The organism is Bacillus cereus group sp. BfR-BA-01349, assembly GCF_022663795.1.
Classification (GTDB): Bacteria; Bacillota; Bacilli; order Bacillales; family Bacillaceae_G; genus Bacillus_A; species Bacillus_A cereus.
In genome coordinates, this window is record NZ_JAKUGE010000029.1 from 1 (window position 1) to 57,671 (window position 57,671).

The window sequence follows — 57,671 nt, forward strand, 5'->3', positions numbered from 1 at the left end:
TAAAAAAATCCCCTCCAGATAAAACAGTATTGAGTCCATCATATCAGATGGACTCTTTTTTTACTGTCTACCTATAGGGGATAATACCAGCTATGATAGAAAATTATCTTCTTTTCATCATTATGTCTATTTGCCTTATCATTTTACCTGGTCCAGATACAGCAATGGCTACGAAAAATACATTGGTTGCTGGTAAAGTCGGTGGAGTGAAAACAGTGTTTGGTACATGTATTGCACTATTAATTCATACTTTAGCTGCTGTAATTGGTCTTTCTGCACTTATTGTAAAGTCAGCTCTTTTATTTTCTATTTTCAAGTACGTTGGGGCTCTCTATTTAATATATATCGGTATTAAAGCCCTTTTAGCAGTAAGAAACAAAGAAAACTTAGATACAAATGATCTATCTTTGAATAATGAAAACGAACATACTTCTTGCTTTCGCCAAGGATTTCTTACAAATTTATTAAACCCTAAAGTTGCAGTATTCTTTTTAACGTTTTTACCGCAATTTTTAAATCCAAATCATAATACGTTTATCCAACTACTCGTAATGGGCCTTACTTACCTCGTTTTAACAGCCATTTGGTTCGCTTTTTATATATTTTTAATTGATAAAATTAGTGCTTTTATGAAAAAACCGAAGACGCAACGTTATATTCAAGGGTTAACGGGAGTCGTCTTAATTGGTTTTGGTATTAAACTTGCTTTTGAAAAAAGTAATTAACAAGATGAAAACCACCACTATTAATAGTGGTGGTTTTCATTTAATAACTAATTTGGCTGTTTATTTTATATTAAAACCAGCGCTCAGTTACAACTTTTTTACGTGTATAGAATTGAACGCCATCTGTACCATTTGTACCTAAATCACCAAAGAATGACGCTTTGTTTCCTGCAAATGCGAAGAATGCCATTGGTGCTGGAACATTTACGTTTACACCGATCATACCAGCATCGATATTATCACGGAACGTTTGTGTATGTTTACCGTTTGACGTATAAATAACTGCACCATTTGCAAATTTAGATTGATTTGTTAGTTTAATACCTTCTTCTAAATCTTTAACTCGTACAATGCTTAATACTGGAGCAAAAATCTCATCTTGCCAAATTTTCATTTCTTGATTCACGCCATCAAAGATTGTTGCACCTACAAAGTAACCTTCTCCAACTTCTTCCTTAATTTTACGGCCATCTACTAATAAAGTTGCCCCATCTGCTACACCGCTATTAATATAGCCTAAAACGCGCTCTTTATGAGATTCACGGATTAATGGTCCAACATAGTTCTCTTCGTTAAAACCATCGCCTACTTTTAATTTTTTCGTTTCTGCTACTAATACATCAATGAATTCATCAGCAATTTCATCTACTACTGCTACTACTGAACATGCCATGCAGCGCTCTCCACTACTTGCGAATGCAGATCCAATTACACCTTGTACTGTTTTCTCAAGATTGCAATCTGGCATTACAATCGCATGGTTTTTCGCACCAGCTAACGCTTGTACACGTTTCCCGTGTTTCGTACCAGTTTCATAAACGTAACGAGCTACCGGCTCAGATCCAACGAATGAAACAGCTTGAATATCTTTATTTTCTAAAATGCTATTTACAACATCTTTTCCGCCTTGTACTAAATTTAATACTCCTTTTGGAAAACCAGCTTCATAGAATAACTCTACAAGTCGCTCCGCTAAAAGTGGCGTTCTTTCAGATGTTTTTAATACGAATGTATTACCGCAAGCAATTGCAAGTGGGAACATCCATAACGGAATCATCATCGGGAAGTTAAACGGCGTAATACCAGCAACAACTCCGATTGGGTAGCGCCAAATCGATCCATCAATTCCGCTAGCGATATTCGGAAGTGCTTGACCCATCATTAAATTTGGCGTAGATGTTGCAAGTTCTACCGCTTCAATACCACGCTGTACTTCACCTGTTGCATCCGTTAGCGTCTTACCATTTTCTAGCGTAATGATTTTTGCAAGCTCATCTTTGTTTTCTTGTAATAGCTGTAAATATTTATATAAATTTCTTGAACGATTCGGAACTGGTACTTTAGACCATGTTTCAAATGCTGCTTTTGCCGCTTCAACAGCTTTTTCGACATCTTCTTTTGGAGATAGTGGAACGTAAGCGCTAATTTTCCCAGTCGCTGGATTTGGCACTGCTTCTACTTCCGTACCTGTCGATTCAACCCACTCACCGTTAATGTGATTTTTTACTCGTTTAATTTCAGTTGTAATCATTGTATTCTCTCCTTTGTATAATTTATTTTTGATTAGAAATTAATTGCTCGCTAACTTTCTTATATAAAGCAGCCATATCGTTTTCACCATATCCATCTTGACTCGCTTCGTCATATACGTTTAATAACATTTCGCTTACCGGTAAATGGAGTTCGCTTTCCTTAGCTAAGTCAACTGCAAATCCTAAATCTTTCTTCAATAAATTCACAGTAAATCCTGGCTCGTAGTTTTCAGGTGCTATAAAACTTTTATAATTACGTTCATAAATTCTACTTTGACCGTAACTTACATTTAAAATATCAAACATTTTATCTAAATCCATATTGTTCTTTTTCGCTAATGTTAAAGCTTCACTCACACCAGCTGTATAAAAACCAATTAATAAGTTATTAATTAACTTAACAGTTGTACCACTATCAATCTGCTCACTAACGTGGAAAATGTTCGCGCCTAGTACGCCCATGATAGATTCCGTTTTCTCATATACCTCTTTTGATCCACCAACCATAAACGTTAATGTACGGTTTTCGGCTCCGATTACACCACCGCTCACAGGTGCTGCTAAAAAGTCTACTTTCCTTTCCTTTGCAGCTTCCTCTAACTGTTTGTTTAACTGCGGCGATACCGTACTTGTATCAATGAAAACTACATTCGAGTGACCATTTTCAAATAATCCTTCTGCTCCAAAATATACCGCTTCAACAGCGCGAGGTGAAGGTAAACTTGTAAAAACTACATCACATGTTTCTGCTAGTTTTGAGATTGATAGACCGATAATTCCGCCTTCTTTTTCAAAGGACGCTTCCGCCTCTTTATTTAAGTCCACGCCATATACTGTGTAACCTGATTTAACTAGATTTTTTGACATTGGAAGACCCATGTTACCTAAACCGATAAAACCAATCTTTTTCATATCGCTTTCCTCCTATTTACACAATATATTTCCCACGATTTATAATAGCTTTCGCAATTTCTCTCTTCTTCGTAAATACGTTCGTGTATACAGGCACTAATAATTGACGGATTTCAGCTAAAATCACATGTCTATCTTGTTCTTCTGTGACAGCTGCTGAAAGTACAGAAATCGCCGCTTCTTCTACTTTACGGTATCCTTCTTCACAAATAACATCCGTTATTAATTGCTTCGTACGTTCTTTTTCCTCACCATTTTTACTTACCGCTTTTCTCGTACGTAAAAACGCTGATTCCATGACGTACACGTCCGTCAACATATTTGAAATTACACGTGAATATTCTTGTTCTTGGTCAATTTTTAGACCCGGAGTTTTAGAGAGCGTTTTCAAAGATTGTTTCAACAATTTTTTCGCTAATAAAATGTAACGATGGTTTCTTTCGACATTTGCTACATCACTTTCTACTTCAGTATCTTCTAATTGTTCGATTTGCTTCATTAACATTTTAGCAACTGTTAATCTATTAATTTCGTTCGTTCCTTCAAAAATACGACTAATTCTAGCATCACGATATAATCGTTCTACCTCATATTCTTGCATATAACCGTAACCACCATGAATTTGTACAGCTTCATCTACGATATAAGCAAGTGTTTCAGAAGCATTTACTTTATTCAGTGCACATTCAATTGCAAATTGGGACATTTTCTTCATAAGATCCTCATCGCTCTCATGAATTGCTTCATCAATTACACCTGCTGTACGATAAGCTGCACTTTCGGCTCCATATGTAGCAATGATCATATTTGCAATCTTCTCTTGAATCATCGTAAAGTCTACTAATTCCGTTTGGAACTGTTTTCGCTCTTTTCCATATTGAACCGACAAACCAATTGCTTGTTTTGCTGTTCCAATATTTCCAAAAGCAAGTTTAAGTCTAGCAAAGTTAAGAATATTAAGAGCTACGTGATGCCCTTTCCCAACTTCCCCTAAAACATTTTCAGCAGGGATGACAACATCTTCTAAAATAAGAGTCGCTGTTGAAGAACCTTTAATCCCCATTTTCTTTTCTTCTAATCCAATAGATACACCTTCACATGTTCTTTCGACAATAAACGCTGTCATTCCTTTATTTGTCTTCGCAAAAACAACGTATACATCTGCCATATGAGCATTTGTAATCCATTGCTTCTCACCATTTAACTTCCAAGCTGTTCCCTCTTCATTTAATACGGCGCTTGTTTTTGCGCTTAATGCATCCGAACCAGCATTTGGCTCCGTTAAAGCATAAGCCCCAATCCATTCTCCCGATGCGATTTTCGGTAAATATTTTTCTTTTTGCTCTTTCGTTCCATAATATATGTAAGGCAATGTACTGACACCAGCGTGTATATTAAAAGAAACGCTAAACGCACCAGCGTAACCCATTTTCTCTGCTACAAGACCTGAGACAGCCTTTCCTAACTCGAACCCGCCATAATCTTCTGGTACCTCAATGCCTAATAATCCAAGTTCCCCAGCTTTCTCAAATAATTGACGAGAAACTTTATAGTTATGTTGTTCAATATTCTCCATTTGTGGAACAATTTCTTGTTTAACAAATTGTTCTGTCGTTTTTGCGATTAAATCTTCATCACCTGAAAAATCTTCTGGTGTAAAGTAAGTATGATTTATATCTTTCTTGAGTGAAAAAAATTCATCCCATGGTAACTTCGTTTTCTCCATATGTATCCCCCTATCATTCGGCTTTCATAGCTTTTTGCTTATGCTCGTCTACGATGAGTGGAATATCTTTTTTGAAAATAGAAGGCGATGATTTTTCACATCAAGCATTTTATTTTGCCAAAGATGTATTTTCATCGCCTTCGCTGCTTTATCTATTGATCTTCTGATAATACTGTTTTTGCAATACCAGTATCTAACTCTTCAAAGTCATGATATGAAATTGTTTCGTATAATTCACTTCTCGTTTGCATATTAGAAAGTGCATCTTTTTGAGAACCTGTTTCTTTAATTAAAGCAAACACATTTTCATACGCTTTCGCTGCAACGCGAAGTGAAGTTACAGGATAAATAACCATTTGGAAGCCCATATTCGCAAATTCCTCTGCACTATAATATGGAGTTTTTCCGAATTCAGTCATATTCGCAAGCAAAGGTGCATTTATCTTCCTATTAAATAGACGGAATTCTTCCTCTGATTGAAGCGCTTCAGGGAAAATTGCGTCTGCACCTGCTTTTACATATGCATTTGCTCTTTCAATTGCTTCATCTAATCCTTCAACGCCGCGAGCATCAGTACGTGCCACAATGTATAAGCTCGGTGCAACTTCTTTAATCGCTTTAATTTTTTGAACCAATTCTTCTGTAGTAACAAGTTTCTTACCATTTAAATGTCCACATTTTTTGGGTAATTGCTGATCTTCAATTTGGACAGCTGCTACTTTCGCTTCCATCATTTCTACAGCTGTTCTCGCCACATTTAGTACACCACCAAATCCTGTATCAATGTCAACAAGAACAGGTAAGTCTGTAGCTCTTACTAAATCTCTTGCTCTCTCAGCCACTTCAGTAGCCGTCACGATACCTAAATCTGGTAAGCCTTTACTTGCAGTATAAGCAGCTCCTGATAAATAAAGAGCTGAAAAACCTGTATTTTTTGCAACTAAAGCCGCCATTGCATCATGAGCACCTGGAATTTGCAAAATTTCATTTGCTTCTACTAAAGCTCGGAATCGATTCGCAAGCTCCTCTTGTGTTGACTGCTTTTTCACAACCCAAGCCATTCTAAATTCCCCCTATTATTAAATTAAGAATAGATCTACAAATTCGTTTACATTCATATTTTCTAGTTTTTCTTCATTTAAACAAACTTCATGAATTTGTTCTTGTTGCTTACTAGAATAATGACCTGCCATATTTGCAGTGAATTTTTGAACAACTTTTGGAATTGCTTCGTCTCTACGGAAGCGGTGACCAAGTGGATATTCACATTCCACATTTTCTATTACTGTGCCATCTTTAAAGTGAACTTGAACAGCGTTGGCGATTGAGCGCTTGTTCGGGTCAAGGTAATCTAAACTGTACTGTTTGTTTTCAACAACAACCATCTTATTACGTAATTCATCTACACGTGGATCGTTTGCTACTGCATCTTCATAATCGTCTGCAACGATATCTCCTTTTAATAAACCAATTGCCGTAATGTATTGTAAGCAATGATCACGATCAGCTGGGTTATTTAATGGACCTTCTTTATCAATAATACGAATTGCTGATTCATGAGTTGTAATTGTAATACGGTCAATTTCATCTAATCTCTCTTTAATTTCCGGATGCAACTTCACTGCACATTCTGCAGCCGTTTGTGCATGGAATTCTGCTGGATATGACACTTTAAATAATACATTTTCCATTACATATGACTCTAGTGGTCTTGCTAATTTTAATTCTTGTTTATTGAATAATACATCTTGGAATCCCCATCCTGGCGCAGATAATGCTGTTGGATAACCCATTTCACCTTTTAGAGCAGTCATTGCAAGATGAACACCGCGGCTCGTTGCGTCACCTGCAGCCCATGATTTACGTGAGCCCGTATTTGGAGCATGACGATATGTACGAAGACTAGAATTATCAATCCACGCATGTGATAATGCATTAAAGATTTCTTCACGTGTTCCGCCAAGCATTTTCGCAACTACTGCAGTTGTTGCTACTTTTACATATAATACATGGTCAAGACCAACTCTGTTTAAGCTGTTTTCTAAAGCAAGCACGCCTTGAATTTCATGTGCTTTAATCATCATTTCTAATACTTCACGTACTTTTAAAGCTTCTTTTCCTTCTAAAATACGAACACGGCTAATATAATCTGCAACTGCTAAAATTCCGCCTAGGTTATCAGATGGATGTCCCCACTCTGCTGCAAGCCAAGTATCGTTATAGTCTAACCAACGGATCATACATCCGATATTAAATGCACCTTTTACTGGATCTAGTACATAAGACGTACCTGGTACACGTGTACCATTTGGCACGATTGTTCCTGGCACAACTGGTCCTAGTAATTTCGTACATTCTGGATATTGCAGTGCTAAAATTCCACATCCAAGTGTATCAAGTAATACGTAACGAGCTGTGCTGAATGCTTCTGCACTAGTAACCTCTTTATTTAATACATAATCGGTAATCTCTTCTAATAATGCATCTTTTTGCTTAATTTCATTTGTTTTAATCATGCTATTCTTCCCTTTCTGTCGAAAATTCGTTATTATTAATGATGGGTGTCGGTCAAACACCCATCTGGCGGGCGGCGCTAACAACTCCCCAGTTGTTCTTATTTACTAAGTACATGTCGCTCGCCAATATAATTTACACGTGGACGGAACAAACGATTATTTGCATGTTGCTCAATAACGTGCGCACATAACCCCACTGTTCTAGAGCTAAAGAAGATTGGTGTGTAAAGTTGAATTGGAATACCTAGCATCCAATATACTGGAGCTGCATAATAATCAAGATTTGGATAAATTCCTTTTTCTTTTTCCATAATCTTTTCTCCAGCTTCACACATTTCATATAGTGTATAATCACCTTTTACATCACATAACTGTTTTAAAGCTTCCTTCATCATCAGTGCTCTTGGATCCATCTTCTTCATATAAACACGGTGTCCAAAGCCCATAATTTTTTCTTTGTTATATAGTTTCTTCTGTAATAACTCTTCAAATTTCTCAACATTACCAGCTTCTAAAAGCATGTACATAACCGCTTCATTTGCACCGCCATGTAAACTTCCTTTTAAAGATGCAACTGCACCTGTTAGAGCACCGTATAAATCTGATTGTGTTGATGCAATAACGCGAGCTGTAAATGTAGAGTTTGGCATTTCATGCTCACTATATAAAACAAGGGAACGATCAAAGATCTTTTCCTCAAGTTCAGTTGGTTTTTTACCAGTTAACATATAGAAGAAATTCGCACTATATGATAATTCTTTAAGAGGTTCAATTGGCTCCTCATTATTTAAAATATGATAGCTATTTGCTACAATGTTTGGCACTTTACTTAACAGCTTGTACCCTCGGCTTTTATTCACTTCTAACGAGCGGTTTTCGATATCATTATCGTAACCAGCTAACGCTGACACACCTGTACGTAATCCATCCATGGGATGCGTCTCTTTAGGCAATGCCTTTAGTACGTTGAATACACCTTCTGGTACTGCATATTCTTCTTTTAATTTCTTTTCAAGTGTTGCTTTTTCATCTTCATTCGGTAGATGTTCCTCCAATAAAAGGTGCACAATGTCTAAATACTCTTTTGTTTTTGAGAGTTCGATTAAGTCATACCCTTGAATTACAATTTCACCTTTTACTGTGTCAAGAAACGAGATTTTCGTCTCCGCTGCCACTATACCATCTAATCCCGGGGAAAATTTTTCTTCAGCTTTCATCATTATTTCCTCCAATCCTAATAGATCTTCGTGCACATAACTGTAAGCCTTTACAATATTGTGAAACTACATTTCTATTTCAATGTATCAGAGTTTTTAGAAGATTTCAATTTATTTTATAATGATAAGTTTCCTACACTTTTCTTACTGTAACAATACAATTTTTTGAAAATAATTCTTATATTTTATAAAGAAAGGATAGACTTCTTTGCGTATTTTCAAAAACAAGATATAAAGATTTTTCATATAACACCGCCAAATATACAATTATTCTAATTTTATTTGAGAAATAGAAAAAACGAGCTGTACATAAATACAGCTCGTTACTATATGATATTTATTTCAATATCTCTTAAATATAATTTTTATATAAAACTTATTCATTTTTAATAAAGTTATTATTTTACATAATTAAATTGAATTTCTTCTATTTCCTCATGATAACTTACAAATAAATCATAGTTTTGAAAATACCAAAGATCATCAGAATCTACAAAAAATATAATACCTTCCTTCTCAACTGACACTATTTCGCCATCGGGTTTCTCAGCAACAACCCCTAAAGAATATCCGGGCTGAATTGAACTATTCCCTCCGTACCTTACAGTAAAACGTACAGATTCACCGTGCTTTATACGTAATTCTTCCTGGAACCATTGCAGAGCCTTACGATCAATTGAAATTCTCATCTTTATTCCTCCAGTTTACGCAAACTCTTTTTTTCCTAATCGTTGTTTTACAAAAAAGACGAAAATAATTAAGGCTATCAATGCTGAAATTGCACTCCCTGAAAATAAAATACGATAACCAAACATTTGTGAAACAACTCCAAGTAAAATAGCACCTAACCCGATTCCTAAATCAAACGCTGTAAAAAATGAAGCATTTGCAACTCCTCTTTTACTCGGATCGACAATTGTAAGCATTGCCGCTTGCAAAGCTGGCTGTGCTGAACCAAATCCAATACCGTATAATGTTGCTGCAATAATTACACCTATCAAACCATTTGAAATAGTTAAAACAACTATAGCTAAAATAGTAATACATAATGCTGGAAGTATAATGAATACTTCTCCATACTTATCTAATAGTTTCCCTGAAATTGGTCTTACAATTGTTAATGCAATTGCATATACAAGAAAGAAAGTTCCCGGATTCACATGAATTGATGATGCAAATAACGGTAAAAAGGTTGTTATTCCTCCATATGCAAACGATAAAAAGAATACTACAATCGTGATTGTTAATACGGATTTCTCAAATAGCTGCATCTTCCCTTTTTCTTTTTGTGGCGTAAATGGCATCTTCGTTATTAATGATAATACGACTGCCATAAAAGATAACAACGTCGCTAATAAAAATAGACCATCAAATGAATAATTTTGCACAACCCATAATCCAATCATAGGTCCGATCGCCATTGCAATTGTCATCGCCATCCCGTACCAACCCATACCTTCACCGCGGCGTGAATCTGGAATAATATCCGTTATTGCTGTTCCAACAGCTGTTGTAGAAACAGCCCATGTTACTCCGTGAATAACACGTAAAACAGCTAAAAGGACAATAGTCGATGCTATATTATAGGAATACATCGTTAAGCCAAAAAAGATGAGTCCGAAAATAATAAAGGATCTTCTACCATATTGATCTAACATTCCTCCAATAATCGGTCGTATTACAACCGCAGCTATTGTAAACATCCCCATCATAAGTCCAACTTGCGATTCATTGCCACCTATCTCTTTAATAAAGAGCGGGAGCGTTGGAACAAGTAAATAAAATGCTGTAAATAAAAATAACATTGCGAAAGTCATTTGAATAAATGATTTCGTCCATAATCGTTCCATAAAAATACCTCCATACACTCGTAAAATATTACGATTAACACCCTCATTGTATATTTTTTTTATCTCTTTTCCCTCCGCAAATAGACGTATCTTTTCATATTAAATAGTCCACCATCAGCTTACATTAGTCTTAAGACTTTGTACGCATGTTTTAAACGAAAGTCCTATATATGTACCTTTATACGTGTGAAAAGAATATACTAATTTATTAACACAACTTAGGAGTGAATATTTTATGTGGGTATTATTAAGAGTAACTGCCGTAGTTCCTTCGACTCCTGGGATACATGTTCCTGCAGTTCATACAGCTAGCTCCGATGTAGGAATTGAACTTCCCGCAACTTGGCAGCAATATCAAATTCCCGGTCAAGTTACCCCTTCATTTTGGCATCATGGTGCCCATCCAAGTAGCACTACCTTTTATCATCCTAGCTACGCTCCACTACCTCAAGCTCAAGTCTTTTATCATTTCCCATCAATTTATTTTCAAAATTTTTATGGTACGTTTAACATTTAAAACACATCATTTCATAGCTACTACATTTAAATGAAAAAAGCACTTAAGATTGTAATTTTCACAAATCTTAAGTGCTTTTTAATATTTTTTATAAATTTTTCTTATTGCCCATTATTAGCAGGAACCTCTCCTGCATTTCCACCATTATTTGGTTGTACTGTTGCAGGTGGGGTTGGAGTTCCTTGACCTCCATTATTATTCGCTGGAGGTGTCGTTCCTTGACCTCCTCCGTTATTTGCTGGAGGTGTCGTTCCTTGGCCTCCTCCGTTATTTGCTGGAGGTGTCGTTCCTTGGCCTCCTCCGTTATTCGCTGGAGGTGTCGTTCCTTGACCATTTCCGTTATTTTGTTCATTTTGTTTCTTTTCTTCTTCTTGTTTCTTTTGCTCTTCTAGTTTCTTTTGTTCTTCTTGCTTCTTAAGTTCCTCTTGTTTCTTTTGTTCTTCTTGTTTTTTCAGTTCTTCTTGTTTCTTTAATTCTTCTTGCTTTTTCTCTTCTTCAGTTTTTTGCTGTTGATCTTGTTTTGGTTGCTCCGTTGTATCCGGTACGCTAGTATTTGGCGATGAATCACGTTTTTCACCTTTTATACGTAGCTCACTACCTTCTTGAATAACGCTACTTGGCATTTTAAAGCGTGATTTATCTGTAGCCATTTCGCTCATCATTTCTTTAAAGATCAACTGTGCAATTTTCGTATTTTTACTACTAATATACTCGTCTTTACCATCTTTCATATACCCAGTCCATACTGCCATCGTATATTGCGGTGTATATCCAGCGAACCAACTATCACGAGTTGCACTTTCTGGAATTTTATATTGAGCTAATTGCTTTGATGAATAGTTTGTCGTACCCGTTTTACCAGCTACATCTAAAGAGCCTACATTTGCCGATGTACCAGTACCTGATGTAACTACAGAACGAAGCATATCAGTAACCATGTATGCGGTAGAATCTGTCATAACTTGTTTTGGTTTTTGTCCAAAACTTTGTGACTTACCGTCTGGATAAACGACTTTCTTAACAAAATGCGGTTTCGTATATTTACCTTCATTACCAAATGCCGCATAAGCACCCGCTATTTCAGTTGGCGATACTTCATTTGTACCAATCGCTGTCGATTCTGTCGGTGCTGTATTAAATGTAATACCTAGTTTCTCAGAGAATTCTTTCGATTTACTAATCCCTACTTCTTTTGCAGTTTTAATTGCAGGAATATTACGCGACATTTTTAATGCTTCACGCATTGTAATTGGACCCATATGACTTCTATCTGCATTTCGTACTTCTTGTCCCGTTGAATACTTAAATGGAGAGTCATCAATTTGATGGTACGTAGCCCATTTTAAATATTCAATTGCAGGAGCGTAGTCGAAAATCGGCTTCATCGTTGAACCAGCTGCACGATCTAATTCAATTGCCATATTATGCCCTTTAAATACAGCTTTATTTTCTCCACGGCCACTACCTATAGCACGAACTTCTCCTGTTTTCGTATCCATAAATGTGAATGCACCTTGGAATTTATCGTTCGGATAATCAATGATATTATTATTTAAAATATTATCAGCAAGTTTCTGTGCTTTCGGATCTAACGTTGTATAAATTTCTAAACCGTCAGAACCGATATTAGCATCTGGTAATTCTTTTTCTACTTCTTTCACAACTGCATCCATAAATGCAGGGTATGGCATTGTTTGTAGTTGAGCTGCAGGCTTGAGTCCCTTTTCTACGTCAACTTTTATCGCTTCTTCCATTTCCTGTTTTGTTATATATCCATGTCGATTCATTAAGTTTAGAACAACATTTCTTCTTTCTGTTGCTTTTTGAACATTTTCTTTTTTCGTTGGATCATAGTTATTCGGTGCTTTCGGTAAACCTGCAAGCATCGCAACTTCTGGTAATGTTAAGTCCTTCAATTCTTTACCATAGTAGTTTTGTGCTGCTGTTGCGATACCATATGAACGATTACCTAAGTTAATTTTATTTAAGTACATCTCTAATATTTCATGTTTTGAATACTGTTGTTCTAGCTTATAAGCTAAATATATTTCTTGCGCCTTACGCTTTGGTGTTTTATCCATAGATAAGAAGTAGTTTTTAATAACTTGCTGCGTTATCGTACTTCCACCTTGAGAGCCATAATCTCCTTTAAGACTCACTAAAACAGCACGGGCAGTACCTTTAAAGTCTACTCCGCTATGCTCATAAAAACGTGAATCTTCTGTCGCTAAAAATGCATTTTCTACTAATTTAGGTATTTGATCATACGTAACATTCGTCCTTTTTTCTTTTCCATATTCATATACCAAATCCCCGTTTTTATCATAAATTTTTGAGGATAACGGATTAACAAGTTTTGCTTTTTCCAGTTTTGGTGCGTCCTTAATCATTACGAAAAAGGTAGCAACCCCCGCCACTAAACCTACAATACCAAGTAATAAACAAGTAATTAAAAACTTGCGGAAAAATGATGTTTTACCTTTTGGTTTTTGTGTTTTAGAAGCTGGTTGTTTTTTCTTTTTAACTTGTCGTCGCTCCTCGCGAGAACGATAATTTTCTGACATGTTACTTTCTCCTGCCTTTCAATTCTCCCGTTGATTTAATTAAAAATATTGAGGTCACTTTCGTAAATACGTTTAGGCAAGAAAGTGTATTGACCTGGAGCATTCAATATTTTCCCAATTCACAGATTACAAATTTTAGAATGGCTCTTATACATACTATTTTCACTTCTAATTTTCTAATAATGCTGCCCCTTTTAGCATAATAATGAAAGAAGTGAATTTTTATTACCTCGTATAAATAATATACCTTTTTTTCAAATGGTCAATATTTTCTTATTAATAAATCAAAGGTGAAATAAAAATAGCATATCGATATGAACTTCGTGTGAACTTACTTATAATTACGTATAACCAATATTTAATATATTTAATATTGGTATAATACCTCTTTAATTATAAAGATTTCAACACCACAATACCGTTTCCTACAAAGAATTATTAAAAATGAAAAATAAGGAGTTGCATAATAATGAAGCTATCTCCGGTTACCTCAAAAAATATAGTTGCTGTTGGTTATAATCCTTTTTCTATGATTTTGCGAATCCAATTAAAGCATGGTATGTATGATTTCTTTAATGTACCAGAAAGCATTTATACTGGCCTATTACATGCACAATCTAAAAGTTATTATCATAATACTTACATTAAAAATTCTTTCCGCCACACAAAAATTTAAACTTAACACCCACTAAAAAAGAAAGGAGGTTAATCCTCCTTTCTTTTAAAAACATTTGGCAGATGAATTATCTTCGATTTCTCTTATTAATTTCATCATATGCTTGAATTTGTTTTTTCAAACGCCGATCAGCTTTTTTATCATGCACTACAAGAATTGCGTGTATAACTCCTGGAACCCAAAATATTAATGTTAATATGAAATTTATGATTGCCTGAATTGGTTTTCCACAAAATAATACAGCAACAGGTGGAAGAAAAATTGCTAATAAATACATCATCCCTTGAAAACTCCTTATTTTATATTTTATATATCACTTTTCAAAATATACGCAAAAAAACCTACTACCATTTTAATCTTAACCTGCCTCTAAAATCAATGTATCCCCTTCTATTTATATAAGTATTTCAGACTTTTCATTGTTTTCTAGCCTATTTTCTTCCTCTATTGCAGTTATTCCAATTGCGGAAATTAACGTTCCTATCGCTTGTATCCAAATACCAATGAGTGCAATGATTCTCTCATCCTTCTTATCAAAAATACTATCTTTATTTTCTTTCTCATCTTTCAATACATTTAAAACACCTTGATACGCTTGTAATCCAGCTCCTAAACTTTGCATGGAGTTACCCAGTATAATAATTTTCTGTAATACATTTATATCCACCAAAGCTGCTTCTACTCCTAAAAAAGCACCAATCGATTGTAAACTGTTCCCTGTAATGATAAGATAATCATTCTCTTTCAATTGTTCATTTATATTAAAATATATTCCTATTACATTTGATATATTTCCTAATGCTAATAACTCAATTCCTATTTGATCAAGTAATTTACTTTGATTCTCTCTTTTTTCTTCCCCATCATCATAATTGCTCGCAATGATTTGTAATATATACCCGAGGGCTTGTAATGAGCTTCCTACAATAACAAGTTCCGATTCAACTTTCTCTTCTCCAATAAATCCTCTTGTCGTTCCAATAGCAGCTGTAAGATTCCCCCCTACTTGAAACCATGCCCCTGTCACTTTTAAACTGCTTGGATTCATTTTTATCACCTATTCAAATATTTTCTAAAGCTTTCAAAACAAACAAATCTCCCCCTTAATCTTTTATTTTATTTTTCAGATGTAATTTTGTGAATGATATAATGTGCTACTAATATAAAAAGCACCTTAAAGGTGCTTTTTATACGCATGCTGGGCATGTCAATGAATCTCCATTTTTATCTATTGTTATATTCAATATATATTCAATCGCTTTATGTGACCAAGTTTCAGGTGTAGGCGATTCATTTATATATTGTGGCGCACATGACTTCAGCATTGGAGTACTAATACTCCCTCCAGGATCTAAAGCAACTACAGCCATGCCATGGGGTAATTCCAGGGCCATAGATTTAGTGATACCTTCAATTGCAAATTTCGAGGCACAATATGGCGCAAGCTCAGCTTCACCTTCTCTCCCCCAACTAGAACTCATATTAATGATAATTCCTTCTTTCCTAGATACCATTGCGGGAACAAACGCTCTTATTACATTTACTACACCATTCACGTTTACATTCATTACACTTTCGAATTCTTGAGCCGTAATTTTCCAAAGTTGTGCATTTTGATTTACAATCGATGCATTATTTATTATCAGATTGGGAGCCGTATGTCTATTAAGTATATAATTTGCCCAATTGTTAACTTGCTGAGAATCTGAAACATCAATTACTTGGAAATCATGTATTTTACTGTACTGTTTTTTTAGTTCTTCAATTTTATCTTTTGAACGTCCACAACCATATATGTTCCACCCTAATTCATGAAATCGATCAACCATCGCACGTCCTAACCCTTGTGTCACACCTGTAATAATTACAGATTTACTAATTTCTTTTCGCTTCATTTCTCTCATCCTCCTTCCCTATATCTTACTCTCTTCATTTTTATTCAGCGATTTACTATAGTATCAACTCAACTCATACTTTAGTAATGGTTTTGATATTGCATACATAAGCAAAAAAAGTAACCATCATGGTTACTTTTTGCTATATATCTAAAAATTCATTGTTTATTTCATTATTGTTTTTACATTTCAGCTTCTCTTTTCCACATTTCTCACACTAGTAAATATAAACTACACCTAATATACCTTTTTTAAAATCCTCATTATCCTGCATCTTAATAAAAATATATTTATGTTTACAATGCGATTCACCCAAATAATTTTTAAACCACTTTTTCAACACAACACATTCCACCTTTATGATAGAACCTTTATTTAGCTGCTTTATTATATACTTTTATTTAAATGTTCAATCTCATCTTGCAATTTTTTAAATTGCTCAAAATGCATGGTAATAGATTGGCTACTACCATAATCAACATTTTGTTTCACTAATATAACACCCGTATCATGAAAAAGCGCTTCAAGTTCTTTCCTAATAGACACTTTCGCAATATGGGCTGTTTTAATTGCAGATAAAATTGCAATTTCATTAAACTTTAATTTTATTTCATTTGGACAAAATGCGTCTTCAACTAATATAACTTCATTACTATAAATTAGTGCAACAAGATTACTTGATTTGGCATCTGTTAAATCAACTTTTTTCATAATATCTTTCATTACATTTTGCCTCCTTTATTTTCATATATATCAATTATACAAATTTTTTTAAAAAATTACTCAACTTTATTATATTAATTTTAACACACTTTTATTGAAATCCATGCTCCAAACGTTTTACTATTCCACAATTTTTATTGTATGAACCATCTGGACTATAACTCCATATAGTAATGTTAACAACTTATTATAAAGCAGGTGAAAATTATGCCATCAGTTGTAGGAAATTTAGTTGTACAAAATAGCAATGGATCATTTAACTTAGGTGATTTCTACAACGTATCTCCGAAAGAAAATACGAAAGCTTATAATGGTTCCGGCGCATCAAACGTTGGTTTTGTGTTAATACTTTTAGCGGTGTTAGCGCGACCAATACATTTGATTCTGACCTTGCAGATCAAAACCAAGTGGGTACAGCCTAATCTTATGTTCAACTTTCTGTATAGAAAATTTTAATTTGTCTATACTATAATCAGGCTGTTTGACAGCTCTTGTTGATTTTGGAGTACCCTATCTTTTTCTCCCTTTCCCTGGGGCTCAGCAGCTAGCACGAAGCTAGCTGCTTTTTCTTGTATTATTTGTCTCATAAATCAGAAATAAAAGAAGCTGCCATTTAATATTCAGCTTCTTTTACGTTATTTCAATAATATCCATAGCGTTAAATACGTAAGTTTTATAAAAGGCGTCTGTACAAATTACAATTTGTTTTACCGGATTGATATGTACAACAGTCATGTAGCTTGTTAGTATGTAACCATCTTCAAAATATGTTACCAATATTTCTTTCTCAGACAATAATGACGTTAATAATTTATCAGAAATTCTCTCTTTTGCTTCATTTGTTAAAAGCGGTTTTTGTACTTTTAATTTCTCTCCAATAATCTTTCTCATATTTAAAAGTTGTTCGGACATTACTGTAAACAGAACCCACTCTCTTTCTTCTTTTTGTATCTTTACATCGTTCATTTTTTATCTCCTTGATCATTTATACATTTATTTAGCCATACTATCCCTTAGTTATTTTTAATACTTACTAAACTCGGATTTACTTCTAAACTATAATTAGGTTACCTCTCAAAAGAACATTCGTTCTTATTATACACGAACTTACGTTCTTTTGAGAAGAGCCATACTTATTATTTCTTAACAAAAAACATAATTTTATTTATCTCCATACTTTTTTCCTTTATCAAATAAACTTCTCATTTCTTATATAACATGCATATAACAACTAAAAGGCGACTTCACCCAAAGTGAAATCGCCTTTTTCTAAAAAATATTTCAAAGCTTATTTTTCTATCCTAACTAATGTTCTTTCTGGAATACATAATTCATCTATATTAAAATGATTTATTTTTAAGTTCAATTCCCCTACTCGTTCCTTATCTTCATCACCAACCCAACAACTAAATAATTCGAAATAGTCTCCATCTTCCAAATAACCTTCCATAATCTTGCATAAAGTTAAAAGTTTTTCTTTCGCTTCTTTTTTTCCTTTACATTTTGCCACTCGACAAGTTCAATTCCCCAACTAGTTGAAACCTCATATGTGTAATTTGTTTGGAATTGATAATCTTGTACAATTTCAAGCATACTTTCATCTGAAAAACACGGTCCAAAAACAATTAGATTATTAAAATCCGGATCCGTTAACGGCATTTCTACATTACAGCCTATGTAACTTGCTAAACTCATTTTATACTCCTCCAGTATTCGTATAAAAAATACTTCATAGTATATTTATTTACTCAAATATAAGATCCCTGCCTAAACGAAAAGGTTTTAAATTTTTATCGTTTATTAACCATCTATAACTGAAAACATATACTATGATGAACGAACTCACAAAGCATAAGAAAAGAGAGCATTTACAACACTCTCTTTTCTTACATACTCTATGGAACTTTACAAAACTGAATCAATGATTTTTATTATTATATTTTATTACATATACTTAGGTTGTACTATTATATGTAACTCTCTCTCTGTATCCGCTTTTTTCGGATGACGAAAATAATTAAGTTCGTACTTTAATACTTTATACTCAACCATCCCGATTTTAATCCCTTTCGTTTCTTTTAATATAGCTAATAAATCACTTACATTTTCATCATATGACTCAAAAATTTTCGCGCCGCCCTCTCCTTGAAAGATTACTTTCATATATTCTCCACCACCTTAATTTATTGATGTGGTAAATGACGCGTTTAAAACGATTCATTCTTTATCCTAAAATTTTCATATGAAAAAGAACATCCTTTCCAATCGAATGCTCAGCTTTTTACTAATTATCCATGTTAAATATTTATTCAAAAACATTATATGTATTATTTTTTAAATTATGTTCGATATCCATTATTAAAGAGTAAATATATGTAATAAACTTGCATAATGAAAACCGTAGAATATTCACTTTCGTTGAAATAATTATAATCCATAATTTTCCATTGTAATTCTTAATATTTAAATGTAATATTGTATTGTCTTACTATCTATTTATAACTCACACACTAATTAGAAAAAGGGAACTCTATATGAGTTCCCTTTTCTAATTATGATTACAGTCATTATTTCTTTTCTAGAAATTTAAATGTATCTTTAAATTCTTTATTATTCACTTTAATATCAGCATCTTTCAATAAATCATTGACTACTTGTTGTTTCCATTTACCTGTCGTATCTTGTAGTCTTTGTTGTTCTATATCTTTACGTATTTTATCCTTTACTTCATCAAATGGCTTCAATTCTTTTTTATCCGTCACTTTAATAATATGGTAACCGTAAGTTGTTTTAACCGGCTCACTTACTTGGCCTGCATCTAATTTATACGCAGCTTCCTCAAATTCTTTCACTGTTTGCCCAGGGCAAAACCAGATATTTCCCCGCCCTGTTCCTTTGAACCAGTATCTTCTGAATACTGTTTTGCTAAGGCAGCAAAATCTTCACCATTATTTACTTTCTCCTTTATTTCTTTAGCCGTTTTTTCATCTTTCACTAAAATGTGACTTACTTTCATTTCTGGTTTATAGTTATCTTTCACATCTTTATCTGTAACTGTTGCTTTAATCGCTTTCTCAAATGCAATTTCTGGCTTCATTTTTTCTTTTAATTCATCTTCATTTTTCAACCCAAGTTGTTCTAAAGTCGATTTAAAGTTTTCACCCATTTTATCTTTTGCTTCTTCTACTTTCTTTTTTGCTTCCTCATCTGAAACTTTATATTTATCTAGCAATGCCTTACTTAACATCATTTGATATAAAGTACTTTCTCCATATTGTTGTCGTAATTCTTTACTTAATTCTTTCTCTGTAACATTTCCTACTTTTGATGTTACTACGTTGTCTGAGGAACCACATGCAGATAATGCTAGCATCATGCATGAAATAATTGTTCCAATAAATATTTTCTTCTTTTTCAATTCAAATACCTCACTTTTATCATTATGCAAATTAACTATACACAGTCATTGTGAAAACAGTGTGTTTTCTACATGTAATTCATTTCATATGAGTTGACTATGTATCATGTATTTTCATTTTTAAATATAAAGAGTCTTCTTACTATGCATAGTAAGAAGACTCTTTATATAATTCTCAAAAAAATATAGCTTCTATAGTTGCTTAATAATTACATGTTTTTCAGGTATCCAACTATTCTGCCCAATATCTACCGCATTTCCCACTCTACCCCACACTCGAAAAGATGTCGATCCATCTATGTTTCCTTTATAATTCATACATTCAGGCTCTTCATAATAATTTACTCCGTAACCGACAGGATATTTTGAAGTTGCATAAAACCATTTCACATTAAAATGTTTTAAATATACCCACTGCTTATCGTTCCCTAAACAAATCATATCTTGCTCACCGCCTCCCCAATAACCTGCTAAGATTAAATATGGAATTTTCTGAGTGAGTGTACCTGTAAATTGGGGATTCATGGGGTTTTCATATAAATTTATTCCATATCCATCAGGATATTTCGAAACTGCAATACCAATGCCATTCGGTTGCTGTGTATACGCTATGTTAGATTGATTTGCTTTGTTCGAATTTATAAACCAAGAAAGTGACTTATTTCCTACTAATCGATTCAGATCACATTTCCCAATCCCAGGAACATTCCCTGAATCCGTATATTGCCACATATCGCATGGATATGCTGGCTTATTCCCTCCATAACGAGGGATCCATACGAAATCAGCTTTAATATTACGTGCTCCAAATGATAGATACGTGTGATGCCCTACATATAATCCTACTTTTTCCGCACCTAAACGGCGTAATTCATCAATAAATGCCTGTGTCCCGCCTTGCATATCTACCATCGTTTGAACTTCTACGTCCGCTACCCAAAACTTAGCAGATTGATCACCACGATTCCAAAAATCTTGTGCCTCTTTCTTTGCATCAGCAATAGATATAAAACGGCAAAAAGCATAATTACCGAATGGGATACTATGCTTTTTCATTTCACTAACATAATTTTGATACATAAAATCCACCGTATTAGAGCCATCTTGAACTCTAGCAATCACTAAATCTAGCTGAGATGCTGCAATATCCCAATTGATAGTTCCATTCCATTTTGAAATATCTACAATATACCCCATACATTCCAGCTCCTTTTTAATGTTTTATTCATAGCTTGTTTTATTGTAAGCCTCCTCTCTCTAAAACTAGCTATCTATAATATAAATAAAAAGAATCTTTACCGTTTTTCAAAATATATTCTCTTTCAGAAATATTTCTATTAGTTTTAACATGTTTGCCACATAAAATATTCGAAATGCACCCTACTATTCATTTATTATGTAATCTCGTCCTATCAATCATTTTTACATATATTAGAAAAAATCCCTATATTATTAAGTTATAACTTTCAGTATCAATTTCCTTTCAACTAAAAAATTTCATCCCTCATTTTCTATATATTCTTAAGTCAAAATTACTACCTCTACATGAAATTTGAGATTTAGAAAAATTTTAATTAATTGAAGTTTACTCCTTTTAAATCACAATTTTCCAACCTGAACACTATTGGTGCATAAAAAAGACATTTTCTATTAATGAAAATGTCTTTTTACAGTTTAATAAAACAACTTTGGTGCTAAATCTGTATTTTGCAATTCTTGATTTTCACTACTCATAACACAACTTGTGGAAAATAGAATTGGTATACTACAAATCTCATCATTCATTACATCACGAAATACATTGCCAGCAACACCTGTAAACGTTTGACATAAGTTAGAAATGTCGTCATTGAAAAACTGAATGACTTCCGCAGCGAAAACCGGAAAGACAACATTCGGTCCGCCAGGGAACTGAGGCTGTACCACAACTTGTTCAAAATAAGGATTATTTTCTAGTGCTACTTGAAATAAATGAGCTATTTCAAATGCATCTAGTGGACAAGGAAATGGATTTACAATTTCATTCTCATTATTCGTTACAATAACTGTCACACTTACATTCCCAAATTGTACAAAAGATTTTAAAAGCGTTGCTAATGCCCTCGCTTTTTCGTTGCTTAACGCATGCACTAAAATAATATAATTACCACCAACAGGAATAAGTGGCCCAACTGTAACAGTTGGATCAGCACCTATTGAATTTTTTAATTCATTAAAATATGTGATCCACGGTGGCGAAAGCTGAGCTCGTACATTTTCTTCCACTACTTTATACTACCTCCTTATACCATTCTTACTAACATAATATGTAACAAACTAAAAAATGCATTAGTTATATTATTCATTTTCGTATTTATTGATTATATTAATTAAACATTTTATTTCGCATTCTCAATTTCCCCTTTACATCTTTAATCACTTTTACTACTATAAAATTCTTTATTATAAGCAAATCAACTGAAATTTCATATTATACTAATACGACTCTATATCCTTTAAATTATAACACTCAATATTAGGAGCTGATTTCATGGAAAAAAAACCTATCGTGTTTAAAATCCCACCAAATTCAAAACTAAAAGTTACATTTTTCGGTCCTTGTAACGAAGTAATTACAAATGTGTCTATAATTAATCAACTATGCACCCCTAAATGTCAAACTATCACGCAATATCCAGACTTTAAGAAATATGTAACTGAAGTACGATCGTTATCCCGTTGTTAGTCCGCATAATGCACGATTTTCACAACTTTGTTACCTAAAGATAACTGAGAAAGAAAATAACTGCATTCCTAAATTAAAATTACTCATTTTATGATATTCCATTGATAATTCATTGATTTTTTACACGTTTTTATTAATAGAACATATATTATCGTATGGAGATTATCCACTCATAAAACCTATCTTTCTTTGGAGCATACTTTTTATGTATGCTCTTTTTTTATGCAACCGTCCCCCTTCTAAATTGACCAACAATATATTAAAATTCTTTATATACTCAAGGAGGTTAAATATGTTCAAGTTGCATCCAATACTACTCATCTTAGGATTGATTTTGTTTTTATATAGTGTAATCGCCTTTATGTTATTCTTTTCAGTGTATTAGGATTCCCTACACAAATCTATGTTCAATATATAATTTCTATATAGTAAAGAAAAAACGTAACGATACGATCTTTTATGTATTCCGTCTTTCTTGTTCTATAAGAAAACTAGTAAACTTACTAACAATGAGTTTTCACAAGCATGTTACTTATTATTCTGTTTATTATCTGAAGAAGATTGAAACCCTTACAAATTAAACTATACTTAACCTGTTTACTTATATATTTTAGAAAAACAATAATAATCCCCCCACCATTTGGTAAGGGGATTAACTAAACCTACTAAAAAACATTTGATGATCTGTTTTATTTAATTGGAGAAGGAAATCTTGCTGCTTCAAAATGTGCCCCATCTTCTAAAGGACTTAAAACCCCATCTATACTACTTTGTGCATAAATCTCAACTTCATCCCCTGCATTCAATTGAACAATCGTCGAAACACTTACGACATTTCCAAAACTTATTGGACCAAAAAAGTCATTATCTATAGCTATCGCTGCGTTTCCATTCACACGAATTTCTACACGCGCTCTATAATTTAAAGTTGGATCGTTTGGAAAGAAACCAATCGTTCCAATAATAGAATATACTCCTTTAGTCTTTGGCGTAAAAATAGATGTTGCTGGATTATACTCATTCGCTAAATCAAATTGTTCATTTTGAAATAACACTTTCACAAAAGTATTAGCAGGAACATTTTGATTCACAGTATTTCTAGCTCTAAATGCCGATGCTCTAACAAGATTGTCCTTATTATCATGACACTTACTAGTGTTCTTACAACAATCATGATGCTTCTTTTTATACTCCTTACAATACTTACAGTAGTAATAACAAGACATACTAATTCCCCTTTCAAACTTATTACTACATATTATGTAAGATTGATTTATAAGGTTTGGACTAGCTATTTTTCTTATTCATAAGGGCGCTATTAATCTGCACCCTTATTTATATAAACCACTTCATTCCTTACTAGTTATAAGTTGTATATAGTTCCATATGGAATAGTAAGAAAAGAACTTCCATACGGTGTAACATGATGTACTGGATAAAAATACTCTACGGATGAGTAATATGGTTCTACTCCTTGCTGCTGCATTTGCATTTGTTGTTGTATTTGTAATGCTTGTTGAATAGCTTGGACTGTACTTTGTGCTCCACTATACGTTATAGACGTACCATACGCTGGTCGCATGCCAGCTTCAGAATTAATATATGAATAAAACATAATTTTCAACTCACTTCCGTATAATTTGTTACACATTATATTATGATTCTTTATTTCATTAAGTACTATAATGCTAGTTCGCTCGCTTATATTCAAATGACAAAATAAAAAAGTAGATGCTAGACTACTTTTAATTCTTCTTATTACCAAATGAAATGATATACATATTCTCCGTTTACACGCTCATCAATTCCAGCAACCCTAACGAATCTCAGTAAATCCGCCCCTTGAAGAAAATATACCGACATCGTAACCGGTACTTGTGACCACATGAATTGAAAAAGCTCATTCACTCTCTGATTCGTCGTAACGATTAAATCATTTACAGGTCCATGATTCCATGCAGAGGTTTGAACTGAAGTGAAAGAAAGGTCTTTCCCATTAACCACTATTCTTGCCACGCTTTGAGTTATGTCCACAATACTCCCCTCCAACATTACAAAAATTGGAGCTTTTTTAGTTCATATTATTATAAATATTCTTGACTGTAATAAATGTTTAAGGCAAATCCCTAATAAAGTGAAACTTTAATCAGTGGGGGTCTTACTGCCCGTTAATGCGGGATACAATTTTTTTATTCATATCCCTCAATTCCCATTACAACCATATAATTTCTAACCTGATTCAATTTTTGTAAAAGTTGAACCTGCAAATGTAAATTCCATAAAAGTATTAGAAAAATTAAACTTTACTTTTGAAGGTACTCTGAGAAAGAGCGAAAAATTAGCTGTAAAGCTTATCGATTTAAATATTTATTCGAAATTAATAAGCGATTAATTTTAGTCACTCTGCCCATACTCAATCAAAGTTTGGGCTTCTTTAATTTCTGTATAAAATTCAAAAGTTTGACACAATCCTGGAAAAAGCTTATAAAGAAAAGTGAGGTTCCTTTATTTTCACACTTAGTAGCGCAGTCATGTTACATACAATTTTATAAGTGTGAACGAACTACAAAACTAAAAAACAAATAATAAGTTTGCAACATGTTTGCAAATACGAATTTTGCATATAAATTCGTGTGATATTGAAAGGAGTTTTACTTATGAAAGAAATTAAAACAGAACAAGAATTCAAAGACATCATCGCAAGCGAGGAGCCAGTAGTTGTTAAGTTCTTTACTACATGGTGCCCAGATTGCGTACGTATGGACAACTTTATCGGAGATGTAATGGAAGAGTTCAATAAATTTGAATGGTATTCTATTAATAAAGATGAGTTTCCAAGTATCGCTGAAGAGTATCAAGTAATGGGTATTCCAAGTTTACTTGTATACCAAAACGGTGAGAAGCTAGGCCACTTACATAGTGCTAATGCAAAAACTGAAGAGCAAGTTACTGAGTTTTTAGAAGCATACTAAGATGAAAGCCCTCTGGAAAATATTTTTCAGAGGGCTTTCATCTGTTTTCATAATTATCTTTTGACGTTTTTCCTCGTTTAATGAATTACACCTTGTCATGATAAGAATAATATGTAGTAAGAAAAGTATTCGTTTCTTGATCCATCTCCCCTCCTATCTCTTTAGTAAATAAACTCCAATTCGGTTTACACCCTGACTTTGTACTTTTCAACATATTTTTCCTTCACGAAACTTTGTTATCCCCTTCTTAAAAAGCTATAAAACGTCAACAATGTTTGTATAGACCCACACGACTTTCGTTTGATACTCTATTTATAGAAAGAAATTCCTTTAAAGAAAGGTGAGTGATTAAAATGGATACTCTTTCTCATAAAGAAGCTGATAAAGGCGCTATTGTCGGCATTATGGCCTACATATTTTTATCCTCTATGAAAATCATCATCAGTTATATTACCCTCTCTAGCGCATTACGCGCTGACGGTTTAAATAACTTAACGGATATCGGTGCTTCTTTAGCGATATTAATTGGTCTAAAAATATCTCGTAAACCTCGTGACCCAGATCATCCGTATGGGCATTCGCGTGCCGAACAAATCGCATCACTTGTTGCGTCCTTCATTATGGCAACAGTCGGATTAGAAGTTGTTATTAGTGCCATTCAATCTTTCTTAAATCCGAAACAAGCAGCGCCTAATGTACTCGCTGCATGGGTTGCTTTATTTTCTGCTGTCGTTATGTATTGCGTGTATTTGTATACGAAAAAAATTGCAGCGCGAACAAAAAGTAAATCATTAGAAGCCGCTGCAAAGGATAATTTATCAGATGCACTCGTAAGTATTGGTACTGTAGTAGGTATTGTCGGTTCTCAGTTCCAAATGCCTATTTTAGACCCTATTGCCGCTTTAATTGTCGGTCTTATTATTTGTAAAACTGCATGGGAGATTTTCGTAGAATCTTCTCATATGCTTACAGATGGAATTGATCCTGATAAAATGGAAGAATACGCTGATGCTATTGAGCATATTGGCGGTGTGGAAAACATTGTAGATATTCGAGCACGTATGTACGGGAATCAAACGTACGTTGATATTACAATTGAAGTAGATGCTCGCATGGATGTTGGAGAAAGTCACTGTATTACCGACAACATCGAAGCTATGCTTCGCAAAAAGTTTGGAATTTACCATGCACACATTCATGTTGAGCCAATGAAAAAAGAACCTATTATGACATAGGTTCTTTTTTTATGAACGTTTTATGGAATATAACACATAAAACGAGCCAGCTACCACCAGCTGCCCATCCTGCTAATATGTCAGATGGATAGTGCACGCCAAGATATATTCGGCTAACTGAAATAGATAATACAACAAAGCTTGCTATAAGAATAATTAACAATTTTTTATGCAACGAAATACGCTCTTCAGTAATTGTGACGTATGCAATAAATCCTAAAAAAGCAGTAGCATTCATCGTATGACCGCTCGGAAAACTATATCCAGTTGCAGTAACAAGCTGCGTGACATCAGGTCTTGCTCGTTCGTACCATAGTTTAAGCATACTGTTTAAATAACGAGATCCGTAGTAATTAATTGTTAGAAGCAACGCACTAAGCAACTTTTTTCTAACGAGAAAATACATTACAAGAATAATGAGTAATGGAAAATATATTCTTTTGGAACCGATAAAAGACACCCAAGTAAAATAGGTCGTCAAATAATCGTTTCGAAAGCTTTGAATAAAATGTGCGACTATATTGTCAAAGTTCTCAATACAAGCGGTATGATACGAAAGTGATAATACGACAAAACAAATGAGTAACGTAAAACTTAGCAAGTATAAATGTCGATATCGTTTCACATACATAACCTCACTATGCAAAAAAATGGAGCGGTTGTTTTAGTTTTCCTCTCCATTTCTTTTTTATGCATAGTTTATTAAAAAATATAATTATTAATTTTTTGCTTCATCTCAGGGATATCTTCTCTTGTTACAGTGAAGCGAATAACCTTCTCATCAAGATCAAGTGCCTCAGCGAATAAACCAGCTAATCCACGTGATTTTCTATCTACTTCCATAATTATTTCTAATCGGTCGTATGCACGTGGCAAAATTAATAATTCTAATTCATCTAATCTGCCGTAGTACTCTCCAGAAACCGGAATAAACTCAAATTCTTGTGCGAATGGAACTTGTTTACGTAATCGGTGCGGTAATTCTTCACATTCTATATGACGTGCTTTAAACCCTAATTCATTTACACTATCTAAAACACTACTTAATAATGCATTAGGTAACACTTGAACGTAGTCGCGGTCACTTGGGTCTATACTACGTTTAATATCAAGACCTGTATGAATCCAAACCGTTTTCATACCAAGTGTAAGTGGTGCTTCAATTGGCATTGGAAAAGAAAATGGAATGTCAACTGTTTCATTCGGTTCTACGGAAAAAGGTTCGGTTAAGCGTACTCGCTCTAAATCATATGTTGCTGTTACTTTTTTATCATCCACTTCTCGTACATACGACGTCGATAATGTTAAGTAAATGCTTTCAATTTGTTGGCTAACTGAACCTCCAGTTATATGAACCTTTCCAACTATTTCTTCCCCAACAATATACTCATCTTTTTCAAGAACAGTATCTACCTTTGCACTTCCAATACCAACGCTTGCTAAAAACTTTTGAAACATGGAGTCTCCATCCTTTCTAAAGCAGAAGCTACATCTTGTTTTAAATCTTGTACATTCTCATAGTACGGCGTTTTTATTTGTAACATTCGCATAAGCATTTCGCGATTATAATGTTCCAAAGTTAATTCTTCGTACCATGGTTTTTCCTGTTTTTCATTAGATTCATATCCTGCATATAATAAAAATAATGAGAAATGACCGAGCGCATAAAAGTCGCTACGAAATTGAACTTCTCGCATCAAAGCTTGTTCACCTTCGTAAATTGTAGCTCGCTCATCATCCTCACCTTTCCATTTAGCCAATCCAAAATCAATAATACTAATTTGATTTTCTTTCATTAGTATGTTTGGAATGCGTAAATCTCGATGAATAATGCCTTCACTATGAAACACCGATACAATTTCTAATATTTCATATAAAATTTCAAAAACTTCACGTTCTGTATATACATACCCATCTATGAAAATATAATCTTCAAAATTTTTACCAGGCATGTACTCCATCACAAAGAAGCTCTTTTTCTCCCATAGGAAATGATCATATAGACTAGGAATTGCATGATGATTTAATGTTTGTAAAATCATTTTCTCTTGTTCAAATGATTTTCTACCAGACTCATATCTTTGTTTACTTTGTCTTAATTGTTTTAAGACTTTATATCTATTTATTTGTAAATCATTAACGACATATGTAACCCCATAACTGCCCATTCCAATTACTGATTCAATTTTATAACGCTCTGCAACAATTGTATTTTTTCGCAGTGGTCTATCAAATAATGCTAGTACACGACGCCATTTCATCAGCTACTTGAAAAGAAGCTACGGCTTTTACGTTTTCTTTTATAATGTTGATGTCCATAACCAGATGAACGTCGTTTATAATCGCTACTTGAATACGAGCGCCCTCTACGACGATAATCACTACTTGAATACGAACGATATTTTTTCTTTCCTAATAAAGAATCAATAATTTTTTTGAACATTCCTTCACCTCTTGTGTAAAATTTCCTTTTCATTATACCAATAATTATTGACTATATTTGTGACAGGTTTATAAAGAGTAAAAAACGACGAGTTATGCCCGTCGTTACTTTCATTCATCCTCTTCATCAAAAACTTCATCAATCATGCATTTCTCTAATAAATACTCAAATGTAATATCTGCGAGATCTTCAATTTCTTCTCGTTTTGGGACGTACCCTCTTTCAATTAGTTGCTCATAAAAAAACTCCGCAATCTCTTCCGTATCAATCACGACTTCAATTTCCTTCATGAGCATCACTCCTTTATTTCTGTTTTATGAAAAAATCTCAAAATTATGTATATGAGATTAGAAAAATAGATTTTATTTTTTTATAGGTCATAAGCTTTGGACGAGATGCATACGATTGTAGTACAAGCTATTCAAAGGGGGAAATAATAATGGAAAATCAATATGAAGTAGGACAAACAAAAGAAGAGTTCATGCATGAAGATCAATGGGCAGACTCTCTTATAAAGTGGCTTTTTATTTTTTTAATAGTTGTAGGCATACCTTATACTGCATATGTTGTTGTTCAATTTATTCTCTCTTTCTAGTTAACTATTTTTTCTCTGTCAATTTAACTAAATAATTATGAACAACATCCATTACAATTTTATATTCTTCATCTTTAAATGTATCGAACAATAATTGATAATCGTTATAAATGTCAAGTAATCCATCAATGATTTCTTGACGATTCGTCTTAACACTCACTTTTTTCGAGTTGTTAATTGACTTTAACTTTCCTAAATCCAATTTATTCATACCTGCTTTATCTTGTTTCATTTTCTTCAAAATTGCATTTGCCGTTTGAGCATTGGCGAGTAACGTTAAATCTGATTCATCCGCTTCTAACCATTCACCATCCGTAATCCGTGACAATTCATAAATTGTATCTTCCCATGCGTCATTCTTATATCTCCATACTTCTGTACGAAAACCAACAATACGGAAAACATCTTTATCATATCCAGTTACTTGCACAAGATCACCAAACGTGAAATTATAATTTAATTCAATCCACTCCGTATCGCCCTTTTTCATATCTTGCTCTGTAACGTGCTGCAATGTTTGCTCTACGTAAAAGCCATCGTGATTATTGACTTCGTATACATAAACTCCATCTAAAACCTTCATATTTGTGATTTCCCCAACGGTTCCATATAGCGTAATCACGACTATGTCCCCTACGTTGTATTTAGGTTGTTTTTTTCTTGCCATCTCTATCTCTCCTTTTTTTGACGTCGTGATTTTGATATCAGTATATGCAACCTACATAAAAACGCTTATCACAGAAGCTTATATTCATAAATTTTTTCAATAAAAAATATAATCTTATAAAATTTACATTACACTCAAACAAAAGCTAGTAACTAGACTAGCTTCAAATCAACAAATTTCATAATAAAAAAACATACAGAATACTTCACTTTAAACAAAGTAATGTATTCTGTATGTTTTCAAATAGTTTTTATCTATCTTGTATGTATAAATCCCAGGCTTCATCAAATATAGACATACTTTCTAGCATTCCGCTCAACTCTAAGTATGAACTAATTTCATCATAGTCTTCAGATTGCTTCGGAAAACTTAAATCATCATACATCGCCTCTGCTAAATCTGAAATTTCATTTCTAAATACAGCTGCACGATGCTTCATCATATAATGGTAAAATGTCTTTTTCAAAAATATTCCCTACCTTTCTAACTTGGGTACATTATACAAGGCAAAAAAGAAAAAAACCAGCATAAAAGCTGGTTAAAAGTCGAAATAATTTCTTTTTAATAGACGCGGTCTTCCCATTAATTCTTCATATGTTAGTTGTTTTGGTAAATCTTTCGTGTAAATTAAGAATAATTGATCTTCAATTTCTTTTACTGTATGGTCTGATTGATAGTCCATCCCGCACGAGGAACAAGAAATACATGGTGTCTCTTGGATTTCAATGGCTTTCGTACCATCTGGTAATTCCCAATATACAGTATTCAAGCTTTCTTTCGCTTCTGTACTGTCACACCACATACAATTCATACTGCATCACCCTCAGTTTTTTTGTCGTTTTCTTCTAACTTAGCCATTTGTGCTTGATATTTTTTATCTTTTAATTGATCGCGCTTATCACGTTTATCTTTTAAAGATGCATGAGTATCATTATCTTCGTAGTCTTTACGACGGTTCATACGCTGTAAGTCGTCTGGAACGAGGTTAAATTTCTTATCGCTCATAAGACCTGCGATACCAACATCTGAACGTTTTTCTTCGTAGTTCGGATAAATCTCTTTAAAGTATCCTTCCGCTCTTCCTGGAATATAGCTCTCTGGCTCTGGATACGTCGTAATAACACCTTCAAAGTTACGAAGTACAACTTTATCTGCACTTTGTGAGATTAAATAGTTTGGTTGAAGTGCAATTTTACCGCCTCCGCCTGGCGCATCAACAACGAATGTCGGAACAGCATAACCAGATGTGTGTCCACGTAAACCTTCAATAATTTCAAGACCTTTAGATACTGGTGCACGGAAGTGACCGATACCTTCAGATAAATCACATTGATAAATGTAATATGGACGTACACGGATTTTTACTAAGTCATGCATAAGTTTTTTCATAATTGGAACGCTGTCGTTAATACCAGCTAAAATTACTGCTTGGTTTCCGACTGGAACACCAGCATTCGCTAACATTTCACATGCCTTTTTCGATTCTTCAGTAATTTCAATAGATGTATTGAAATGTGTATTTAACCATACTGGATGGTATTTTTTAATAATGTTACATAAGTTTTCTGTAATACGTTGCGGGAATACTACTGGTGCTCTCGTTCCGATACGAATAATCTCAACATGCGGAATCTCTCGTAAATTTTTTAATACATATTCTAAAATTTTATCGTTAATTAGAAGTCCGTCACCACCGGAGATTAATACATCTCGTACTTGTGGCGTTTCACGAATATAAGCAATTGCATCATCTAATTGTTTCTTCGGTACACCCATTCCAATTTGTCCACTAAAACGACGACGTGTACAGTAACGACAATACATAGAACATTGATTTGTTACTAAGAATAGTACACGGTCCGGATAACGATGTGTTAGCCCTGGAACTGGTGAATCTTCGTCTTCGTGAAGTGGGTCTTCTAAATCATATTTTGTTTTATATAACTCTTCCGAAATCGGTACTGATTGCATCCGAATCGGACAGCGTGGATCATCAGGATTCATTAGCCAAGCATAGTACGGTGTAATGTTTAACGGGATCGTTTTCGTTGAAATTTTAACGCCCTCTTCTTCTTCAGGTGTTAAGTTAATCACTTTTCTTAAGTCATCTAACGTTTTGATCGTATTCGTTAATTGCCAAACCCAATCATTCCATTGCTCTTCAGTAACATCTTTCCATAATTCGATATCCTTCCAGTGACGATTTGGTTTGTATACATCATGTAACATTGCTATTCCCCCTTTTTATACGCTCATCCTTTATATAAGCAATAGTTATGCCAACTTTGCATTGTTGATAAGTAAATGTGCGGAGAACCCTATTACATAAGCAAAAAAATATTTTTAAGCGTTGTATGAAATCAATACTTAACATCATATTCATTACTTTTTATATATGTAAACGCTCTTTTATTGGTGCAAACACACAAAAACCGCCGATTATTCGGCGGTTTTGTCGTACTTGCTCAGTTTATATTGAAGCGTTTGACGAGGGATACCTAACATTTTTGCGGCTTGTAGTATATTCCCTTCCGTTTCAATCAACGCTTGATCTATTAATTCTTTTTCTGTTTGATGAAGTGCTTCTCTAAGTGGCATTATACCTTTTTTCTTCGAAAACTTCTCTTTCCGAAATGTACGTGGTAAACAATTGGCTGTTAATGTATTCCCTTCTGCAATAATAACAGCATGTTCAATCGTATGTTTTAACTCCCGGACATTTCCAGGCCACTGATAAGCTTGCAGTCTATCTTTCGCTTCCTCATCAATTTGAAGTACACCTTTTTTATAACTTTTATTATATTCTTTCAAAAAATAAGATGCTAATAATAGTACATCCTCAGTTCTTTCACGAAGCGGTGGGATATATAATGAAAATACGTTTAAGCGATAATATAAATCAGTGCGAATTTTATTCTCTCGTAAACATATTTCTGGAGGCTGGTTCATTGCGGTAATAACACGAACATCTACTTTTCTCGTCTTATTATCACCAATTCTTCTAATGACTCCATCTTCTAACACTCGTAACATTTTTGCCTGCAAATCAAGAGGCATTGAATTCAGTTCATCTAAAAATAATGTACCACCATCAACAAGTTCAAATAGCCCAGCTCTTTCAATCGCTCCCGTATAGCTTCCTTTTGTCGTTCCAAACAATAAACTTTCTAATAGCGACTCTGGTAAAGCTGCACAGTTTTGTGCAATAAATGGCTTGTTTTTTCTTTTAGAAGCTTCATGAATTGCTTGTACAAACAGTTCTTTTCCTGTTCCTGTTTCACCATATATTAAAACATTCGCGTCTGTTGGTGCTACTTTTTGTGCTAACTCTTTCGTCTGTTTAAACCGCGTATCATTTGTCACTATCGTCTCAAATGCAGCGTGCTTTTTAATCACTTTTTTTCTAGATGATCGCTTTATTTTCGACTGTAAGTCAACAATTGTGTCAGTAAGTTTTTGAATTGTAGAGTAATCCTTTGCAATTTCAACAGCCCCAGCAATATTCCCATCTATAAAAATAGGTAACGTCGTATTTACTGTACAAACATCTTCACCATTTAAATTTTGATAATGTTGTACCTGATGTACGATAGGTTTTTTTGTATCTAGTACTTTCATCAATGTACTCGTTTCCCTTGATAAAGACGGGAACGCTTCTAACAGATGTTTCCCTAACACTTTTTCAATCTTCGATCCATCGTGTTTTGCAGCTACAGAATTATAAAATATTGTAATTCCATTTTCATCTACAGCGTGTATAGCCTCATCAATACTGCCCAAAATCGCTTCAATGACTTCTTGTGTCGAAACTGCTAGCAATGTCATCCCCCCTCTTGCCGAAAATCCAGCAATTACATGCCGAATTTTCGGCACACCTATGTGCGATTGTAAGCATGACGATTCCGTTCTATAATTTTAATCAATTTTATATTTTCATTAGATAACTCGAAACTCTAATTAGTAAGGCTTTTTCAAACACCCAGCTCCACCTAAATGTTTTGCTTTACAGCCAAATTTTGAAGCGGAAGTTTTACTGCTTTCGAATAGCTAGATAGATCTTTCACCCATATATTCATATCTTCCAACTTATCGAAAATGTAGCAATTATTTGCCAGTCTTCCTGTATACGTATAGCCTAATTGATGAAAGGCAGCATTCATTCCGAAAGAAAGCGATCGAGCAATTGTATAGGAGCAGAAAATAGATCTTTCTCGAAGTTCTTCCTCTAATTTAATTAGTAAACTTTTCATAAATCCATGTTTACGATATTCAGGTAAAGTAGCACAATTCGTTAATTCTGCATTCCCTTCCTTTATGTTCATTTCTGCAGATGCTGTACTAATAATTTTCCCCTCAAATTCATATACGTAGTAAATTGTATCGTCTTCTTTCATCGTCTGTAATACATAACTCGCTTCATTTAAAGGTGTCGGATACACTTCAAACACTTTTCCGAATACAGTTGCTAATTCTTCTGCATCTTCTTCAGTCGCTTTTCTCAGCAAAAATTCCTCTGGAACTACTTTTTCTTTTATTTCTTTTCCTTTTACACCGCTTAATATAGTATCTTCCTCAGTCCAATGCATACTATTTCGTCTTTCATCATTATTATATTTCACGAAAAAGTATGCATCGTGTCCTTGAAAATAATGAGGTATCGTTGCTTCCAACAAAAAACCGAAAGAGAGCCATGTTGAAACATGCTCTCCCTTTCCTTTAATAATGCATTTAGTGAAAGAATGTTTCTCTGCTAGTTCGTCAATTGTCTGTATAATACTTTCAACATTTCCTGTATAGTGATCTACCCGAATACGCTTATTAAAATAATCTAAAACGCCTTCTACTGTATAACAATTCGTCTGTTCTCTAAAAGATTCATAGTATTTCATTTTTTCACCTCACACCAATCTAGTAATGTACATGCAATAATTTTTGCGGCAGCTATCATTTTATCAACTTCTATATATTCGTTTGGATAGTGTGCTACTTTCGTCTCCCCTGGACCAAATACTATTGTTGGTACGTTTGCAATTTGTGTAAATAAACCTCCATCAGTCCCCCACGGAGATGCTTCAATAATTGGTTCGTTCCCTTCGATTTCAACAAAGTTATGATGAAGTGTTGTAATGAGTTCATGATTCTCTTCTAGTTCACCAGGAACCCATCTCGCTCCAAACCATTCTACTTCTACTGGATTTTCAACAAACCAATTGTCCACATCATTTAATTCAGCAATCCAATTCTCAAACTCTTCTTTTGCCGCCTCTATAGTCTCATTCGGCGCAACACCGCATCTTCCTTCTAAAATTAATTCATCGGGAACAGAACTTGGCCAACTCCCTCCTTCAATTTTCCCAATGTTAATTGGAATTGGAATCGGAATTTCTTTAAATAACGGATCTATAATTCGACTATTTCTTTTCTCCTCTAGCTTTCTTACATGTTCTATAACAAACATACTTTTTTCAATTGCACTAACCCCTTCATAGCGCGTTCCACCGTGTGCAGCTTTCCCTTTTACACGTAGACGAAACCACATGGAACCTTGTTGTTTCGGGAAAAACTTCATATTAGTAGGCTCTGGAATAATGACACCATCTGCCTTATATCCTCGTAATATAGTTGCTAATGTCCCTGCTCCGCCACTTTCCTCTTCTATTACACTTTGAAAATAGATGTCTCCTTTTAATTCAATGCTAGATTCAATGATCGCTTCCATCGCAAGCATAAGTGCGACATTTCCGCCCTTCATATCCGTCGTTCCACGGCCATATATACGATTCCCTATTTTCTCACCGCTATAAGGGTGATGTTCCCACTGATTCACATCCCCTTCTGGAACTACATCAATATGCCCATTTAATATCATAGATTTCCCGTCGCCACTTCCTTTTAAAGTCGCTACAATATTTGGGCTATTCAAAAAACTTGTACGGGGTGATACAAAATAAGGGTGATCTTTCATTTTAGAAAAGGAGGGCTCCCATATATCGAGATCTAAACCTAATTCACGTAATTTTTCAATCACAATTGCCTGCGCACCGCTTTCATCACCAGATACGCTCTTTTCTTGAATTAATCGTTTTAAAAATTTCACACTTTCCTCTTCATGGCTCTCAATATAATCACAAACTTGCTTTTTTAATTGCTCCATATATTACATCTCCCTTCATTCAATTACTAGTAAGTTAGAACTAATTTGAAAATCAGCTTCTGTATGTCGTTTTACATCTTCTACTGTGTATGGGCTCATTAATTCTTGTAATATAAGTCCACTCGGAGTTACCTCCATGACTGCCATATCAGTAATAATTAAATCTACACATTTCTTTGAAGTTAATGGCAATGTACACTCTGAAGCAATTTTTGCATTTCCGTACTTATCAACATGATTCATCACAACAACGACCCGCTTCGCTTTTTGTGCTAAATCCATTGCTCCACCAATACCTGGAACACGTTTTCCAGGTACAATCCAGTTTGCTAAATCACCATTTTCACTTACTTGTAATGAACCAAGAATCGTTATGTCTAGCAAACCTTTTCGAATCATCCCAAACGCTGTGCAGCTATCGAAATAACTCGCTCCTGTTATAAGAGAAGTTGGTAAACCTGCTGCATTACACAAATTTTCGTCTTCATTCCCTTTACTTGGCGTTGGTCCCATGCCCACGATTCCATTTTCCGCATGAAACATAACATTTATATCGTCAGGCAAATGATTTGGTACAAGCGATGGTATGCCAATACCTAAATTTACAATCATACCATTTTGTATTTCTTTCGCCGCACGCCTAGCAATCTTATCCCTCACTTCTACGCCCATACCCATTTCCAGTTCACTCCTTCCGACGGTACAATATAATTTACGAAAACACCTGGAACGACAATTTCCTCTGGATCTAAATTTCCAAGCGGGACTATTTCTTCTGCTTCTACAATTGTTATATCCCCAGCCATAGCTACATGAGGATTCATATTTCGTGCACTTTTGTCAAATACAAGGTTACCAAACGGATCTGCCTTCTTTGCATATACAATTGAAACTTCAGCAGTTAATGCTGTTTCAACTAAATAGGTCTTACCATTCATTTCAACTGTTCGTTTTCCCTCTTCCACAATTGTATCAACACCAACATCAACTAAAACACCACCAAGACCAACGCCACCAGCGCGAATGCGCTCTGCTAATGTTCCCTGGGGAGAAAACTCAATTTGTAATCTTCCCTCGTTTAGTTGCCTTCCTGCATTTGGATTGGAGCCAATGTGAGAAGTAATTAGTGATTTAACTCTTTCATTTGTAACAAGACGACCGATACCTACATCAGGAAATCCAGTGTCATTTCCAATCAAATTTAAATTTGTAACGTCTTTTTCTAAAATTGCCTGTATTAAAGATGGAGGGGATCCAATCCCTCCAAATCCCCCAAACATTAATGTCATATCATCATGGAACAAAGAAATTACTTCCTCAATTTCTTTTAATTTACCGAATGTATTTGTAATAGTTGTCATGCGATACTATGCCCTCCTTTTTGCATCATCTCTTCCACACTTTTAGAGAAAATTGAAAGTAATTCATCTAACTCGGAATATGTAGTTGTCATTGGCGGTGCTACAAGCAGTGCACTATCTTCTTTTCCTGCTTGCCCTGAAACTGCTTGATATAAAAGCAGGCCGTTTTTAGCTGCAACTGAAATAAGCTCCGACGCTTTTGTAAACGGTTGCAATTCTACTCCGATTAGCAACCCTCTTCCGCGCACATCAGCAATGATTGTCGATTGTTGCTGAACTTTCTGCAAGCCCTTTATTAAATAATCTCCCTTTTCTGCTGTTTTTTCAGGGAGATTATGTTTCTCCATATATTCAATAACAGCTAAAGCCGTTGCTGCAGACAATGGATTTGCACTTAACGTATGACCACTCATTACTGAACGTGATCCGCGTAATATTGGTTCCATAACACGATCACTTACAACTGTAGCTGCCATCGGTGTATATCCCGCTCCTAATCCTTTACCAAGTGTCATAATATCCGGCTCTACGCCCCAATGCTCCATCGCAAACCATGCTCCAGTACGACCAAGCCCAGTCATTACTTCATCCGCAATAAATAAAATATCGTAATGATTACAAATATCTTTAATGACTTTATAATAGTCTTTCGGCGGAACAACCGCGCCTCCAGCTGCTCCAATAACCGGCTCAGCAATAAAAGCAGCAATATGCTCTGCACCAATTCTTTCAATTGATCTTTCTAGTTCAGTCGCACATGCCAGCTGACAAGTTGGATATACCTTTTGAACAGGACATCTGAAACAATATGGAGCTGGTATAGTCGGATAATCTTCCAAAATAGATACGAAACGTTGTCTACGTAGTGGGTGACCAGACATCGATAAAGCACCCATCGTAATACCGTGATAACTCATCCATCTTGATAAAATTTTATGTTTCCCTTGAATACCTCGCTCTTGAAAATGCTGAATTGCAATTTTCATAGCTGTTTCATTCGCTTCCGTACCACTATTTACAAAAAAACTCCAGTTCAAATCTCCTACACTTAAATCACTTAACTTCTTCGCTAATTTTTCAGCTGGTTCACTCGTAAACTGTGATCTATAAACGAAAGCAATCTCCTCAGCTTGCTTTTTAATAACGTCTGCAATCTCCTTTACGCCATGCCCAATACCTGCCGTAATTGCTCCTGACGAACCATCAAAATATTTATTGCCATTTTGATCATACAAATAAACACCTTTTCCATGTGAAATCATTGGATACGGCTGACCAACAAGTGGTTTAATTAAGTAATCGCGCATAGCGCTCCCCCATTTCTCCAATTTGTATATATATATGAAGAAAATTGACGTTTCTTTCATAAAAAAGAATCCTCTGCAAAAGCAGTGAATTTATCAAAAAACTATTATAAAATATACAAATGAGTGCTTAAAAATATTTATAAAACAGAAAATTCAGAACTAGAAAACGAAGACCAACCCTTTTCTATACGCCCAAATCCCCCTCCCTTTTATATGAAATGACTGCATCACCAAATGTTTTTATAGCATAATGCCAGCTGTCCTTAAATACCGACATTCTGTACACTTCGACGGAACTCCCGTTAAACTCCTTCCTATTATCCTACTTTAAATTGCATATTTTAAAACAAATTTCGACACCCCACCTTACTAATCAATTCAGATTCATATTTAATATGTAAACTTTTCATTTTTAAACTATAAAAAAAGAACCGATTAACCACACTAATCAGTTCGTCATGACGCTCTCTTATGGGTTAATACTGTCAATTGCTAAAATAAATAGAAAAATGAAGTTTACAAATTCATCCTACAGCCTATAACACAAAACCTTTTCATAACTTCATTCACATCACAATTACTATCAGGATATCTCTATCCCGAAGTGGCACCCCTTTCCTCAGATTCAAACTATCTTTCCTTTATAATTTATGTAGGACAATTATCACTTTGTATGTGTATTTGCCTATAATTAAAAAAACCCCTAGTTTTCTAGCGATTTTTGGACATGTATTCAATATGTTAATTGAAATACACTTTCAATTTGGAATTTATTTTACTTTCGTGCAGTCATATGTACTGCTTTACTCTACGAAATTCTCGTAAGTACCAGCACCTCTTTATGACAACATATTTGTTGTCAATTTTTAATTTTCCCCTTATAAAATCTTTTTTTTGCATAACCGCTTTCTTGCTTCGCATATAGTTTTAATGATGACAAAGGAGGAATGTTCATGTCTCAATCTGAAATCGAAAAATATGGACAAGAAGTTACGCAATACGAACAGCTCGCACGTTACTATCAGTTTCGTAATCCTAAAAAATATATAGAATTATATATGAAATATTACGATGCACTATCAAAACTTGTACAGGCGTATGAAACAAGAGACTCACAAGAAGCTGCTTTACCGTCACATATAAGAATTTTTCATGCCGATCCAAATATACCAGCAGTTGACATTTTAGTAAACGGACAAAAGGTTATTAAAAATATTTCATTTAAGCAATTCAGCCCTTATTTATCATTAGTGCAAGGTAAATACCGTATAGACATTGTTCCTGTCGGAAATGAAACTCCAATCTTTTCCGCGTTGGTACCAATAATGGGAAATCATACTTACACTCTTGCTGCAATAAATAGTGATAATCACCTACAATTACAGCCTATACTTGATAATACACATTTACCAGCTGGTCAAGCAAAAATACGGTTTGCACATTTCTCTCCAGATACCCCTGTTGTAAATGTAGATTTAAAAGATGGGGATCATTTATTTGAAAATGTACTCTTTAAACAAATAACAGATTTTTTGCAAGTTAGCCCTGGTACAGCAGATATTGAAATTTCACTCGCAGATAATAAAAACGTTTTATTGACTATACCGAAATTCAATGTTGAACCAAATGTTATTTATACAATTTCAATAGTAGGTTATTCAACTAAAGATCCTAAATTAGAAGCCGTTATACTCACAAATTAAAACAGTCTACACCATTCATTTGGTGTAGACTGTTTATTTTTGAAATGCAATTTGAAATTCTGTCCAATCGTTATCTGATCGACACATAATGGATCCATTATGTTTTTCCACAATTTGTTTACATACAAATAATCCAATACCAGTTCCTAACTTTTTAGTAGTTACAAATGGTTCAAAAATCGTTTCTACATTTTCAGCTGGAATCATTGGTCCATTATTTTTTATCACAATTCGAATAGCTTGATCTTCTTCAAATACATCAATGATAATTTTTCGTTCTTCTTTCATTGATTCAAGAGCATCAATTGAATTCATTAATATGTTTAAAAATACTTGTCTCACTTCACTTCGATAACCAACAAGCGGAATTGGATACGGTAAATTCTTTTCAATCAAAACATTCGCATTGACCAAACTCGGATATAAAAATTGTATAATGTCTTGAAACAAGTCATTAAGCCAAAACCGTTCCGATTCATTCCACATTTCTTTTTTTGATACGAGTAAAAATTGCGAAATACGAAAATTTAATTGATCTAATTCATGCGAAATAATATCTAAATACGATAAACTCGGATGATCTGCCTTTAATAATTTGACAAACCCCATAATGGAAGTAAGCGGATTACGAAATTCATGTACAAAACTAGCTGACATTTGTCCTAAAATCGTCAGTCTTTCTTTATGTGTTTCGTTAATATATTGCTGTTTTTCCTCTAAATTCTTCGATATAATTTCCGAGTATTTTAAAACGGTATAATAAATTAATTTGTCAAAACAAGTATGTATTTTTGCCATAATTGGTTTCAATTCACGAGCACTAACATCTAATTCACACATCGCTTCGAAAAGTTCATTTCTTCCCACGTTTGCGTTATAAACAAAATCTCCAATATTCGCATCTGCTCCAGCACGTTCAATAGCAATTTTCTCACATAACGGTTGAAGATAATTTATATCTTTATCTTCCATAGTAAGTTCGATAATTAACTCTAGTAAATCCTCTCCATTTTGAACTACTTCTAGTTTAAATGGATCTTTTTCGGAAATTATCATTTTGTTTTTCCAGTTCTCTACGAATTGGTGCCTATTGTTTTTCAAGTGTGAACAAAATATTTCTTTAATATCCTTATCGATTGGAAAAACCTCCATTTCCATACGACGAATACCCTTTATATTTTGAATATTAACACAAAAAATACGATTCGTTAATAGATTTTTGTCACATTTTGTTAATTTCTGTTGATAAAATTATTTTTTCTTTCTTATTTAACTAATTGTATGCAAATCCCCTTTTTCCTTCACATATTTTCATTATTTCCGTAGTCAAAACGACTTTTTTTGCATCATTTTTAATTCTTGCGTACAATAGAAAATGAAAGGTGTGAAAAATATGGTAAATAAAAATGTGGAAGATTATCTCCAAGAAGGCATTTACGGCCAAAAGCAAAACAAACCAGAAGAACGTAATATGTATTTAACTACATTACGTGAGCGTGTGGAAATCGCTTTAACGATCGGTCAAGTAATGCAAAGTAATGTATACTCTGAAGTGGCGGGTAGCATGCGCCCTTCTCAATCATTACAACTCCTCCTAAATGGTGGCATTGCTTACCCACATTTATCAAAATACATTAAATTAGCAAACGAAAAAATGTTCCTTTTACAATTGTTCAAAATAAAGATACAAAAACACCAATCGGTTTAGTATTAACTCATGCTACTGCTGTAGATAAAGAACAAATTTATGTAGAAGATACTATTTTCAAACAAGAAATGAAGTAAAAGTTACACTTAATTAAATAGTTACTAGAAGCGTAAAAAACGAGTATGGAATCGTAAACATTTCCTACTCGTTTTTTAGTGCAAGTTTTAAGTTTTTCTATTTTATTTTTTAATACATACTAATTTCATTTCTGTCATTTCTTCTATTGCATATTTAATTCCTTCACGCCCCGTACCACTTTCTTTCACACCACCATAAGGCATATGATCTACTCTGAACGTTGGTATATCATTAATCATGACACCACCAACCTCTAGCTCATCAATTGCACGCATTGCTTTAACTAAATTATTTGTAAATACACCTGCCTGTAAGCCGTAACGCGAATTATTTACTTGTTCAATCGCTTCATCAAATTCTTTAAATGTATTTACTGTCATGAGTGGGCCGAATACTTCTTGGCACTGCACAGATACATGATCTGGAACATTTGTTAATACAGTCGGTTCAAAAATTCTTGCATCGCGCTTTTTACCACCGCATAAAACAGTTGCTCCTTCCTTAATTGCTTCTTGAACCCACATATCAATTCGCTCTACATCTTTTTTTGAAATTAAAGCTGATACATCCGTTTCCTCAAGCAGTGGATCACCAACAACAACTGATTCCATCGCTTTCTTCAGCTTCGAAAGAAATTCATGCATTTTCGTTTCATGTACAAAAACACGTTGTACGGAAATACAAACTTGTCCATTATTAACAAATGCTCCCCATTTTACACGTTCAATTATTTCATCTGTTAACTCTACATCTTCATCAATGATAACAGCAGCATTTGATCCTAGTTCCAACGTAACTCGTTTTAGCCCCGCCTTTTGTTTTATTCCAATTCCAACTTTTGGACTTCCGGTAAAAGTAATAGAAGCAACGTAATCATTTTTGACGATGGCCTCACCAACCGTGGAGCCAGGGCCAGAAATGATATTTAAAGCTCCATTTGGCAATCCTGCCTCTTCAAATAACTCAACTAATGCATAAGATGATAATGGCGTTTGATCAGCTGGCTTTAATACAACTGTATTTCCGGCAGCAATTGCTGGTCCAACTTTATGCGCTACTAAATTTAATGGGAAATTAAATGGTGTAATAGCCCCTATAACCCCAATCGGCTTTCGGATTGTATATGCGATACGCCCATCCGCACCAGGTGCGGCGTCTAATGGCAATGTCTCACCATATATACGCTTCGCTTCTTCAGCTGCAAATTTGTACGTTTGAACAGTACGATCTACTTCTCCCCTTGCAGCACGTATTGGTTTTGCAGCTTCTTTTGCAATAATCTCTGCAAATTCTTCTCTTCTTTCATCCATTTTTTGTGCAACTTTCTCTAAAATAGTCGCACGATCATATGCAGATAATGTATTCATTTTTGTCATTGCATTTTTTGCAGCAGTAACAGCCTCTTTTACATCTTCTTCCGTTCCTTGTGCAATTTCCGCTAATGTTTCTTCAGAATATGGTGCGTACAATGGTTTATACGTGTTTACAGATTTCCAGTCTCCATTTATATATAAATGCTTTTTCATACTTCTTCTCCTTCCAAATATATGTATACAACAATACTTCACCTAGTGAAAGGTTTGACTTATGTCATTGTATCATAGCTCCTATCCCTCAAAAAACATTATGCTCAAAAAAACTCTGCTATATAGCAGAGTTTACGAGCTAATTTGCTCTTGTAACGAAATTTGTTTTTCATCTTCTAAAATAACAATCGATTCTACTATCTTTGTAACTTCTAATCTTTTTATATAATGTCCATCTAATTCTTTCACACAAAACTTATAATTTTCAATTTCAATGGAATCCTCTTCAGCAATCTCTATATTCTTCGTTAAAATCCAACCACCGATTGTATCAACACCATCATCATCAATCCCTAAACCAAATAACGTATTTACTTCACTAACAAGTACTTTTCCCTCTAGTGTCGTCTTCGTTTCACTAACCTTTTGAATTTCTGGCTGCTCATCCGTATCAAACTCATCCTGAATATCTCCAACAATTTCTTCCAGAATATCTTCAACAGTAACAAGTCCAGATGTTCCACCATATTCATCTATCAATATAGCAATATGTGTTCTTTCTTTTTGCATTTTCAAAAACAAATCATGAATTGGAATAGAATCGATAACTAAAATAATTGGTCTCATATATTGCTCTACTGTCTTCTTATTAACAGCTTTATGTTGTACAAATTCAGTAAAAATATCTTTAAAATTCACAAAACCTATTACGTGGTCTTTGTCGCCATCAACAACTGGATACCTTGTATATTTTTCACGAGACATTTTTTGCAGAGCTTCTTCAGCAGACATCTCTTTACTTATAATATTCATTTCAGTTCGAGGTACCATTATTTCTTTTGCAATCCGATCATCAAATTCAAAAATTTTATTCACATATTTATATTCAGATTGATTAATCTCACCATTTCTATAACTTTCTGAAACTAACAACCGTAATTCTTCTTCTGAATGAACCTCATCATGTCCCTTCGGCGGTTTTAGCCCTAGCAGCTTCGTAATGATTCGAGCTGAACCATTTAATAGCCAAATGAATGGGAATGCAATACGATAAAAGAAAATTAACGGCTTAGAAACAAGTAAACTCACTTGTTCAGATTTTTGAATTGCAAATGTTTTTGGGGCCAATTCACCTATTACAACATGCAAAAAAGTAATTAACAAAAACACTAAAATCACAGCAAAAATGTCTGCTAGTTGAGTAGAGATATTCCAATTTGCAAAAAGCGTATCAAACATTTGCTTTAACGCAGGTTTACCAAACCACCCAATTCCTAAAGCTGTAACAGTAATTCCTAGCTGACAAGCAGATAAATATTCGTCTAAGTTTGTAATGACTGTTTTGACCGATTTTGCACGATTATTTCCTTCTGCAATTAAATAGTCAATTCGTGAACTTCTCACTTTAACAATTGCAAATTCTGCTGCAACGAAAAATGCCGTTAAAGCAATTAAAACAATCACTATACTTATACTATATATGTCCAAATACTTTTCCTTACTTACATTGTAAGCAAGGAAGCCACCTCCTACTTAATTTTATTCAAGTGAAGTAAGCATTCTAATACTCTAACAAAATTCTACATTAGCAACCACCTTTTTATATATTATATGCATACATAAAAAAGATATTTATCATTATGATAATCTAATTCATTTACACTCGTCAAATTATTCTAAATGTTACGATAAAACATTTTTATTTAAACGAACTATTCTTCTCAACTCAATTTCGTGAAAAAACACTTTCTTTGCCGATTCCACACTTCTTTTGTCACACTAGAAGGGAACTTACTTCATAGCTCGAAATCATTCAACAGGATATATATAGGAGGGATTATTTTGGAATATAAAACACCATTTATCGCAAAGAAATTAGGTGTTAGCCCAAAGGCTGTTGTCCGGATCGCACAACAATTAAATCTTACGATAGAGAAAAACAAATATGGTCACTTTATTTTCACACAAGAGGATGTCGATCAAATGTTAGAACACCATCGATTTCAAATAGAGCAATCTCAAAATTCTCAATCTACTCAAAAGGCTTCCTCAAATGAAGTTGAGGAATTAAAAACTCAAGTTAATACAATTGTTCAAAACATATCATCGAATGATTTTGAGCAATTAGCTGATCAATTAAACACTATTACGAGAAGACTTGATCGAATGGAAGAACAAATGCAAGATAAGGCAAATGATGTCGTCACGTACCAACTTTTACAACACCGTCGTGAAATGGAGGAAATGTTAGAGCGAATTCAAAAGTTAGAAGCTGCCCTAACGAAAGAAGAACCCATTTATATTACTCCTGATTCAAAACCAACATATGAACGAGAAAAGAAACCGAAGCGCCGCAAAATGATTTTTAGTATATTTGGATTATAATTTTTAGACCCTTATTAAAATAATAAGGGTCTTTTTTAATGAAGAGTTATATCCTATACAAATATTATTCTCTTTATTATACATATTCACTTCGCTTTATTTCGTTAACATAATATTTTTACTGTATTCTGCAATTAATGCCTGTGCATGAGCATTCCCTTGAATCACATCACGAAATTCTTTTAAAGAATACAAATGCGTAACCCCTTTTCGAGCATGAATTCTTACTGGTACACCTTGTAAAGTATCATGAAACTGAAATGGATTATCTATTGGCTCAATTGGAAAACCAAGTGTAAGTAAATACATATACATTCTTTTTGTTACTGCTGCAATGTACCATTCAGCTTTTGTTTCTAACGCATGTATAAATAAAATAGCTGTTAGCCTTTTGAAATGTCCTCTCCCACGAGACGTTTTCGAAATACTTAACTTACCTATTTCATACACATTCTTCAAATCTTTTACTAAATCATTTTTAGAAAACGGATAGAAAAACTCAGAATTTGATTGTTCAGGTATCGTATACTTAATACATTCTACTGTACCAATAGGATGTTCATCTTCTATTAATAAAAATCGTGATGGATTTAAATTACGTTCTACGAACATTAAGTTTCTTTCTTCACAAAAATCTCCCCATAGTTGCTCGAACCCAAAATGTTCTTCCTTTGTTTGAACACGCTGGAACATATTTAACCGCCTTTCCCATCGCCGCTCTGTTTTTGATAACGCTTTCACTATCTATCATATAAGAATAAATCTTCGTATGCAACTAAAAATATTTATGACTTATTATATTCTGCAAAATGAATTAGATTCCAATTTAATCGACTTTTATCCCGCGCTCACATTCCTTTTAATAACACATTTGTAGCACTTTTCAAATCTAAATTACATTATGTTTCTTTCCATACAGCATATAATTCTTCTTAATCTAAAGAAATCCTTTATGAAAAAGGATTTCTTTTACTTCTTAATGCTTTTTAACCATTTTTCAAAAATTTGTATCATCCCATGTTTTCCAGCTAATTTCTCTTCCCCTTGTTTCGTCTTATATGGATATAACTGCAAGAAAACGCCGCATCCAGACTCAATTTTTTTACTATGCATATGGCTTCCTGGATATACACAAATGACTTCATAAATTGACCTTCGATAATAGACTCGCTTTCCATCCTGTTCTTCTACATACTTTATAGACCAGTACTTATACATTTGCTCAGTTGCTTTCGTATTTCCGACGTGCTGAAAAATATTGTACATTGGACTATACTTCACTTCAATAATAATAGAAGATTTATATACGTATTTCCCATCTTCTTTTACATAACAGTCTAAGCGAATATCTGGCTTCTTCGTATCCTCACCATTGTAAAAATTACTACCTTTACTTAATGCAATAAGAGGATGTGTTTCAATTAAGTCATTAAATGCAACATGCACCTTTATATCATCTCGTTCTAAAACTACTGTCGTTCCATCTTGTAATCCATCTACATAAAAATGTTCTTGTATTTGTTCACGGATAGAGTTTCTAGCTTCAAAACCAATTTGCTCTAAAATTGAAATAACGATAAAAAAAGCGTAATATTCATACACTAAAAACGTTGGCTTATAAACAAATAATAACGATGGAGATTGATCCGTATATTGCGGGAGCACTTCTAAATGATGTAGTAATTGTTGATGTGGTATCGGTAAATCATGTAAGTTCATGTTACTTGTTTCAGTAACTTCCCTCCAAAACGAAGAATGCATTAACATTTGAAAGTATTGTACATTTTCATGCACAATATGCGCCAATATTTTATATTCTTGTATTTTCATTGAGCTCTTTCGTAAATCGGCTTCTTTTAGTAAATGTATATTTTTATATTTTTGCTTCTCTCTATCAGTTACCGATCCATTACGCTCAATTGTTTGTATAATCGTTTTTACGGCTTGAAACTCTTCTGATTTTTTCTTTTTTTCTCTTTCTAAGATTTCAATTGTTTGACGTAAAAAACTTTTTGCTTCAATTAAATAATGATAAAATTGCATCGCTTTATATTTAAGAAATGCATTTTCCTTACTATTTTTTTGTTCCATAAACTTACGATTATAATGTTTGGCATAAGGTTTTCGTTCTGCCACTATAGTTCCTTTTCTTGTTGGCCTTCGCTCTTTTCCTTCCCATTTATATTCATTTATAAATTTTGAGCTTGATTCTATTTTCTTAAAGATTTGCTTTATCATTTTCATTTTTGGGGGTAACTTTCTAAGTAACACTAAATAAGAAGAATCCTCAATATCGCTAAGTGCAGAGAAGGTCTTTTTATAGTAACCTCTATCCAAAATCAACTCATTTAAAATTGACTTCACATAGTCTTGAATCATTTCAAATTGATCATCAAAAAAGTTTTTCGGTACGATTTGAAATGCGCCATAATACGTTGTATCTTCTATACGCACTTCAAAATGGTATAAACCACAGCGCCATGGATAAAAGAATTCTGTTTTCCCATGTTCATATATTAATACTCTTTGTTTTTTTTCATTTATTTCATATTGAGCCTCTTTTATATTTTTCTGTCCCTCATATACTTTATTCCATATAAAAGTAATATTCATTGGAATTTCATAATTGTACTGCAATCTTATTGGTTTTAATTCTTGTACTTTATAAATACATTGAACTAATGCTGTAGTAGATGTACAAAGACGATTTAATAAAATATAATCTCCTTTCCCCTCATTTCCAATGATTAACTTTAATACAAAAGGGAGCGTTTCATTCGTATCAACGATTTTTGTTTCGTAACGCCCTTCATTTTGCATATCCATACAGCTCCAGTTCTCTACGTTTTTCTCGTATATATGCTAAAGAGTGTTCAAATGTAGATACTCTGTTTGCAAGTGCAGATTGCAAAAGAGGTACTAAGGTCGCCCCCCTTTTTGCTTCTTCAGAAAGTAAAGGCCCAACCATCATTTCGGTCCCTCTGATTTTCGTCAATACACGCTGCTTTATTTGTAAATCAAACCCCTCTTCTCTACTGATCATATAGGTATGATTATTTTGGAACGGTATGTTTTGCAAATAAGTCGCAATTGCATTTGCACATCGGAAAGAAATTCCCTTAGACGCGTCATGTGATGACAATACGACATGCAACTTATCTAATAGCTCTAATTCTTCTTCAGAAAACACTTCAATCATCGCTTTATTTCTCATCCAATTTATCCGAAATTCTCCCGCTGTTACTTTCAAAGGTGGATGTAATACGACTTTCCCCTGTTCCATGTCCATCTCACAAAACGGAATTTTCTGTAACGTTATTAGGTTCGTTCGATCTAATAATCGATCAGAGAGCTCTTTTGTTGTTTCATCAAAATTCACAGTACCTACAAATATAATATTTTCTCCAATTTCAATTGTTGATGGAATTGAATTCTCTATGTCCTGTACACCCTCATACAAGTTTAAAATACGATTTTTTGTTTCAAGTTCAAGAACAGATAGAAACGGAGTAAACCAATGCTCAATATAAGACATGTTCATTTCATCAAAAACGATTATATACAGTTGATTGGGATTTTCTTTCGCCTTCATTAACGTTCTAACTAACTTCGTTTCACTTTCAATAAAAGTACCATTTGGATGAAGGTAACCAAGTAAATCATGTGGTTCTTGATACGATGGCGAAATCGGAATCCAAACCAACTCTTCCCCATACTGTAACCCTAATGCTTCTGCATAAGTTTGCACAAACCGTGATTTCCCAACGCCCGGTATACCACCAAGAATCGTTAACATATTTGTTTTTACACTTATATGGAAATTATAAATATCCGTTTCATCCAAATATAACCCTTTATTATGCACCATACTTTGTACATACTGTAAAAAAGACGATTCACGCTCATCCCATTCCCATTCATCTTTTTGTACTTTTATATCCTCTACTTCAACTAGCTTACCTTCTTCATGCATTCGTTTTTTTAATTGCTCATACACATAATCACTTACAAAATATAATTGATCTTCTACCGCTATTTCTACATACTTCGTCCAGTCACTGCAGTTTATATATTTACATTCACGTTTCTGTTCAAAATAGGCGATTGAGCTAATTGATGACTTTAGGGATATGTTTCCGTAAAGTCTTCCATCGTGCCACAATAATTCGGGAGGCTCAAAGTCTTTCGGAAATTTTGGCATAAGAAATGATAAATAACCGTTGCTAAGTTTTCGTTCTAAAGATTCTCTTTTTTTATTATTTGTAACTTTAGGTGCCGGAATCATTTTATAGCTGCTTGCTATTTCTTTCGGTTCTTCTGTACATATTAACTCCACGTATACATTTCCTCTTTCATAATAAAGACGAAACATTACTAGTTGCTTTTCTAATTTCCTCTTCTTTAATTCCGAAAAGATTTTTTCATTCTTTTTATTGCTACATAACCCTTCAAATACATATGGTTCATTTGTAAATTGTTCCTGTAAAGTGAATGGTATTGGCGATAAGCATTGTACAAAGAAATTCTCTCCACTCTTCTCTTTCTCAGCTTTTGTAAATTTCCCTAAAAATCTCATATAGTACATTCGTTTTATAAAACTTGGCTGAAGAGCTTTATGTAATTTCACCTTAGTCACCTTCTTTTTTCATACTATTCTTAGTGTATGAAAGAAACGAAAAACTAGAAATAAAAAACCTGACGTTATCCGCCAGGTTCAAAATAAAAACTTATATTAATGAGAAGGAAATGCTTTTTTCTCTTGTAAAATTGCATTATGAGCAATTTTCATTTTCGCAAGTACGTAACGTAATCGATCTTCAGCGTTTTCATCTTTACTTATTTGTAATTCCGCCAAATTTTCAACAGAACTTGCTAAATTTTCAATGACTCCTCTCAGTTCAGGATGATGATTAAAAAAAGATTCTTGCACTAATACTTTCCTTAACTCACTAGCTAAATCAATTATTCTAGACAACTGTTCTTTTTTTTCCATTCTCATCCCTCCTGAATATCTTATGTAGTAAATATTCTCTAAACAAAGAAAAAAGCCCTTTAAATGAAAAGGACTTTTTACATTTTTATATTTCCAGTTAATAACATATATATGGATGTGATAGCCGCAACAATAATTGCCCACATCACATATTTCTCTGCACCTACAAAGCAACGGTTCCCTTGTTCTTTTCTTGCAAACGTGTAAACAATAATTCCAATTCCATACACAATTGAAACGAGTAGTAAATTCTTTAAACCAGCTGCATAAAGAAGCCATACAGAGTAAATAGAAGCAATTAAAGCCAACGCTCCGTTCTTTAATTTTGCGTCTTTTAGCTCGTTTGTAATGACTAATTTAAATTGGAATAACGCTGATAATAAATATGGTAATAAAATTGATGTTGATGCAATGAAATACATAATTTGATATGTCGATTCCGAAAACAAAACGATGATAAATATAATTTGGGCAACACCATTTGAAATCCATAATGCCATGTGCGGTGTTTGCTTTTTATTTGTTTTCGTAAAGACTTTCGGAAATACGCCATCTTTTCCTGCTACATGAGAAATTTCAGAAACAAGTAAAAACCAGCCAATTAATGTACCGACAAGTGAAGCAACTAATCCGATGTTAATCGCAACTGCACCCCATGGGCCAACAACGTGCTCTAATACATGTCCCATTGACGGAGTTTCTAACACAGAAAGTTCGCCTCTTGTCATAGCTCCCATTGACAGGACAGAAATTAAAATATAAATGGACATTACTAAAATAAGTCCCAATACTGTTGCCTTACCAACATCTCGACTATTCTTCGCTCTTCCAGATAATACAACCGCTCCTTCAACTCCAATGAAAACCCAAAGTGTTACAAGCATTGTATTTTTCACTTGACCAAGTATAGCGGAAAGTGAGATCGTTCCTTCTCCCCAAAAATCATGTGTAAATGTGTCCCAGCGAAAGGCTGTTACCATTACAACAATAAATAAAACGATTGGAACTAACTTCCCTATTGTTGCGATAACATTCATAATAGAAGCTTCACGGATCCCAAATAAAATTAGAAAATGAAGTGTCCATAATAAAAGTGATGCCCCAACGATAGACGCAACATTATTTCCTCCTTTGAAAATTGGAAAGAAATAACCTAATGTACTAAACAGTAACATAATTGTTGCGACATTACCTAAGATTCCTGCTAGCCAATATCCCCAAGCACTATTAAATCCAATATATTCACCAAAACCAGCACGTGCATAACTATAAATTCCACCTTCAAGTTCCGGTTTTTGTCTTGCTAACGTTTGATATACGAGCGCAAGGGGAATCATTCCCATCGCTGTAATACACCAGCCAATTATTATTGCACCACTGTTTGCTCCTACTGCTAAATCATGCGGTAAACTAAAAACACCGCCACCAACCATTGTTCCAACTACTAATGCGATTAATGGAAAAAATCCTAACTTCTTTTCTATTTGTACCACCCCATCTGTCATTCTAGGTGTTATGTTCGTTCAACTATTAAAGTCACCTTTTTCTCTAATAGACGTTTCTCTTATATTTTTTCAGGAAAACATTACTTATTCTAAAAGAAAATGAGCAAAAATGGAATACTTTTTTGAAAAAATGTATAAGTATGCACAAAAAAACCGCTCATTTTGTAATGAACGGTCATTTCAAACATATAAATTTGTATATTTCTTGTAAATTTAACGAAGTAAATTCTCTTTTTGTAAAAATTGTTTTGCGACTTCTTCACTACTTTTACCATTTACGTTAACTTCATAATTCATTTTTCGCATTTCTTCATCTGTAATCTTTCCAGATAATTTATTTAATACCTTTTCAAGTTCAGGATATTTCTGTAACGTTTCTTTTCTTAATAATGGTGCTCCTTGATAAGGTGGGAATAACCCTTTATCATCTTTTAGCACTTTCAGTCCGTATTGCTCCAATTCACTATCTGTTGAATATGCATCAATTACGTTAACATCTCCAGATTCAATTGCGCTATAACGCAGCTTCGGCTCCATCGTTTTAACATTTGAGAACTTATAGTTATATAATTTTTGCATTCCTTTATAACCATCTTCACGATCAGCAAATTCCAATGTAAATCCTACTTTGGCTTCCTGCGCAACATTCCCTAAATCAGAAATTGTATTTATATTCTTTTGATCTGCTATTTTTTTCGGCATGGCTAGTGCATATGTATTGTTATACTCCATTGGCTTCAACATAATCATATTATATTTCTTTTCCATTCCAACGCGAGCCTGCTCATATACTTCATCACGATTTGTACTCTTTGGTTCTTCTTTCACGAAAGTAGATAAAGCTGTTCCTGAAAATTCTGGGTATATATCTACTTCCCCTGATTTCAACGCTTCAAATACAAATGCTGTTTTCCCAAGACCTGGTTTTAATTGTACGTGTAAATCTGTATCTTGTTCAATAAGCTGCTTATACATTTGAATTAAAATTTCAGGTTCTGATCCAAGTTTGCCCGCAATAACAATATCTTTCTTTTCTGTACTCCAAAGAAATGGAGAAGCAATCATTATACAAACAATACATATCGTCAATATAACACGCTTAGAAGAGCGTTTCGGTCGTTCAAGTATGCGAAGTACTATATCAAAGAATAAAGCGAGTAACGCGGCTGGTACGGCCCCTAAAATGATAAGTGCATGATCATTTCGATCTATACCTAATAATATAAGCTTACCGAGCCCACCAGCACCAATGAGAGCTGCTAATGTAGCCGTTCCAACAATTAATACCATCGCTGTACGAATACCGGCCATAATAATAGGCAATGCAAGAGGAAGTTCTACCTTCCACAATCTTCTCCAACTATTCATCCCCATAGCTTTCGCGGCTTCTATTAGAGATTCATCTAATTCCCTTATTCCTGTATATGTATTTCGTAAAATAGGTAATAGTGCATACACAACTAATGCGATAATCGCTGGAAGTTTTCCGATTCCTACTAACGGAATTAAGAGTCCAAGCAATGCAAGTGATGGCACTGTCTGCATTACTGCAGAAGTTCCTATTATAAATTCAGCCATTCGTTCTTTTCTTGTTAATAAGATGCCAAGTGGCACTGCTATAATTACTGCAAAAAATAATGAAATAAGCGATATTTGTAAATGCTCACTTAATGCAGTTAGTAATTCTATTTTTCGTTCTTGGAACGTTTGTATAAAATTAGTCACTGTTTAGCCTCTTTCCTTCATTTGTTCAACAATGTAATTGACAATATGACGACTTGTTAACGCTCCAATATATTGACCGTTTTCTTCAACTGGAACGACCTCTTCATCACGCACACGAACTAGTGCTTCTTGTAAGGAAGAATGTAATGATAGCGCCTGCCCTTCTAATTGCACACTTTGATCAAGTGGCAATACATCTGCTACACTTTTCCCCTCATACCAAGTTCGCCCATGATTTCCAATGAACTCCTCTACAAATTCATTTTTCGGATTATGTATAATTCCTTCTGGTGTATCTAGTTGAACAACTTTTCCTTCTTTCATAATACAAATGCGATCTCCAAGTGATAATGCTTCTTGCATATCATGTGTTACGAACACGATTGTTTTTTGAATCTTTTTTTGCAACTGTACAATATCCTTCTGAAGCTGTTCCCTACTTAATGGATCTAACGCACTAAATGGTTCATCCATAAGAACGATTTTCGGGTTTGCGGCTAATGCTCGCACGACACCGACACGTTGTTTTTGTCCTCCTGACAATTCATCAGGCATACGATCTCGATATATATCCGGCTCTAATCCAACCATATGTAACAAGTCATCGACGCGTGCTTTAATTTCTTTTTTGCTCCATTGCCTCATTTCAGGAACAACTGCAATATTTTCAGCGATTGTCATATGAGGAAACAAAGCAATCTGTTGCAACACGTATCCTATATCCCAACGTAATTCGTTTATATTATATTGTTGAATATCTTTTCCATCGATTAAAATCGATCCTTCAGTCGTTTCGATTAAACGATTAATCATCTTCATTGTCGTGGTTTTCCCGCAACCACTCGGACCGATAAGAACAAAAAATTCTCCCTTTTTAATTTCTAAATGCAATGAATCCACTGCTTTCGTGCCATCTTCATACGATTTTGACACATGATTAAATTGAATCACAAATACAACTCCTTTACTGTTGTTTCCTTTATTTTGATGGAATATGGCATTCATTTCAAATGATACGCTTTTAAATTAAAAAAGAGCTCACATTTGAGCTCTAACGGTCGAACAATATTGTTTTCATAATAGCAGCATATTCGCGAACATACATTTTTCTCTTAGAACGAATTGGTGTTTCAGCAGCTAGTGCCTCCATCTTCATGCCTAAACGCTTTGCAATTATTTTCGTTCGATATAAATGATACGTATTACTTACAACTACCGCATGTTTCACATTATATAAATCCATACTAAACTTTAAGTTTTCATACGTATTTGTAGATTGATCTTCTATTAAAATACGACTCTCATCTATACCGTGTACCATTAAATAGTTTCTCATGCTGTGAGCTTCCGGTATATCTTCATCTTCTCCTTGACCACCTGAAACAATTATTTTCGCTTCAGGATGGGAAAATAAATACTCCAACGCTACATCCAAACGATTTTGAAGAGATAAAGACGGTCTATCTCCAAATAACTTTGCACCCAGTATAAGAACGTACGGAGAGTGATAGCTCAACTTTTCACGAGCAACTTTGTTCATTCTAAACGTCATATAAATGATATATAGTGGCGGTAATAATAAAATGATAAGAAAGATCCATTTGTTCATAAATAAGTTTGCACTCCCTTTCTTTTTATTATACAGAAAAAGAAAGGGCGGCAGAAGTGTTTTTTTAAACGATTGATTTATTAGAAACATTCGCCGCTACTTTACGTTGTGATAGTACATAATAAATAGCGATTCCTAATGAGAAGATCAATATGCAGCTTAATACGTAAAACGGAAGCATTACTCCGGCTTTAGATACACCCGCTGTAAACAGCATTAATAATACAATTCGTATTCCAGTACCAATTAGGCGAAATAAGCTGTCTACACGTCCCATTACTTCGTTTGGAATTTCCTCCATCATCAATACATTTCTCGCCACTCTTGTACCCGCATTTCCAACTGCTTGAAAAATTGCAAGTCCATATAAGAAAATTACGGAAGGTTCAATAATCATTGCGGTAATTGAAATTACATAAATGAACATCGTCATAACGATTGAAACTTCTGTTTTTACATATTTCATTATGAGTGGAATACATATTCCTGCAACAACCGCTCCGACACCGTACATCATCCCCTCTATTGCGTATACAGAGGCATTGGCTTTAAGTATATCCGAAATATAAACTGGTATTAAATAATTTGCCATCATAACACCTATAAACGGCATATAAGTGGCCAGTAAGAACCAAAAGAGCTTAGGACGTTTTTTCATAAAGTGAATTCCTTCAAACAATTGCTTCTTAAATGTTATTTTTCTTTTCAC

58 protein-coding genes and 5 pseudogenes (1 of these 63 running past the window's edge) are annotated in these 57,671 nt (G+C 34.0%); 12 read left to right on the forward strand and 51 right to left on the reverse strand.

The annotated features are described in order from the left end of the window. The first annotated feature begins 92 nt into the window (after positions 1-92). Positions 93-725, forward strand: a complete 633-nt coding sequence (locus tag MR169_RS16745; protein WP_000572359.1) for a LysE family translocator — start codon at positions 93-95, stop codon at positions 723-725. 70 nt (positions 726-795) lie between these two features. On the opposite strand, the gene MR169_RS16750 is transcribed toward MR169_RS16745, so the two are convergent. The 8 genes from MR169_RS16750 to MR169_RS16785 all read right to left on the reverse strand — a co-directional run bounded on the left by MR169_RS16750 (position 796) and on the right by MR169_RS16785 (position 10,478). Further along, entirely contained in the window at positions 796-2,256 is a 1,461-nt protein-coding gene (locus MR169_RS16750) for a CoA-acylating methylmalonate-semialdehyde dehydrogenase (protein WP_242319687.1), read from the reverse strand. 22 nt (positions 2,257-2,278) lie between these two features. Beyond that, on the reverse strand, positions 2,279-3,169 hold the full coding sequence (locus tag MR169_RS16755; RefSeq protein ID WP_242319688.1) for an NAD(P)-dependent oxidoreductase: 891 nt from the start codon (positions 3,167-3,169) through the stop codon (positions 2,279-2,281). Positions 3,170-3,185: 16 nt separating this feature from the next. Further along, positions 3,186-4,895 carry an acyl-CoA dehydrogenase family protein gene (locus tag MR169_RS16760; RefSeq protein WP_242319689.1) on the reverse strand — a complete coding sequence of 570 codons (1,710 nt, stop codon included), beginning with the start codon at positions 4,893-4,895 and terminating at the stop codon, positions 3,186-3,188. Between the two features lie 152 nt (positions 4,896-5,047). Beyond that, positions 5,048-5,956 carry a methylisocitrate lyase gene (gene prpB, locus MR169_RS16765; protein ID WP_242319690.1) on the reverse strand — a complete coding sequence of 303 codons (909 nt, stop codon included), beginning with the start codon at positions 5,954-5,956 and terminating at the stop codon, positions 5,048-5,050. An 18-nt stretch (positions 5,957-5,974) separates the two neighbouring features. Then, positions 5,975-7,411, reverse strand: coding sequence for a 2-methylcitrate dehydratase (prpD, locus tag MR169_RS16770; protein WP_242319691.1), 1,437 nt, complete (start codon positions 7,409-7,411; stop codon positions 5,975-5,977). Positions 7,412-7,509: 98 nt separating this feature from the next. Further along, positions 7,510-8,631 carry a citrate synthase gene (gene mmgD / locus MR169_RS16775; protein WP_001987369.1) on the reverse strand — a complete coding sequence of 374 codons (1,122 nt, stop codon included), beginning with the start codon at positions 8,629-8,631 and terminating at the stop codon, positions 7,510-7,512. A gap of 395 nt (positions 8,632-9,026) precedes the next feature. After that, complete coding sequence (locus MR169_RS16780) at positions 9,027-9,317, reverse strand: HesB/YadR/YfhF family protein (RefSeq protein WP_242319692.1); 291 nt, start codon at positions 9,315-9,317, stop codon at positions 9,027-9,029. 15 nt (positions 9,318-9,332) lie between these two features. Then, complete coding sequence (locus MR169_RS16785; protein WP_044796249.1) at positions 9,333-10,478, reverse strand: MFS transporter; 1,146 nt, start codon at positions 10,476-10,478, stop codon at positions 9,333-9,335. A 235-nt stretch (positions 10,479-10,713) separates the two neighbouring features. On the opposite strand from MR169_RS16785, the gene MR169_RS16790 reads away from it, so the two are divergent. Continuing rightward, a complete protein-coding gene (locus tag MR169_RS16790; RefSeq protein WP_000270087.1) occupies positions 10,714-10,995 on the forward strand; it encodes a hypothetical protein in 282 nt (93 codons plus the stop codon). A gap of 101 nt (positions 10,996-11,096) precedes the next feature. Here MR169_RS16790 and MR169_RS16795 read toward each other — a convergent pair whose 3' ends face one another. Beyond that, positions 11,097-13,559 carry a transglycosylase domain-containing protein gene (locus MR169_RS16795; RefSeq protein WP_242319693.1) on the reverse strand — a complete coding sequence of 821 codons (2,463 nt, stop codon included), beginning with the start codon at positions 13,557-13,559 and terminating at the stop codon, positions 11,097-11,099. 469 nt (positions 13,560-14,028) lie between these two features. On the opposite strand from MR169_RS16795, the gene MR169_RS16800 reads away from it, so the two are divergent. Beyond that, complete coding sequence (locus tag MR169_RS16800; RefSeq protein WP_000777843.1) at positions 14,029-14,235, forward strand: KTSC domain-containing protein; 207 nt, start codon at positions 14,029-14,031, stop codon at positions 14,233-14,235. Between the two features lie 67 nt (positions 14,236-14,302). Here the strand turns inward: MR169_RS16800 and MR169_RS16805 are convergent, their stop codons facing one another. From MR169_RS16805 to MR169_RS16825, 5 genes and pseudogenes are all read right to left on the reverse strand, one after another. Continuing rightward, entirely contained in the window at positions 14,303-14,515 is a 213-nt protein-coding gene (locus MR169_RS16805; protein ID WP_000990219.1) for a YqaE/Pmp3 family membrane protein, read from the reverse strand. A 114-nt stretch (positions 14,516-14,629) separates the two neighbouring features. Next, positions 14,630-15,283: a DUF6944 family repetitive protein gene (locus MR169_RS16810; RefSeq protein ID WP_001070041.1), complete on the reverse strand. Its 654-nt coding sequence runs from the start codon at positions 15,281-15,283 to the stop codon at positions 14,630-14,632. 139 nt (positions 15,284-15,422) lie between these two features. Next, complete coding sequence (locus MR169_RS16815; RefSeq protein WP_016117759.1) at positions 15,423-16,130, reverse strand: SDR family oxidoreductase; 708 nt, start codon at positions 16,128-16,130, stop codon at positions 15,423-15,425. Positions 16,131-16,272: 142 nt separating this feature from the next. Continuing rightward, a pseudogene (locus MR169_RS16820) lies at positions 16,273-16,473 on the reverse strand (hypothetical protein). Positions 16,474-16,517: 44 nt separating this feature from the next. Next, positions 16,518-16,853 (reverse strand): hypothetical protein, encoded by a 336-nt coding sequence (locus MR169_RS16825; protein ID WP_000651906.1) that lies wholly within the window; start codon positions 16,851-16,853, stop codon positions 16,518-16,520. Between the two features lie 207 nt (positions 16,854-17,060). Here MR169_RS16825 and MR169_RS16830 point away from each other — a divergent pair. Further along, positions 17,061-17,275: pseudogene (locus MR169_RS16830) on the forward strand (spore germination protein). A 208-nt stretch (positions 17,276-17,483) separates the two neighbouring features. Here the strand turns inward: MR169_RS16830 and MR169_RS16835 are convergent. The 7 genes and pseudogenes from MR169_RS16835 to MR169_RS16865 all read right to left on the reverse strand — a co-directional run bounded on the left by MR169_RS16835 (position 17,484) and on the right by MR169_RS16865 (position 22,536). Continuing rightward, positions 17,484-17,819: a YolD-like family protein gene (locus MR169_RS16835; protein WP_016117757.1), complete on the reverse strand. Its 336-nt coding sequence runs from the start codon at positions 17,817-17,819 to the stop codon at positions 17,484-17,486. Between the two features lie 322 nt (positions 17,820-18,141). Continuing rightward, complete coding sequence (locus tag MR169_RS28490; protein WP_002181582.1) at positions 18,142-18,363, reverse strand: hypothetical protein; 222 nt, start codon at positions 18,361-18,363, stop codon at positions 18,142-18,144. Then, positions 18,318-18,548, reverse strand: coding sequence for a hypothetical protein (locus tag MR169_RS28495; RefSeq protein ID WP_242319694.1), 231 nt, complete (start codon positions 18,546-18,548; stop codon positions 18,318-18,320). The genes MR169_RS28490 and MR169_RS28495 overlap by 46 nt, the downstream gene beginning before the upstream one ends. 249 nt (positions 18,549-18,797) lie before the next feature. Continuing rightward, positions 18,798-19,016, reverse strand: a complete 219-nt coding sequence (locus tag MR169_RS16850; RefSeq protein ID WP_000864279.1) for a hypothetical protein — start codon at positions 19,014-19,016, stop codon at positions 18,798-18,800. Between the two features lie 404 nt (positions 19,017-19,420). After that, positions 19,421-20,271 (reverse strand): annotated as a pseudogene (locus MR169_RS16855) (peptidylprolyl isomerase PrsA). A gap of 192 nt (positions 20,272-20,463) precedes the next feature. Beyond that, positions 20,464-21,468 carry a glycoside hydrolase family 25 protein gene (locus MR169_RS16860; protein WP_242319696.1) on the reverse strand — a complete coding sequence of 335 codons (1,005 nt, stop codon included), beginning with the start codon at positions 21,466-21,468 and terminating at the stop codon, positions 20,464-20,466. A gap of 477 nt (positions 21,469-21,945) precedes the next feature. Further along, positions 21,946-22,536 (reverse strand): hypothetical protein, encoded by a 591-nt coding sequence (locus MR169_RS16865; protein ID WP_242319697.1) that lies wholly within the window; start codon positions 22,534-22,536, stop codon positions 21,946-21,948. 265 nt (positions 22,537-22,801) lie between these two features. Here MR169_RS16865 and MR169_RS16870 point away from each other — a divergent pair, with 265 nt between their 5' ends. Then, complete coding sequence (locus MR169_RS16870) at positions 22,802-22,996, forward strand: hypothetical protein (protein WP_000412557.1); 195 nt, start codon at positions 22,802-22,804, stop codon at positions 22,994-22,996. 689 nt (positions 22,997-23,685) lie between these two features. Here the strand turns inward: MR169_RS16870 and MR169_RS16875 are convergent. From MR169_RS16875 to MR169_RS16885, 3 genes are all read right to left on the reverse strand, one after another. Continuing rightward, positions 23,686-24,222: a C1q-like domain-containing protein gene (locus MR169_RS16875; RefSeq protein WP_002100961.1), complete on the reverse strand. Its 537-nt coding sequence runs from the start codon at positions 24,220-24,222 to the stop codon at positions 23,686-23,688. 137 nt (positions 24,223-24,359) lie between these two features. Continuing rightward, positions 24,360-24,611, reverse strand: a complete 252-nt coding sequence (locus MR169_RS16880; RefSeq protein ID WP_242319698.1) for a DUF3947 family protein — start codon at positions 24,609-24,611, stop codon at positions 24,360-24,362. A gap of 143 nt (positions 24,612-24,754) precedes the next feature. Then, positions 24,755-25,030 (reverse strand): hypothetical protein, encoded by a 276-nt coding sequence (locus MR169_RS16885; protein ID WP_142345309.1) that lies wholly within the window; start codon positions 25,028-25,030, stop codon positions 24,755-24,757. 208 nt (positions 25,031-25,238) lie between these two features. Here MR169_RS16885 and MR169_RS16890 point away from each other — a divergent pair. The 3 genes and pseudogenes from MR169_RS16890 to MR169_RS16900 all read left to right on the forward strand — a co-directional run. After that, positions 25,239-25,388 (forward strand): annotated as a pseudogene (locus MR169_RS16890) (GNAT family N-acetyltransferase); the annotation flags it as partial. Positions 25,389-25,653: 265 nt separating this feature from the next. Next, positions 25,654-25,968 (forward strand): thioredoxin family protein, encoded by a 315-nt coding sequence (locus MR169_RS16895; RefSeq protein WP_000658787.1) that lies wholly within the window; start codon positions 25,654-25,656, stop codon positions 25,966-25,968. A 353-nt stretch (positions 25,969-26,321) separates the two neighbouring features. Further along, positions 26,322-27,203, forward strand: a complete 882-nt coding sequence (locus MR169_RS16900; RefSeq protein WP_242319699.1) for a cation diffusion facilitator family transporter — start codon at positions 26,322-26,324, stop codon at positions 27,201-27,203. On the opposite strand, the gene MR169_RS16905 is transcribed toward MR169_RS16900, so the two are convergent. The 5 genes from MR169_RS16905 to MR169_RS16925 all read right to left on the reverse strand — a co-directional run bounded on the left by MR169_RS16905 (position 27,193) and on the right by MR169_RS16925 (position 29,936). Then, positions 27,193-27,828, reverse strand: coding sequence for a phosphatase PAP2 family protein (locus tag MR169_RS16905; RefSeq protein WP_000833370.1), 636 nt, complete (start codon positions 27,826-27,828; stop codon positions 27,193-27,195). The two genes, MR169_RS16900 and MR169_RS16905, sit on opposite strands and share 11 nt — an antisense overlap. 77 nt (positions 27,829-27,905) lie before the next feature. After that, on the reverse strand, positions 27,906-28,661 hold the full coding sequence (locus tag MR169_RS16910) for a sporulation protein (RefSeq protein ID WP_000486631.1): 756 nt from the start codon (positions 28,659-28,661) through the stop codon (positions 27,906-27,908). Beyond that, entirely contained in the window at positions 28,643-29,464 is an 822-nt protein-coding gene (locus MR169_RS16915) for a serine/threonine protein kinase (RefSeq protein WP_044796283.1), read from the reverse strand. The genes MR169_RS16910 and MR169_RS16915 overlap by 19 nt, the downstream gene beginning before the upstream one ends. Next, entirely contained in the window at positions 29,464-29,646 is a 183-nt protein-coding gene (locus MR169_RS16920) for a hypothetical protein (protein ID WP_000473371.1), read from the reverse strand. The genes MR169_RS16915 and MR169_RS16920 overlap by 1 nt, the downstream gene beginning before the upstream one ends. 110 nt (positions 29,647-29,756) lie before the next feature. Beyond that, complete coding sequence (locus MR169_RS16925; RefSeq protein WP_000658451.1) at positions 29,757-29,936, reverse strand: YozD family protein; 180 nt, start codon at positions 29,934-29,936, stop codon at positions 29,757-29,759. Positions 29,937-30,085: 149 nt separating this feature from the next. Here MR169_RS16925 and MR169_RS16930 point away from each other — a divergent pair, with 149 nt between their 5' ends. Further along, the gene (locus MR169_RS16930; protein ID WP_000431486.1) at positions 30,086-30,241 is read left to right on the forward strand and encodes a DUF3930 family protein; all 156 of its coding nucleotides are present in this window, start codon (positions 30,086-30,088) and stop codon (positions 30,239-30,241) included. A gap of 4 nt (positions 30,242-30,245) precedes the next feature. Here MR169_RS16930 and MR169_RS16935 read toward each other — a convergent pair whose 3' ends face one another. From MR169_RS16935 to MR169_RS16980, 10 genes are all read right to left on the reverse strand, one after another. Further along, positions 30,246-30,908, reverse strand: coding sequence for a hypothetical protein (locus MR169_RS16935; protein WP_242319700.1), 663 nt, complete (start codon positions 30,906-30,908; stop codon positions 30,246-30,248). A gap of 250 nt (positions 30,909-31,158) precedes the next feature. Next, a complete protein-coding gene (locus MR169_RS16940; protein WP_242319701.1) occupies positions 31,159-31,374 on the reverse strand; it encodes a YozE family protein in 216 nt (71 codons plus the stop codon). A gap of 72 nt (positions 31,375-31,446) precedes the next feature. Next, positions 31,447-31,719 carry a YokU family protein gene (locus MR169_RS16945; protein WP_000995763.1) on the reverse strand — a complete coding sequence of 91 codons (273 nt, stop codon included), beginning with the start codon at positions 31,717-31,719 and terminating at the stop codon, positions 31,447-31,449. After that, positions 31,716-33,137 carry a lysine 2,3-aminomutase gene (gene kamA, locus MR169_RS16950; protein ID WP_000902142.1) on the reverse strand — a complete coding sequence of 474 codons (1,422 nt, stop codon included), beginning with the start codon at positions 33,135-33,137 and terminating at the stop codon, positions 31,716-31,718. Before kamA ends, MR169_RS16945 begins: the two co-directional genes overlap by 4 nt. Before the next feature lie 210 nt (positions 33,138-33,347). Then, on the reverse strand, positions 33,348-34,733 hold the full coding sequence (gene rocR, locus MR169_RS16955) for an arginine utilization transcriptional regulator RocR (RefSeq protein ID WP_011110073.1): 1,386 nt from the start codon (positions 34,731-34,733) through the stop codon (positions 33,348-33,350). Between the two features lie 164 nt (positions 34,734-34,897). Continuing rightward, positions 34,898-35,797 carry a putative beta-lysine N-acetyltransferase gene (gene ablB, locus MR169_RS16960; protein ID WP_086392383.1) on the reverse strand — a complete coding sequence of 300 codons (900 nt, stop codon included), beginning with the start codon at positions 35,795-35,797 and terminating at the stop codon, positions 34,898-34,900. After that, positions 35,794-37,062 carry a peptidase gene (locus MR169_RS16965; protein ID WP_000436685.1) on the reverse strand — a complete coding sequence of 423 codons (1,269 nt, stop codon included), beginning with the start codon at positions 37,060-37,062 and terminating at the stop codon, positions 35,794-35,796. Before MR169_RS16965 ends, ablB begins: the two co-directional genes overlap by 4 nt. A 15-nt stretch (positions 37,063-37,077) precedes the next feature. Further along, positions 37,078-37,740 carry a CoA transferase subunit B gene (locus MR169_RS16970; RefSeq protein WP_242319702.1) on the reverse strand — a complete coding sequence of 221 codons (663 nt, stop codon included), beginning with the start codon at positions 37,738-37,740 and terminating at the stop codon, positions 37,078-37,080. Next, positions 37,725-38,423 carry an acetate CoA-transferase subunit alpha gene (gene atoD, locus MR169_RS16975; protein ID WP_242319703.1) on the reverse strand — a complete coding sequence of 233 codons (699 nt, stop codon included), beginning with the start codon at positions 38,421-38,423 and terminating at the stop codon, positions 37,725-37,727. The genes MR169_RS16970 and atoD overlap by 16 nt, the downstream gene beginning before the upstream one ends. Continuing rightward, complete coding sequence (locus tag MR169_RS16980) at positions 38,420-39,730, reverse strand: aspartate aminotransferase family protein (RefSeq protein ID WP_242319704.1); 1,311 nt, start codon at positions 39,728-39,730, stop codon at positions 38,420-38,422. The genes atoD and MR169_RS16980 overlap by 4 nt, the downstream gene beginning before the upstream one ends. A gap of 953 nt (positions 39,731-40,683) precedes the next feature. On the opposite strand from MR169_RS16980, the gene MR169_RS16985 reads away from it, so the two are divergent. Beyond that, positions 40,684-41,433, forward strand: coding sequence for a DUF4397 domain-containing protein (locus tag MR169_RS16985; RefSeq protein WP_000083284.1), 750 nt, complete (start codon positions 40,684-40,686; stop codon positions 41,431-41,433). 33 nt (positions 41,434-41,466) lie between these two features. Here MR169_RS16985 and MR169_RS16990 read toward each other — a convergent pair whose 3' ends face one another. After that, the gene (locus tag MR169_RS16990) at positions 41,467-42,591 is read right to left on the reverse strand and encodes a BA2291 family sporulation histidine kinase (protein ID WP_103897780.1); all 1,125 of its coding nucleotides are present in this window, start codon (positions 42,589-42,591) and stop codon (positions 41,467-41,469) included. A 235-nt stretch (positions 42,592-42,826) separates the two neighbouring features. On the opposite strand from MR169_RS16990, the pseudogene MR169_RS16995 reads away from it, so the two are divergent. Next, positions 42,827-43,218 (forward strand): annotated as a pseudogene (locus MR169_RS16995) (YueI family protein). 102 nt (positions 43,219-43,320) lie between these two features. On the opposite strand, the gene MR169_RS17000 reads toward MR169_RS16995, so the two are convergent. Further along, complete coding sequence (locus tag MR169_RS17000) at positions 43,321-44,745, reverse strand: aldehyde dehydrogenase family protein (RefSeq protein WP_000716457.1); 1,425 nt, start codon at positions 44,743-44,745, stop codon at positions 43,321-43,323. A gap of 132 nt (positions 44,746-44,877) precedes the next feature. Continuing rightward, the gene (locus MR169_RS17005; RefSeq protein ID WP_242319705.1) at positions 44,878-46,233 is read right to left on the reverse strand and encodes a hemolysin family protein; all 1,356 of its coding nucleotides are present in this window, start codon (positions 46,231-46,233) and stop codon (positions 44,878-44,880) included. A gap of 354 nt (positions 46,234-46,587) precedes the next feature. On the opposite strand from MR169_RS17005, the gene racA reads away from it, so the two are divergent. Further along, entirely contained in the window at positions 46,588-47,130 is a 543-nt protein-coding gene (gene racA / locus MR169_RS17010) for a chromosome-anchoring protein RacA (RefSeq protein WP_000456022.1), read from the forward strand. A 96-nt stretch (positions 47,131-47,226) separates the two neighbouring features. Here the strand turns inward: racA and MR169_RS17015 are convergent, their stop codons facing one another. The 9 genes from MR169_RS17015 to MR169_RS17055 form a co-directional block, all read right to left on the reverse strand. After that, positions 47,227-47,823, reverse strand: a complete 597-nt coding sequence (locus MR169_RS17015) for a hypothetical protein (protein WP_000487794.1) — start codon at positions 47,821-47,823, stop codon at positions 47,227-47,229. A gap of 276 nt (positions 47,824-48,099) precedes the next feature. Next, the gene (locus MR169_RS17020) at positions 48,100-49,950 is read right to left on the reverse strand and encodes a hypothetical protein (RefSeq protein ID WP_242319706.1); all 1,851 of its coding nucleotides are present in this window, start codon (positions 49,948-49,950) and stop codon (positions 48,100-48,102) included. Continuing rightward, on the reverse strand, positions 49,940-51,757 hold the full coding sequence (locus tag MR169_RS17025) for an AAA family ATPase (protein WP_000766199.1): 1,818 nt from the start codon (positions 51,755-51,757) through the stop codon (positions 49,940-49,942). The genes MR169_RS17020 and MR169_RS17025 overlap by 11 nt, the downstream gene beginning before the upstream one ends. A 105-nt stretch (positions 51,758-51,862) precedes the next feature. Beyond that, the gene (locus MR169_RS17030; RefSeq protein WP_000412089.1) at positions 51,863-52,123 is read right to left on the reverse strand and encodes a hypothetical protein; all 261 of its coding nucleotides are present in this window, start codon (positions 52,121-52,123) and stop codon (positions 51,863-51,865) included. Positions 52,124-52,200: 77 nt separating this feature from the next. Then, complete coding sequence (locus tag MR169_RS17035) at positions 52,201-53,628, reverse strand: basic amino acid/polyamine antiporter (RefSeq protein WP_000129444.1); 1,428 nt, start codon at positions 53,626-53,628, stop codon at positions 52,201-52,203. Between the two features lie 213 nt (positions 53,629-53,841). Next, positions 53,842-55,353, reverse strand: a complete 1,512-nt coding sequence (locus tag MR169_RS17040) for an ABC transporter permease/substrate-binding protein (RefSeq protein ID WP_000181015.1) — start codon at positions 55,351-55,353, stop codon at positions 53,842-53,844. Positions 55,354-55,356: 3 nt separating this feature from the next. Continuing rightward, positions 55,357-56,304 (reverse strand): ABC transporter ATP-binding protein, encoded by a 948-nt coding sequence (locus MR169_RS17045; RefSeq protein ID WP_000614082.1) that lies wholly within the window; start codon positions 56,302-56,304, stop codon positions 55,357-55,359. A 100-nt stretch (positions 56,305-56,404) separates the two neighbouring features. Further along, entirely contained in the window at positions 56,405-56,962 is a 558-nt protein-coding gene (locus MR169_RS17050; protein ID WP_001045711.1) for a YdcF family protein, read from the reverse strand. A 64-nt stretch (positions 56,963-57,026) separates the two neighbouring features. Further along, positions 57,027-57,671 carry the 3' portion of an MFS transporter gene (locus MR169_RS17055; RefSeq protein WP_000097171.1) on the reverse strand. 585 nt of this gene lie beyond the right edge of the window, so the window shows 645 of its 1,230 coding nt (coding positions 586-1,230); its start codon lies beyond the right edge, outside the window; it ends in the stop codon at positions 57,027-57,029.

Excerpts from the sequence above, each read along its gene's own strand:
- MR169_RS16835 (WP_016117757.1), bottom strand. The coding sequence starts at position 17,819 with ATGAACGATGTAAAGATACAAAAAGAAGAAAGAGAGTGGGTTCTGTTT.
- MR169_RS16915 (WP_044796283.1), bottom strand. The coding sequence starts at position 29,464 with ATGAAATGGCGTCGTGTACTAGCATTATTTGATAGACCACTGCGAAAA.
- MR169_RS16965 (WP_000436685.1), bottom strand. The coding sequence starts at position 37,062 with ATGGAGCAATTAAAAAAGCAAGTTTGTGATTATATTGAGAGCCATGAA.
- mmgD (WP_001987369.1), bottom strand. The coding sequence starts at position 8,631 with ATGATGAAAGCTGAAGAAAAATTTTCCCCGGGATTAGATGGTATAGTG.
- MR169_RS16880 (WP_242319698.1), bottom strand. The coding sequence starts at position 24,611 with ATGTTTTATTCATATATTAATTCTGAAGCTGGCATGCGACCAGCGTAT.
- MR169_RS16785 (WP_044796249.1), bottom strand. The coding sequence starts at position 10,478 with ATGGAACGATTATGGACGAAATCATTTATTCAAATGACTTTCGCAATG.
- MR169_RS17030 (WP_000412089.1), bottom strand. The coding sequence starts at position 52,123 with ATGGAAAAAAAAGAACAGTTGTCTAGAATAATTGATTTAGCTAGTGAG.
- MR169_RS16875 (WP_002100961.1), bottom strand. The coding sequence starts at position 24,222 with ATGTCTTGTTATTACTACTGTAAGTATTGTAAGGAGTATAAAAAGAAG.
- MR169_RS16930 (WP_000431486.1), top strand. The coding sequence starts at position 30,086 with ATGGAAAATCAATATGAAGTAGGACAAACAAAAGAAGAGTTCATGCAT.
- MR169_RS16790 (WP_000270087.1), top strand. The coding sequence starts at position 10,714 with ATGTGGGTATTATTAAGAGTAACTGCCGTAGTTCCTTCGACTCCTGGG.
- MR169_RS17015 (WP_000487794.1), bottom strand. The coding sequence starts at position 47,823 with ATGTTCCAGCGTGTTCAAACAAAGGAAGAACATTTTGGGTTCGAGCAA.
- MR169_RS16860 (WP_242319696.1), bottom strand. The coding sequence starts at position 21,468 with ATGGGGTATATTGTAGATATTTCAAAATGGAATGGAACTATCAATTGG.
- MR169_RS16920 (WP_000473371.1), bottom strand. The coding sequence starts at position 29,646 with ATGTTCAAAAAAATTATTGATTCTTTATTAGGAAAGAAAAAATATCGT.
- MR169_RS16815 (WP_016117759.1), bottom strand. The coding sequence starts at position 16,130 with ATGAAGCGAAAAGAAATTAGTAAATCTGTAATTATTACAGGTGTGACA.
- kamA (WP_000902142.1), bottom strand. The coding sequence starts at position 33,137 with ATGTTACATGATGTATACAAACCAAATCGTCACTGGAAGGATATCGAA.
- MR169_RS16760 (WP_242319689.1), bottom strand. The coding sequence starts at position 4,895 with ATGGAGAAAACGAAGTTACCATGGGATGAATTTTTTTCACTCAAGAAA.
- ablB (WP_086392383.1), bottom strand. The coding sequence starts at position 35,797 with ATGAAATACTATGAATCTTTTAGAGAACAGACGAATTGTTATACAGTA.
- MR169_RS16895 (WP_000658787.1), top strand. The coding sequence starts at position 25,654 with ATGAAAGAAATTAAAACAGAACAAGAATTCAAAGACATCATCGCAAGC.
- MR169_RS16780 (WP_242319692.1), bottom strand. The coding sequence starts at position 9,317 with ATGAGAATTTCAATTGATCGTAAGGCTCTGCAATGGTTCCAGGAAGAA.
- MR169_RS16900 (WP_242319699.1), top strand. The coding sequence starts at position 26,322 with ATGGATACTCTTTCTCATAAAGAAGCTGATAAAGGCGCTATTGTCGGC.
- prpB (WP_242319690.1), bottom strand. The coding sequence starts at position 5,956 with ATGGCTTGGGTTGTGAAAAAGCAGTCAACACAAGAGGAGCTTGCGAAT.
- MR169_RS17020 (WP_242319706.1), bottom strand. The coding sequence starts at position 49,950 with ATGCAAAATGAAGGGCGTTACGAAACAAAAATCGTTGATACGAATGAA.
- MR169_RS16990 (WP_103897780.1), bottom strand. The coding sequence starts at position 42,591 with ATGGAAATGGAGGTTTTTCCAATCGATAAGGATATTAAAGAAATATTT.
- MR169_RS16800 (WP_000777843.1), top strand. The coding sequence starts at position 14,029 with ATGAAGCTATCTCCGGTTACCTCAAAAAATATAGTTGCTGTTGGTTAT.
- MR169_RS16910 (WP_000486631.1), bottom strand. The coding sequence starts at position 28,661 with ATGTTTCAAAAGTTTTTAGCAAGCGTTGGTATTGGAAGTGCAAAGGTA.
- MR169_RS16935 (WP_242319700.1), bottom strand. The coding sequence starts at position 30,908 with ATGGCAAGAAAAAAACAACCTAAATACAACGTAGGGGACATAGTCGTG.
- MR169_RS16745 (WP_000572359.1), top strand. The coding sequence starts at position 93 with ATGATAGAAAATTATCTTCTTTTCATCATTATGTCTATTTGCCTTATC.
- MR169_RS16945 (WP_000995763.1), bottom strand. The coding sequence starts at position 31,719 with ATGAATTGTATGTGGTGTGACAGTACAGAAGCGAAAGAAAGCTTGAAT.
- MR169_RS17050 (WP_001045711.1), bottom strand. The coding sequence starts at position 56,962 with ATGAACAAATGGATCTTTCTTATCATTTTATTATTACCGCCACTATAT.
- MR169_RS16925 (WP_000658451.1), bottom strand. The coding sequence starts at position 29,936 with ATGAAGGAAATTGAAGTCGTGATTGATACGGAAGAGATTGCGGAGTTT.
- MR169_RS16805 (WP_000990219.1), bottom strand. The coding sequence starts at position 14,515 with ATGATGTATTTATTAGCAATTTTTCTTCCACCTGTTGCTGTATTATTT.
- MR169_RS16985 (WP_000083284.1), top strand. The coding sequence starts at position 40,684 with ATGTCTCAATCTGAAATCGAAAAATATGGACAAGAAGTTACGCAATAC.
- MR169_RS16750 (WP_242319687.1), bottom strand. The coding sequence starts at position 2,256 with ATGATTACAACTGAAATTAAACGAGTAAAAAATCACATTAACGGTGAG.
- MR169_RS16825 (WP_000651906.1), bottom strand. The coding sequence starts at position 16,853 with ATGAAAGATATTATGAAAAAAGTTGATTTAACAGATGCCAAATCAAGT.
- MR169_RS16970 (WP_242319702.1), bottom strand. The coding sequence starts at position 37,740 with ATGGGTATGGGCGTAGAAGTGAGGGATAAGATTGCTAGGCGTGCGGCG.
- atoD (WP_242319703.1), bottom strand. The coding sequence starts at position 38,423 with ATGACAACTATTACAAATACATTCGGTAAATTAAAAGAAATTGAGGAA.
- MR169_RS16850 (WP_000864279.1), bottom strand. The coding sequence starts at position 19,016 with ATGAAAGTAATCTTTCAAGGAGAGGGCGGCGCGAAAATTTTTGAGTCA.
- prpD (WP_242319691.1), bottom strand. The coding sequence starts at position 7,411 with ATGATTAAAACAAATGAAATTAAGCAAAAAGATGCATTATTAGAAGAG.
- MR169_RS28495 (WP_242319694.1), bottom strand. The coding sequence starts at position 18,548 with ATGAGTTTAGCAAGTTACATAGGCTGTAATGTAGAAATGCCGTTAACG.
- MR169_RS16795 (WP_242319693.1), bottom strand. The coding sequence starts at position 13,559 with ATGTCAGAAAATTATCGTTCTCGCGAGGAGCGACGACAAGTTAAAAAG.
- MR169_RS17000 (WP_000716457.1), bottom strand. The coding sequence starts at position 44,745 with ATGAAAAAGCATTTATATATAAATGGAGACTGGAAATCTGTAAACACG.
- MR169_RS16870 (WP_000412557.1), top strand. The coding sequence starts at position 22,802 with ATGGAAAAAAAACCTATCGTGTTTAAAATCCCACCAAATTCAAAACTA.
- MR169_RS16980 (WP_242319704.1), bottom strand. The coding sequence starts at position 39,730 with ATGCGCGATTACTTAATTAAACCACTTGTTGGTCAGCCGTATCCAATG.
- MR169_RS16755 (WP_242319688.1), bottom strand. The coding sequence starts at position 3,169 with ATGAAAAAGATTGGTTTTATCGGTTTAGGTAACATGGGTCTTCCAATG.
- MR169_RS17035 (WP_000129444.1), bottom strand. The coding sequence starts at position 53,628 with ATGACAGATGGGGTGGTACAAATAGAAAAGAAGTTAGGATTTTTTCCA.
- MR169_RS16810 (WP_001070041.1), bottom strand. The coding sequence starts at position 15,283 with ATGAATCCAAGCAGTTTAAAAGTGACAGGGGCATGGTTTCAAGTAGGG.
- rocR (WP_011110073.1), bottom strand. The coding sequence starts at position 34,733 with ATGACATTGCTAGCAGTTTCGACACAAGAAGTCATTGAAGCGATTTTG.